This is a genomic window from Ignisphaera sp. (genome assembly GCA_038831005.1).
GTDB lineage: Archaea > Thermoproteota > Thermoprotei_A > Sulfolobales > Ignisphaeraceae > Ignisphaera.
The window spans coordinates 1-57,671 of sequence record JAWBKZ010000004.1; the positions used below are offsets into that span (position 1 = coordinate 1).

A 57,671-nucleotide genomic window follows, 5' to 3' on the forward strand; every position below is an offset into this window, starting at 1 on the left:
ACAACTTCACTACTAAACAGTATCTCTATCTCAGAATCTGATAAAGGTTCCTTACGGTAGGGCACAGAGTATAGAGGCAACCTCTTAATCTTTGGGTAGTGAACAATTTCAGTAGAGCTCAAGTAGATTCCCTACATCTATTAATACTAGCCAAAGCTTAATAATTTTTAAAGAAACTCAAAAGATGTCTTATTAATCGATCTTTATCGGAATAGCCTTTATCGAGGGCACTACCCTCTTAGTGTAGAGATGAGATGCTTACCTGTAGTAATAGCTTCAGAATATTTAATGGATAGACATTCTATATCTGTATATCTGAGAGTATCTAGAGAAATACTCTTTACTGTGATGTAAAATTAGAATACCTAAAACTTTGAAAACCTTTTAATAATACAAGCGGTAGTTAATAAGATTATCTTGACGATAAACTACCTCATATAGTAATTCTCTTGCTAAGATTTTAGGCAAAAGTGTTTATTGTTTTCGGTAACCTGATCTTGTCTCTTATTTTAAACAATCTAGGTTTCTGCTTGTCGCTTCTCTAAATCTTAGTAATGTAATTTTCTACCATGTGAACTACTAAAACCTTGTAGCTTGTTAACGATAACCTATTCTCTTTTTGGATGCGAAAGAAGATATTTTGTTACATTCTTTATCCATACCCAGTTTAGTGCTAAGTGTATTACTATCAATGCTAGGAATAGAAGGCTTGTTGTTATGTGGATATATTCCCACGAACTTCTGTTAAGACCTAGAAAGGCATTATCAACTGAAAATCTGCTACGTACTTGTCCACGAGGTATAGCTAGCCAAAGCACAAACCCAGAGATATAAGTTAGTGTTCCGATGATAAGCAGTAGAATAAAGTTTATATAGCATACTTTTACCTTAAACAATAAACTCATACTATAAAAACACCAACATAATCAAGCGCCGTAGTATCCTATAAACGTATATGTATTTTAATTCATGTTGCAACAATATCGCCTTTTAATAAGTATCTAACTTCGACATATATGCATACAATTCATCTGTTTAAATGTAGATACCTAGTTACTTATTCTCTACGTACTACCTATACTAGCCCTTTACCTAGCTCTAAAAATGCATAAACTATTCCTATACACAGCACCTAGTCTATGGATGGCTGTAACACAACTATCACTAGATATAACTAGAAGCTGTATCAACCCTTATAGGTATGTAGCTATATTCTCTATAGCTCTAACCATATCCTTAAATGCTATGTATATACTGCATACACTTAACTCAACAGAGGTATCTATATTAATCAATAAAACAAGAAACATTATTGGAATATATTCGTAGCTATTCATAAAGATTATATCTTTTCTTATAAAAGAATGTGTTGAAATCTTAAACACCCATGCATTGAAAGGAGAAAGTATATGGAAATCACTTGCAATCCTAATACTGGGGGAAGATCTAGTTAAAGGTTTTAGCGAAGGTCTTATACCGAAGTATCGAAGATATAGAGCTGTGATAATCTACGATTCAAAGGTAATAGCCGTACAGCTCATGATGATAGTATACGATACTGATGTAGCATTATTTTCTATAATATCTAAGTAGGATTTAATTCTATTGCTCTTACCCGAGTTAATATCGATAGAGTTAGTTACATGTATAGAGTTAGAGTCTACATGATTTCTATTCTGTAAAGGTTTTCGTATTTCTCGCTATGTGTGTAGCAATAAATACAGGATACCGAAGCCCTTTCAACTAGGTCTAAGATTTTTAGGTGTTCTGCCCTCGGTAGTAGGATGTACAGCTTTTGCTAGGTGTTTACGGCTTTAGTATAGAGGGTGAGGTGCTAAGGAAGTTGTTGATGAGTAGAGACTAATATGTCTTGGGCAAAACTTACGTAACAGTTAGGGGTATCAGGATCAACAATTAGTAGAGTTGTGAAGAGCTTATAACAAGAGGATTTATAATCGATATACATCCAAGACTTGGCTACAGACTTGCAGATCTTGATAAATTGCAGTAAATCCACAAGTATTAGATTACCTAGACACTAGAGTTAAATGACCTAACGATGTTCTTGATAACGAGAAGAAAGTTGCAGGAATATTTATAGAGGGTAGTGTTGAGGGAGACATAATACAATATATTATTATCGTAGGTATAGAAGTAGATGTAAATAGTACGCTTCCTCAAGAACTGCTAGAGATAGCTACAACATTAAAGGATTCTATAGGAGCAGATATTCCGAGGATACAGCTACTACTAGATATCCTCAAAAGCATTGACTATGTCTATAAACTACTTAAGCAGGATCTAGTAGCAGAGATCGTGAGAATGTGGAGGAGATATTCATCAACATTAAACAGATACATAAAGCCATCACAGTAGACGAGAAGCTCGAAGGTATGGCAGAAAATGTAGAGAACAGAGGGTTCTAAAAATTAGAACAACAAGTAGCAACATAGTTAAAGTCTACATAGGGGATATAGTTTATCTACGAGAACAAAAACCGTTACAACCTCTAGTAATACTCCATTCTACACCTAAATCACAGAAAAACTATAATCTATACCTAGACGCCGAAAAATTTCCACAAAAAATCAAGAGAACAAGCAGAAGCCTGGAACAATAGATGCTTTAAGATTTTTATCAAGTTTTTTAAGGGTTATATTATTAGACTTTGATATTACACTAGTTAAATTACCTATTGACTGGGCTAGCTTAAGGAGATTGCTGATCAATGAGAATATTTTGTATCCATGAGTTAGAGCACTTAATAGATGTCTATAGACTAGGCTATATACCAATACTTGTTACATCGAATCTGTATCTAATATGTAGAGGCTATAGACTTGGTGTTCTAGCAAGAGCTAACGAGAAAATAATGATTATGCTTTTTAGACACCATTGCAAATAAACCGCAGTGAAGCATAATATCATAGTGATAGCTATATAAGTCTTATATTACTCATAACTGCTAGTAGAAGAACAGCAAAGATTTAAGTGGGGTAACTAATTGTCCAAATATGCTGTAGTAGGACATCACTACTGGAATAGACCTGGAGGTAGCCAGTTTGTATGTGCTGCAGCTACATATGCTTTGCAAACAATTGGCTATACACCTATTCTAACATCCGTTGGTCCTATTGATTCTGGTAACTATTATGATTGGTTTGGAATTGATTTAAGTAAATATACGAGTATCTCGTTAACATCATTAAAGCTTAGGGCTTTCGGAATATATTTAAGATTACTTATTTGGAGAGCTATTAAGAAAGCCATAGACAAGTATAGTGCTCAGCTTATTTTCACCGATGAATGTACGTATAAGCCTCTTATAGAATACATAAAGAATAGGGAAATAATGTTAGTAGAGTATATACACTTCCCTATGGAGATATACATAGATAAGAGATTTAAGGGAACAGGTCTATATTATAATGAAGACCCATACATTACCGAGAGATACAGTAAGTTCCCTATGAACATCTATTGGCAGATATACGTAAAATCTCTCCCCAGATATATGCGTGAAAATCCATTCGAAATTTCATCACTTGTTTTGGCAAATTCAAAGTGGACAGCTGAATTAGTTAAACAGATACATGGAGAACCCCCAGAAATTCTAAATCCGCCTATTCCCCCGAATATTGAAGTAGTTAACAAAACTAAAGATTGGATATCTAGAAATAATTCAGTGGTTATGCTTGGAAGATTCTCAGAAGAAAAAAGATATCACTGGGTAATAGATAGAGTATTGCCAAAACTTAAGAAAGAAATCGATGACGTGAAGCTGTATATACTAGGTGATGCTAAAACTAAAACAAGTTTAAACTACTTAAACAGAATAGAATATTTAGCAAAGAAAAATAACTTTAAGACCTCAAGATCGCTTAACTTAGAGGCTAATGTATATCTTATTGCAAATGCTTCAAGATCAACAATAAAAAACATTATGGATTCATCTAAAATATTCCTCCATGCAACAATAAATGAACATTGGGGTATAGCAGTAACAGAAGCAATGGCTAGAGGTCTGCCTACTGTAGTACATAAATCGGGAGGTTTATGGAGCGATCTTATAGAATATGGAACACATGGTTTAGGATACAGTGATCCAGAAGAAGCAGTGAAAGCTGTAACAAAGCTATTAACAGATGAAAAGACATGGAATTACTATTCAAGTAAATCGATTGAAAAAGCTCGCAGCCTTACTATAGAGGAATTTGTAGCTAAGTTGGCAGTACTTATGAGCACTAAGATGCATTAGAAAACCAGAATAGATCAATGATCTATAGAAGTCAACGCAATAGTTAAACAAAATGAAGCCGCCATATACATCAATCTAGTTCATTAAGCAACCTCATAATTTTGGTGACAATCTGTTTATGTACATCAAAATAGAAGAATGGTCAAAAATATAGCAGATAACGCTATGTCAATGCTTGTTACATAGTATTTGATCTTAATTTAATTCAATTAAGCTAATCATACCAATATTTTTGATTCACGTTTAAACATATACTGTAGTTATCGACAATAAAAATGAATAAATTAGTAATTTGAAATATTAACAACAAATTTTAGTTAGAGAGGAGATAGCTAGGTGAGGTGATGGTTCATGAATATTGCTGCTATAATTGTTACGTATAATCCAAAGTTAAGCAGATTTATAAAAGTATTTAATTCTGTCAGTAATCAAGTCAATGGCATTGTTATTGTAGACAATAATTCGCAGAATAAGGAGGTAATTAAGAGTATTTGCAATGATGTTGATGTGTGCGTATTTATAGAAATAGGGTTTAATTCTGGAATAGCTTATGCATTAAAGGTGGGCATTAATCATGCTGTTAATCACTTTAATTGTAAATGGATTCTATTGTTAGATGATGATACCATATTATTGGAAGGTGCTATAGATAAAGCATTCAAAATATTTGAAAATCTACCTAGTTTATTAAAGAATAGAATAGGGTTAATAGCTCTTACCTCGGTTAATGGAGACTGCAAAATCCAGAGAGTGGTCTACGGTATTTTTTCAGGATCTATAGTTAAAAGCGATGTTGCTATAAAAGCTTGTTGTAGAGACAACTTCTTTTTAGATCAAGCTGATTTTGATTTCTATGCTAAAATTAGAGAATTAGGATATTTAACATTATTAATAAAATGCAAACTCATAGACCATAAACTTGGAACTCTATTATGGATCCCCGTGATATCTAATATTGCGGGGAGGCCTCTACCCTATGAACTACCATGGCGTTTCTATTACTTAGTGAGGAATTCATCAATTCTCTTAAAAGAGGGTAAAATGGATTTTCGTTTTTACATTACTCAAATCTTTGGTTGGGGCATAAAGATTTTATTTAAAGATGGCTTTCGAAAATTCATTAAACCTTTAAGTTTAGGAATACTTCATGCGTTACTTAACCGCGAAGGATTTTTAGCTCCTATCATATTTGAATGACGTATGAGTAAGGTGATTAAGTATGATTCCGAAAGTTTCAATTATTTGGCTTAACTATAATTCTTCTAAGATACTGGATATTGTTTTAAAATCTCTTGAAGGAATATCAAATCTAGATTATCCTAACAATAGATACGAACTTATAGTAGTAGATAACGGTTCAAATGATGGAAGTTTTGAAGCTATAAAAAGTTTCCTCGAGAAGAAGACATGGTTAAAGAAGAAGATAATTAAATTAAATAGAAATACTGGATTCACAGGAGGATGCAATATTGGTTTCCAAGCCCGAGATCCAGAATCCAAATACATTGCTTTATTGAACAATGACGCAGTACCATACAAAGATAGTATTAGAAATTTAGTTGAATATGCTGAACAGATAAATGGTGTAGGAGCTATTCAAGGAATAATATTAGATCTTGATACCAAGAAGGTGGATACTGCAGGTAACATGCTTACAGAGTTATTAATAGGTGGACAGCTCTACCAGGGCGAAGACATTGGTAAAGTTAAGAAGAGGCTTTTTTATGTTACATATGCAGATGGAGCTTATGCTCTTCTAAATGTAGAAGCTGTTAAGAAGGCCACGGGATTCAAAAATAGATTATTTTATGATAAAATGTTTGCATATTTCGATGATAGTATATTAGGGTTACAGCTTTGGAATGCAGGATTCAAGGTTGTGAATTGTCCAATTCCTGTAGCATATCATAGAAGGTCCTCTACTTTTGGTATGATTTCTCCTAAAAAACTCTATTACTCTACTAGAGGATTTTATGCTACAAATGAGATATGTAATAGTAGGTTCAAGGAGTTTATACGAGGACCTTATTTCATATATCTAATTTTTGGTAGGGTAATACTAGGTTTATATATTACAGTTTTATCTAAGGTTAAGAGAAGTCAATCTTATCCATATAGGGAATTAATTTGGGCTATTTACAAAGGTTATGCACATGGAATTAAAATGGGTATAGAGATAATTAAAAACATGGGAAAGCCCATAGATATCTATAAAACACCTTTGTTACCGATATCTACACGAATTATCTTTCCTTATACTTTAGGTGTAGGGTCTATCGCCGCTAGGAGGTTTTTCGTAAAAATTGTGACAAAAGAATTCGAGAAACAAATCTCTAACTATATTGTAGAGTAATTATATTTCGTGTCCTCCTCATTGGTTCATGTAAAGCTTAATAAAACCTAGCCTATTTGATGATGAAATGGATTACCTCTATAACCTGAGAACTTCCCTATATTAACATAAATACCTAGGATTGTAATTCAATAAGTTTAGCTAAAATTAACATAAGTTGTTTTAAATGCATATTATCCTGATATACTTGTCTATTTTTGTTCTAAGATTTTATTAAACTAGATCCTAAATCAATTTTATCATTCAGATGTTATTAAAATTTAAATAAATTTAGGTGATTTTTGATAAGATGTAACTAAAATAAGAGGCGACCATCATGAAGGGTATGATTCTTGCTGCAGGTGAAGGTTCAAGGTTAAGACCTTTTACGTTTTCTAGACCTAAACATCTTATACCATTGCTTGGTAAACCTATGGTTCAGTATCCTATAGAAGATCTTGTCTCGATAAACATACGGGATATAGGTTTAGTTGTAGGTTATTTTGGTGATATGATTAAAGATGTTTTAAGTGATGGCTCAAAACTTGGTGTAAGGATAACGTATATTATTCAAGAGAAAAGACTTGGGATTGCACACGCAATTTATAGAGGTATTGAGGATAATTTTCTTAATTGTGGGTTCATAGTATATCTAGGAGATAATATTTTAAGCGATGGAATAGCTAAATATGTTACACTATGGCGTGAAGAAGGTAGCGATGTTCATATTCTTCTAACAAAGGTTAAGAACCCTAGTCATTTTGGTGTAGCTGTTCTAAGAGATAATAAAATTGTTAAACTTATAGAGAAGCCGAGGGAACCAATATCTAATATGGCTGTTGTAGGTGTTTATATGTTTAGAGATCCAGACCTTGTTGAAAAAGCTTTTAAGACTTTGAAACCTTCTTGGCGTGGTGAATACGAGATAACAGAGCTTATACAATGGTTTATTGATAGAGGATACAAAGTTACATATTCTATAGTCTCAGGTTGGTGGAAAGATGTTGGAACATACGAAGGTCTCCTTGATGCAGTATACCTATTATTAGATAAAGCAAAGCCTGGAATTAAAGGCGAAGTCGAGGGTGAAATAAAAGGTAGAGTTGTTGTCGATAAAAATGCTGTTGTAAGAGGTACAGTCTATGGTCCGGCTTATATAGGTAGTAATGTAGTTATAGAGAAAAACGCTACAGTAGAACACTATACATCTATAGAACAAGCTTCTAAAATTACCTCTGGTTCTGTAATGAGATCCTTAATAATGGATTTTAGCGAAATAGATATTAATAGAGCTAGGCTTATAGATAGTGTTGTTGGTAGCTATAGCAGTATTTTATGTTCAAAAGAAATCCGTGGAGATATAAAGCTAGTGATTTCAGATTACAGCAAAGTATATTTGTAGAAGAAATAGAAGAAATAAACAGAGAGGATATCTATATGCGTATATTTGTAACAGGTGGCGCTGGATATATAGGTTCCATTTTAGTGAGAGAATTACTGCAAAAAGGCTATGAAGTAACAGTATTAGACTTAATGTTATTTGGCGATAAAGGTCTTGAAGACATCATAGGGGAAAAAAGGTTAAAAATTATTGAAGCTGATGTTAGAACCTATAGCCCTGACTTAATGATAGGTCACGATGTTGTTATCGATTTAGCCGCTATTTCCCAACCTGATCCTCTTAACAAAATCGATGAAAATATATTCTATGAGATAAACTATTTAGCTGCTACAAGAACAGCAAAGCTAGCTACAAAGAAAGGTGCTAAGAGATACATTTTTACATCTACATGTAGTGTATATGGCTTTCAAGACAATGTAGTTAATGAAACATCTTCACCAAATCCTCTAGAGAATTACGCTAAGACTAAGTATATGGCAGAGCAAGAGATGCAAAAAATAAACGGATTATGTAAAACCATTTTAAGATTGGCTACAGTTTATGGTTATTCCCCTAAAATGAGATTTGATTTAGTTGTAAACGCTATGACTTTGACGTTATACAAATACGGCAAGATAAGAGTTGGTAGACCTGGTACTCAGAAAAGACCTGTTGTGCATGTTAAAGATGTCGTCAATGCTATTATAGGTGTTCTAGAAGCTCCACACGATATTGTGTGCAACGAGATTTTCAATGTTGGTAGTAATGAACAAAATTACCGTGTTCTAGATATTGCTTACGAAATATTCAGAGCATTAAATAAAGAACCTAATATAGAGTTTTACGGAGAACTTGATACTCGTTCATATGTAGTTGATTTCTCTAAAATTAAAAGAGTTCTCGGCTTTACTTGTAGATATACTGTAGCTGATGGTGCTAGAGAAATATGTAAAGCTCTTCATGAGGGGATATTGAGCTACGAACCGTGGACTCGTGTAATTGATTGGTGGTACGAGCTTATTAGTAAAGGGCTTATTAAATCTATAGGTGCAAAGGTGGATCTTATATGAAGGTCTTTGTTACGGGTGCTTCTAGCACACCAGGATGCAAAATTATGCTAGAACTTGCTAGAGCTGGGTACAAAGTATATGCGCAATTCTATTCACATGAAATTCCTCCAACAGAAAACGTCTTAAGAATTAAACTTGATTTTGTCAATGACTTAGACAAAATAGCAGAAATATTCAATGAAGTAAAACCTGATGTAGTTATTCATACAGCTGCTTTAGGTGATGTAGATAAATGTGAAACTGATAAAAGATTAGCTTGGAGGATAAATGTTGAAGCTACTCATGCAATAGCTAAAAAGGTGGGGAAGTTTGGAAGCTATATTCTATATTTGTCCACAGATTATGTATTTGATGGAGAGAAGGGTATGTATAGAGAAGAAGATGTGCCAAATCCGATCAACTTCTATGGGTTGACAAAACTTGTAGCAGAAAATATAGTTAACTCAGCTACGCACAACTATTCAATCATTAGAACTAGCCACATATATGGCTTCGGTATGGGAAGAAAGAACTTCGCTAGACATGTAATTGAGTCTCTTAGTCAAGGAATTAGGGTTAAAGCCCTAATTGATCAATGGTTATCACCAACATTAAACACCTTATTAGCTAAAGCTATTAGAGAAATCATTGAAAAGAGATACATAGGTGTTTTTCATGTAGCTGGGGAAAAAATCAATAGATACGACTTTGCTATAGCTATAGCAAATAAATTTAATTTCGACATATCTTTGATAGAGCCAATATATATGAGAGAGATAAAATTCTTAGCTAGAAGACCAAGAGATTCAAGCCTTGAGACCTCAAAAGCTAGAACATTAATAAAAATAGATTTTTATACTCTCAGCCATTCCCTAGATGTAGTGTACAATGAATGGCTAGAACTACAAAAAGGTAAATAACATGCCCTTTAAGTTATTTAAACATCTTGAGATACCAAATATAGTATTAATTGAATATATAAGGTTCTTGGATATAAGAGGGTTCTTTGCTGAACTGTATAAGAGAACTGATTTTCTAGCTAATGATGTTCCCTATGATTTTGTCCAAGTTAATCTAAGTTTTTCGAAGAAAGGGGTTGTAAGAGGCCTTCATTATCAGCTTAAGCCTATGGAGCAAGGAAAACTCGTATATGTTATTACTGGAAAAGTATATGATGTTGCCGTTGATATTAGAAGAGGATCTCCTTGGTTTGGAAAATATGTAGGTGTAATACTAGAGCCAGGGAACGCACTTTGGATACCACCAGGATTTGCGCATGGTTTTCAAGCACTTGAAGAAACATATTTCCTCTACCTTGTAACAAAGGAATATAGTCCACAACACGAGAGATGCATATACTGGAATGATCCAGAAATAGGAATAAACTGGCCAATTAAAGAAAACATTACTATAAGTGAAAAAGATTCTAAATGTCCATCACTTAAAGAAGCTGAGACCAATTTCTATTACTTATCTTAGTAATAATATGATTGTTAAAACACATAGATAGAATATATTGAATTTATTTCATTGAAAACTTCTACTTTCATCTTTGTAAAGAGTGTGTTAAAAAATCCTAGGCTATATAGAGAATTCTACATGTTTTTGTTATCTGTTTAGCAAGGATATACACATCCTCTAGATCTATAACACCGTTTAGATTGATATCGGCTATAGCCGTGTTTTCGTTAAAACGTAATGACCAGCAAAGTTTATTGCCAAAACTACGTCGCTTACATCGCAAATACCATTGCCATTTATATCACCTTTTGTTGGAGCTCTAGCTGGTGTATATAGTGCAGATACCTTTTCTCCTAGGACTAGCAATTTTGTTATTGTTTTTGCTATATATGTTTGGTGGTATACCCCTTGGAAAAGCTCTGCGCTAGACCCATATGCAAAGACCGGTACAGGTTCTTCTGTATGATCTGTTGAAGACCATAGTATACCGAAGTATCTACTTACAACTCTACCTACGACTCTTGGGTTGGTTAGGATTTCTGATGCCTCTGAATCTGATATATTTACACCTGATATATCTATAGATAATGGTTTTAACCTCTTGGGCCGATCTACCCCTAACCTCGTTGGCTATTTTCTCTACACTAGCTTTAACCGATAACACGTACCTTATATTTGTTGGTATCTCGACCCCTAGGCCTATGGTTAGCCCACCTGTTTCATGATCTGATGTCACGATCACTAAGGTATCTCCTCTAGATCTTGCATAGAGTGTGACAAACCCAACTACATCGTCAAATTCTTTTGTTTCAGCAATAACAGATGCTATATCGTTTGCATGTGCTGCATGATCAATTCTACCACCTTCAATCATTAGGAAGAATCCACAAGGATTTTTATCTAGTATCTCTATAGCTTTAGCTGTCATCTCAACTAGGCTTGGGGTTTCGCTATCCCTATCAAGGACATAAGGTATGTGACTATCTGCAAAAAGTCCTAGCAACCTCCTAGTTTTAGCTGAGTCAACTCTTAAAGGTGATGATCTGTTGAATACTACGGTATACCCTCTACGTCTAGCCTCTGATACTAATTCGGATGTATAGAATCTCCTACCTCCACCAAGTATTGCATCAACCTCTAGAGCTATCTGCTGTAGAACTATCTCTTGCTCCATATCCCTATGAGGTGCATGAGCTGTAAAAACAGCTGGTGTAGCATGAGTAACTCTTGTTGTTGTAACAACACCTACAGACATGCCTAGCTTTTTGCAAGCTCTAGAACAGTCATAACAGGGATTTCTCTACTGTCTACCTCGATCATTAATATTATGCGGTTTAAGGTCTTAAACCCTGTTGCAAGAGCTGTTCCTGCTCCAGCTGAATCAGGTACTGTGTTGTCTTGGGCATTCGTAAAGGCAATACCAATAGTGTTGAATTGAGTAGTAATGTTTAGAGCTCTATAGACGAGATGTGTAGCATAGATATGGCTATACCCCATTCCATCTCCTATTAGCAAGATTATATTCCTAGCTATGAAGCCTAGGCGTATACAGCTAAGGCTAGAGCTACTACCCAGTCCCTTGGTAGAGGTATCTGTAACAACATAGTATCTCTGGCTATAGGTATAGGTTACACCATAAGCAGATATCAGTATTATCACCAAGGTCAACAACAAAACCATTTTTGATCTTGCTCTAATAGATCTAAACATCATACCTATTTTCACCATCTAAGTTATACTACAAAGTATGTCAATTATATGGCTTGTCTACAATAAAGCCAGACCCTGGTATAGAGTACTATAGAGCACCTCGAATAACTAATACTACGCAATCTAGCTAGCATATACAGCTATAGAATATGTATACACTATAACCAACAGATAACTACGACAAGAATATAACACAGTAAAATCTTCTATAACTACACTATAGTGCTATAAGCTAACATCTTACAATCATAGGTATAAAGATATCGGCTACAAGTAATATCTGTTACAAGAAAAGGTACTATTCCTATGTATGTCTTTCAGAAGAAGCCCAGGTTATAACAAAATCTCAACGATGCTAAACATAGTTAAATCCTAGGTCATAAGGATTTAGAGTAGACTGGGTACTAGCACTAACAGCAGGTTTAAACGCTATAATCATGTGGATACTAATAGCCTTTTCAGAAATCATCGACAGAACAGCTTCGTATATATGGATCCATTTGAATAGCATAAACCTGACTTCAAGACTAAGAATACAGTATATAAATAAAGATATGCGCTCTCTGTGCAGATACCCTAGGGTATAGAGCTAGCATTGGAGATATGATTGAGCTCTACTAATGATATTATTCATTACCCAAAAATTAAGGGATTACCTTTATATCTTGTATCTTATCGTAAAGAAGTTTTATTGTATTCTGAGATAGAATTATTATTTAGTGATAATGTTGTTATTGAGGAGAAAATCAATGGCAAGTTAGATTCCGTATAATACGACAACTACGTTATTTTCTACGAGTTTTTAGAGATAAGCCATGAGATCTTCTACACCAAACTCCCATAGTATAATATAGAACATTCGATGTACACGATAAAACTTCTAGGAAATTTCTCGACATTCCAGAGAAACATATCAATTATTATGAATAGAAATCTTTACAGAGTATTGTGTTGAACTTATAAATAATTTTTGATATAGGATATGGTTAGTTTGTTTAGGTGGCTTAGATGAGGGTTTTAGTTATTGGTTGTGGGTATATGGGTAGAATACATTCTGCAAATCTCAGAAAATTGGGTGTTGATGTAATTCAGTATGATATAGTTAAGGAGAAATGTGATAATTATGTGGATAATGTTCTTGGTCACACTATTGATATGATTGTGATAGCGACACCGATAAAAACTCATTACCAAATCTTTTTAGAGACTTATGAGTATTATGGGAAAAAAGTTGGTTATTTTATTGAGAAGCCTATTACCGAGACTTTAGAGCAATTTCAAAAGATTATCGAAATTAGTGGAGATATTTTTGTAGGTCATCAGTTAAGGTACTCAAACTTCTATGCTTTGATAAAGAAGGAAATCGAGTCAAGTTCTAATTTCGAGATAGATATGAAGATATACTCTCCTTCAGATCCAGATGTTGGATTAATACTAGATACAGGGATTCACTTCATAGATTTACCTATATATTATCTAGGACCTCCTAGAGATTTTAATGTTAGAGGGAATAGAAACTCGTTTAACCTAATTCTATACTATAATAAAGGTGTATGGAGTATTGAAGGAGAACTTAGAGATTATTATAGAATAGAGTTTTTGGTAAATAAAAAACAAGGTATTAGTGATGGGGTATCGTTAAAATTCAATGAAAACTTTTTCCAAGATGTAGATGTTTACTATGAGGAGATAAAGGATGTTGTAAGCTATATAGAGACTAGAAATAGAGATAATAAACTAGAGAAACCAAGGATAAGTCTACAAAACCTAGTTGAAACATATGAACTAGTATTTAAAATTGTTTCTAAACTATCTTAAAAATCAATAAGTACAAGAAACAGTACAAGTTCCTCAGTACCCGCAAGCCAAAAAAGCTTTAACGACGCAGTCAATTAGGTGCTATCTAGGCTCAAGCACAAATCATTGCCCCACTCTGTTCTTTCACGGTGGACAAGAGCTTTAAGAGCTTAGAGCCATCTAAGAGCGTGATGTAGTTTTTGCTATGCCTCCATGCACCGTGTTGCAACAGTTTTTCTGTGGAGCAAGTTGTACAACACTTGCTGACAGATGTTCATAGCAGAGTCTCCATCTTAGTCATGGTTTTAGAGAGTTTCACGGTTTCAGCCATTTCCTTTGGTAATTCAAGTATCCTTGTAATCACTTCATCAATTTCCTTGATTACGGTATTCTAGGGCTTCTCGATATTCTCATGCTTATCGGCGCCACTAAAAACAAACACGAGAACATATAAATCAGCTATACTTGAAGAGATAGTCAAAGTCCTAGGAGCTGTTACTAGAGAAAAGATGTACATCCTTGTAAAGGATATGCCTAGAAGATAGCACTTCTTTAGAAATAAGTTGATGGATACTGTTCTTCCCATGTTTTTGAATGGTGCGATGTATTGTAAAGACTCTCTAAACCACACTTCTAGACCTATAGAACTTGTGCTTGTTCCTGAAACAATACATACATTAACTTAAAGAAAGTTATTATGTACACAAGATTTATTATTAGGTAAACTAGATCAACAACAAACATAGCTTATGACATCTGGCTAACTAGAGAGCCATAGTACATTGGTGGACCTAAATCAGAATGTATTGAACTAATGATAGATCTATAGAGCATTAAGCCCTGGATTACTTCGCTCCTCAAACCGGAAACAAGATGTGTGAGGTTATAATACCTACATTAATAGATGATGAAGTAAAAGATGATATATAGGGTATAGGGTATCATCCAAGTGTTTCCTGGGTAACTGGAGCTATATAACTTATGTTTTTAACTGAACCTTCAACAGATGTAGCTGTCGATTTAACAGAGATACTTAAACAAACAAAAAGATTATTTGGAGAAATAGACCCCGATTAAACACAGAATTATTGGTTAAGCAAATGAAAATATGTATGTTAATGATATTGAGGTTAAAAATAGAAGTATTTGCACATGATCCAGGTTATGCAAGTATCAAATAGATTCTTAAAGAATTTCACATAGCGGCCTATAGACCCGATATAGAAAGCACATATGCATTTGAACATTTAAAGAATGAAAATACTCAGATAATTGGATACTATATAGATAAAATATACAATAAATGTTTTAGAATACGGGTATTAAGCTTATGAGGTATGCAACAATAGACATAATAATATGCCCTAACTGTAGATTTTATCCATTAGAGGTAATTTCGTTTGAAACTCAAACAGTGAGCAAAAAGACTATAGAAATTTCGATACCTTTTTGCAGAACTTACTGTGGATTAAAGAAAGCTTTTCTAACGAATGTCGAAGCAAAAACAATGGTTGACTGTAAATTATGTCTTACAATAGACATAATATGGGGTCTCGTACTATGCCCTCATTGCTGTAGCTGGTATCCTATAATTTCAGGGTTACCTCTATTGTATCCCAATTACTTAAAAAACAATAGGAGAATAAAGGCACTATATAACCTATTTGAAAAAAGATTCTCTGACGCTCTAACGAAATTTTTGCATAGATGCAAATAGTGTTACGACCTTAAGTATCAAGAACTTTGATTAGAGATAATATGGATATGACGGTACCACTTCATTAATGAAATAATGTAAATACATATTCAATGCTACACGACGTTAAGAAACTATGACAAAACTAAGAAGTTAAAAGAACTAACTTCATGTCGTTAAGTTCATATAGGCCTAACAAAACCTGTTGTCAATTTAAAATTAATAAGTATGCTTAAAATTAGTCTTAAATAACTATATCTTTTTCTATAAACCATGTATCTATGAAGCCTGCTATAAGGGTTCAGGAATGTACTACACGTGAATTCAGTGGGTGCCGACCACATCACAAGATGCTCAGTGCGAGCTACATATCATCATACTGTTTTTATCGACTAGTTATTAGCCTAACGCAGTAAACCTCATACTGAATAAATATTTTTCTCCTATATAGCTTGATATTAGTATCGATATTTGTTACACGGATAATGCTTCTATTGGCACCATTTTTTCGGTATGGAGGCTCTAGCGTCTTTGTCCAAACCATTAACTTGGTTGATATTTTATTTAGATCTGGCTACTTGTTGAACAAGACTTTATTTTCTCCGTAATATCTTTGTAACTGAAGATATCTTCTTCCTCGATAGAATATACACATCCTCTATACATTAGTACAGCTTTATCATACACTATATGCGTATTTCCTGACTTTTGTCTTCTGTTAGAAATAGAACTGTTTTCCTGATTATCGGGAATTCCTCTTTCCAATCACTCTCTATAATACATAATACACATTCATCTGCTATCACAGCTAGTAGATATTACGAATAATTTACATTTGCCTACCCTCTTTCTACAGCTACTTCATCAAGAAGTAACCACCCCATCGCATGGAGAGAAGACAATAGTTCTCTCAATCCAACTAGTAAGATCATTGCTTTTAACTGATGTCTCAGCCCGTACTGGCATGACATATATAGCTCGATAACAACATGATACATTTCTCTAACAAGTACCATAAACGAAACCACTCTAGATTATTGGATATCTCTATGATTAAGATCCTTGGAAATATATATATAGAAATATAGAAAATTGTAGTAGAACCTCTGTTCACCATCAACATAACCGTAGAGTTCCTCTATTACACTGTGCACTACATCACTAGCTAAATTGTTCATGTATGAAGTACTGCAGAAGTCAGAGGCACATAATAGACATTTACGGCTCTACCGAGACCACTATCAATAACTACAAGGAGATAAAGGAGTGATTATTAAGGTGAGCTCAATAGAGCTTACCAGTACCAAGGAAGTTACAGTGGTAACCTCATACAATTGGTAACCAATACAGGTCAAACCTATGCATATAACACATAACTGGCCGCTACCCGTATCTCTTAATCAATTTCTCCTAATATACGATATAGAGAATTTGTAGTTTTTCATTTGCATATAGGTGTGGAACTAAATAGCTTTAGTTGACTAGATACCCTAATAGATAGACATATGACAATGTCTTATACAACAACATTTACTAGATGTAGAGTTTTAATTATTAAATGTATATAGTTATGTAAAATGAAACTATAATCGCCAATATATAACGAGTTAAGTTATATGGGTAGAAAGCTACTGTATGCTCCAGATATTTGTAAGGTGGTAGCCATAGACATAGCTATAGTAATTTGTGATAATAGAGCCTACAGTTATCATACATGTATAGATTTAATTATTGACAGTCTTTATGAGGTTATATTTGTTTATGGTATCCATAGTTTAAGCGAACTCTTTATCAAACATACATGTAGACGTAGGCTTTAGCTAATCATCTAGGTTACACAAAGTATGATATAGATATCAATTTTACAGCTATAGTTATACCTTATCTTCGATATTATCCAGTTAGGGTGTTAATATTGTTAACATACATATGACTTAATGTACAACTCGATCTAAGTATTTAGCTATATCATCAATTATTTCGTTAATACTCTTTATTATTGTATTGATGTACGGAGATGCTGCTATAACTGAAAACTCCTTCAACAACTTAATGTTTTGAACAAGACTTCTTAGAGATATAGATACCTCTACAGGTAGCTTAGTCATGATTTCATTAATTTCATTGCTACTCAGTTTATCATATTTGGCATAGAGGTCTTCATTAAGTACTCTCCTTAAGAACTGTATTGTCTTATCTAATTTTATCATCATAAGTGCAAAACCATCGTAAAGTTCCCTAAGCCTTCTATTCTTGATATTGTAGAAACACTCAACTAAATCTAGCCTCATATCGTAAAGCATCTTGTAAATGTATAACAAAATCTCTCTATCAACACTTATTTCTGTAGGCTTCTTGTTCCTAAACCTCGTCAATACATTCTTAAACATCATCATTTACCTGTCGACAAGTCTTGCATATGAATTCATACTTTAAATTAAAAGAGATTATAAAAATTTATGCTTTACTAACACATCATTAAACTACAGTTAGTGTCTGTAGTAATAGTTTTATATAAGCATAGAAATCAATAAGATGAGAAAAATGTTAAAGTACTTAGAACCCATCACGAGACTGTTTCACAATCCTAAAATGAGTATAAAGAAACATTATATGCCAAAAATAGTGTCACAAAAAGATATAGTAGAGGATCTAACCGAATTAAAGGTAATACCATTTGAAGCTTATTCAGCTCTTTCAAAAGTTATCAATGGTGATATTAAGAGCTTTATTGAAGTACATATCGATTCACATGTATGTACACAAATATCGTCTATGTGTAGAGAATATCCATATAGGATTAAGTACCTTATACATATGGATCCCGAATATGTGTTATTCTATTCTGAATGTATAGATGTTGAGATAGCCTATTCTATTATTTTTGGTGATATGGTTAAGTATTTTGAGTTTATAGAAGGATCTAGAAATAATGTTATGTTCCAGTGCGCAGTAATCCCTTCAAACATATTAATGACAGAAGCACTTAGATATACAAACTCTCTAAGAACCTCCAAAGGTTTAACCATAAAATCTAAACGCTTTCGTGAAATCGTTAAAGAATTGTCAGAAGCTGTAGAGGAGATTACTGAACTTATACTGGTTTTACCATGTATTAACGAATTTTCTATATCTGTTATTAACCAATTAATTGATAAAGCACATCATAACGATAACTTTAGAATGTTCATCGCAACTTCAGCACCATCTATATATGATGCAAGAAAATGTGGCATAAGCTATAGAAGCTTCTTTATTTCTTACTTGGAGATCATGAATAATGCAAGAGAATTTGATCATATATATCTGTGTAATTCAGAGGCAAGCAATATCGAAATAGTCATAAATAGAGCTACATATCTATCATCATATGATATAAATCTCAGACCTGAATCAGAATTCATATCAGTACAGAATACTTCATTCATTGAAAACTTTATACTCAAGTACTTAAGAGACTGTCTATGTTCATCTAGTTTAGCAAGATATAGAAGAACCGTTTCCCGCTCTAGGTTTTTGTAGGTTTTCCTAGGGCGGGTCATCACGGTTTCCCTGAGCCCCCTCCCCACGGTCTGCCATGGGTCTCGGAAACCCAGGGTCACCAAAACCTTTTAAGCACCTAGGGTTTATAAACCTTGTCCAATCTGATCGCATCAAGAGCTCTAGGCATCCTAGAGAGACCTACAAAAACCTAGCACACTAAAACAGTTGCACACCCTAAAATCAGATTCTAATTCATAGGGACCATTTTAACCATTGTCCTTGATGTATAGGATATTGTTAGCTTAGCAATAGCAAATACCTTTGTTGATCCTCTAAGCCCTTCTACAATTATGTGATCATTTCTAATATCTATACACTTGTACTTCAATCCTATAAAATCTAAGTATTCAGCAATATCGTTATGGTTAACATCATATCTCTTTCTACTATTTCCACAAGGACCTAGAGAACACATGAAACAATAATCGTTATGCGAATCTACGTTAGCCATACACGCCGTCCTAAAGAATTTTGCACCATAATCTCGAGCTTTTTTCTCGATAATGCTAACAATATCGTCTACCTTTATAGAGATCTGCTGAGACATGGTTTTAGGTGTTTTAGGAAGCCTCATAGTTATCTCGCTTATATCTATACCCTTATTCTTCAATCTATGGAGGATCTGTTGCGTTACTCTTAATGAACCACAAACTACTCCTCGAATTCTGTGTTCTACACCTAGTTCTATTATTTTATCTATTTCTTTGTCTGTAACCCCTGGTATGATAGGTCTAATAAACAGATAAACAGATAACCCTGCTCGCGAGGCTACTGCTACACCGTTGAGTCTATTCATAGGTTCTGGAGCACGAGTCTCTAAGATCTTTGACTTACCTATGGTAGTTAATGTAACCAATATACTTATACAAGGTTCAGCATGTTTTAATCCCCTAGCTAGAGCTTCATCTATAACACACTTAGTTGATACTTGTGATGGCAGTGAGAGCCATTTATACACGTTCTCTATATAAGCTAGCGCGAGATTTTTTGTTTTAGGTAAAAATGGTTCTGTTACCGATCCATATGCAACAAACGTTTTTTGAGGTATAACGTAGGGATTTATAGATAGAGAATATACCATCTCCAGGGGTTCTAGGGGGTATGGTTCAACCTTTACCGGTAAACCCATGTCATATATATAGCAATAGGAGCAAACATAACTACAACCAATACCTGTATGAATTGTTATTCCACAAGGTCTAGGCATCCTCTTGCTATGATGATCTCTTTCAGCTCTCTCTATAGACTCCCTACTTAATAGTTCACTTAATTTGGCAGATATTCGTTTCTTCTCCTCTATGAGTCTGAGTATTTTTCCCATGTCTATTATCCTACGTATTCATTAAATGAGGATCTACTTCATTTATATTTCTCCAAGAAACTAAAAATATGTTGAACGTGATCGATATGTGGAATAAATATGCGAAACTTATAGTTGATTATTGTGTGAATATCGGGAAACTGGACGAGGTTGTGATAATATCGTCTGTAGAGGCTTATCCCCTAGTTATTGAGTTGTATAAAGAGGCAATTAAACGTGGAGCCCATCCTAGGTTTTTACTTAGCGATGATACAATGTCTGAGATATTCTATAAGTATGCACCTACGGAACTTCTAGAATATTCATCACCTATAGATAAGTTCATTATGGAAAATATCGATGTAAGAATATCAATACTTTCACCAACACATACTAAGCCTTTAATGAACATCGATCCTGAGAGAAGGAAGATTAGAGAAAAAGCACTTAAAGAACTTAAACAGATATTTATGAATAGAGAAGCTAGTGGAGAACTTAGATGGGTTGTAGCGGCTTATCCAACAAAAGCTATGGCTCAAGAAGCAGGCATGGGTATCATAGAATTTGAGGAATTTGTTATTAAAGCTGTTAAACTTTATGAAGAAGACCCGGTTAAAGCATGGATTGAACAAGCAAATAATCAAAATAAGGTGATAAAGCTTCTCTCTAGAGTTGATGAACTTAGATTCGTATCTAAAGATACTGATCTAGTTGTTAAAGTTGGAGGTAGAACGTGGATTAACGACGACGGTAAAAACAATATGCCTGGAGGAGAGGTATTCACAGCTCCTCATGAAGATAGTGCCGAAGGATATATAACCTTCACGTATCCTGCTATTTATGGTGGCGTAGAAGTTGAAGGAATAAGACTAAGGTTTAGGAATGGTAATGTTATTGATGCTTATGCTGTGAAGGGAGATGAATTCTTAAAGAAGATTCTAGAAGTAGATGAGGGTGCAAAGAAAATAGGGGAACTAGCATTTGGTTTAAATTATAGTATAGATAGATTCACCAAACAGATACTGTTTGATGAAAAAATTGGTGGAACAATTCACATCGCACTAGGTTCTGCTTACTTAAGAACTGGTGGAAGAAATGTATCTGCCATACATTGGGACATGATAAAGGATATGAAGGATGGCCTAGTTTATGTTGATGGAGATCTGGTATACAAGAACGGTAAATTTATTATAGATGATGTAGTGTAACCTTATGTCTTTTCACGTAATAGAGCTCAAAAAAGGAAGTATTCATATCCGTAAAGCAGACTATAGTGATTTAAAGGAACTGGTATACATATTGGTTCAGCTTATTCCTATAGGTTATGGTATAACCTATGGCGATATAGCTAAAGCGCTTAAAATATCTCCTAGACTTGTTGGCAAGATATTGATGGAAAATACTAAGCCTATTATCATACCATGTCATAGGGTAATCGGTATAAGAAGTATTGGTGGCTATACTGTTATGGGAAAGAGAGCTGACGGACTGAAGAAGAAGTTGTTGAGTTTAGAATCTAAAGGAGATCTGAAAAGATTTAATCTAACTGGTTATCTAGGTATCAAGTGAGTAAGTTGCATTAAAGGAGTCATCAGTTATCCTGTATACTAAGAAAGAATGCATAGATTATCTATATAAGAACATCTGCAGAGATTTTTTGCCTCACTAAATTCATTTTAGTTAAACCATTTATAAGATTTCCTACTCAGTATCAAGAGGGTATCAACAGTATGCTTAACCTTGTTTGCTCTATATGCGGAAAAGAATATGATAATATTATATTGAAGTTATGTAGAGGCTGTGGTTCTCCTTTATTTTTCGTATACGATATCGGTAGAGAGAAATTCAGGGAATACCTTGATAGTGCTCTCAATCTGTTTGTAGAAGGTGTATGGAGTTATCGTCGCTTATTACCAACAAGAGATGCTGGTGTAAGTCTAGGAGAGGGATGGACTCCTTTAATAGAAGCCAAGAACATGTGTGAGAAACTAGGCATTAAGATTTACATAAAGAATGAATCGCTTAACCCAAATAATACGTTTATTGATCGCGGAGCTGCCGTTGATGTACAATTTGCATATGAAAATAAATTCAAATCATTAGTTACAGCCTCGCCTGGCGACTACTCTATCTCTATAGCCTCATATGCATGTGTACGAGGCATAGAAACATCACATTTCATACCTAGAAACATTGAATCTTGGAAAGTATATAGACTTGCCCTAACAAATACATCAATAGTCTTTACCGAGAACTATGGTAAAGCCCTAGATAAGGCTATAAAACAGTCTACTCAGAAAAATCATTATCTATCCATACCACTTTCACCAACAGTTATCGATGGCTATAGAACCATTGTGTTTGAAATTCTATCTATACTTAAAGATGATGTTGATTGGATTTCAATACCTGTAGGCGATGGTGTTCTAGCATCAGCCATATACAAAGGTGTTAATGAAGTTAGCGAGAATTTATGTATTGAATCGCCAAAGATACTCCTAACCAAAGTAAGATACATTAATGAAGAAAGCTTGCTTGATGAGATGTCGAAGACTATGTTATCTGAACTAGCTATTGAAAAACCGTTAGCTTCAAAACTTATTCAAAGGATCTTGAATATGGGTATTATGGTGGAAGTTGACGAGAACGATATACTTAGAGCCTTATACATGCTTATTACTGAAGAAGGGGTATTTGTAGATCCTGTAGGTGTAGCTAGTTTAGCAGGTGTGGTTAAGGCAATTGAGAACGGCGTTATTAGTGTCAATGAGAGAGTCGTTACGGTACTTAGTGGTAGTCCATCGAAAGATCCTTACGTACTGTATAGAATTCTTTCAAATAATACAAACATAAAGAATGATATTAGATACCTAATAAAGAGAGAAGATATTTATATAAATGAAATCCGAAGAGAAATCCTTAGGATTCTCTATGAATTAGGCGAAATCCATATGTATGGTATATGGAGAGAACTTAGGAAAAGAGGATACGTACTAACTCTTCAAACACTATATCATCATGTAAAATACCTAGAGAATCTGGGTTTAGTAAAGGTTATTGGTAAAGACGGTAGAAGAATCTTATACATGATAACTGAAATTGGTTTAGAAATATTATCTAAGGTTTCATCATAGGTGGTGATAAGTGGTACATGTAGTGTTTTTAGGTGTAGGTGGATGGATTTCAGAGCCGTTCCTAGGATACACTTCATTAATTATTGAATCCGGAGATAAAAGAATTCTCATCGAGGCTGGTGAAGGTACTTACAGATCTTTAAGACAATGCGGCTATGACATCACAGACATAGATTTAATTGCTATCACACATAAACATGGTGACCATATCCTAGGTATACCCACATTAGTCTTGATGGCTCTTCATAAAGGTAGAAAGAATATAGAAATAATATCTATATATGATGTTATAGAGTCTCTAAAGATGCTCTTCAACAGTGTTGGTATGGGGTATCTTGTTGATTATGTAAAGTTTACGGAAATTCGACCAGGAGATAGTGTACATCGTTACCAGTTTGTACTGAACTCTATAGAAGCTCTGCATACTGTTCAAGCTATTTCCATTAAAGTAAATGTTGACAATAAATGCATAGCTTTTAGTGGTGATACCATCTATAACCCGCTATTGATAGATTTTGTTAAGAACTGTGATGTCCTTATACATGAGGTCTCTAGTTATAGTGATGTTGTGCATAATTATGGGCATAGTAGCTATAGAGATGCCATACATTTAGCTTCCAAAGCCGGTATCAAGATCCTTGTTCCTATACACTTTTACAGATTGCCATTACCTATAGATCTAAGTCTTTTTGAAAATATCGAAGAGATGCAGATTTTCGTACCATCGCCTTGTACTGTACTAGAGCTGTAGAAGTTATAATGTAGATAGCTTTATTTATTCGGCTCAACGCATATGTGTATAGGGTAATTTTAATGAATAGAATAGAAAAACTGTTGATAGCTAATAGAGGAGAAATAGCTATCAGAATTATAAGAACGTGTCGAAAACTTGGAATAAAAACGGTGGCTATTTACACAAAACCAGATTCAAATGCTATGCACACTAAATTAGCTGATGAAGTTTATTTTCTTGGCTCTGATCCTTACTCATATCTTGATGTAGATAAGATTATCTCAATAGCTAAAAAGAGTAATGCTTCAGCTATCCACCCTGGCTATGGATTTCTTTCAGAGACCTCTATATTTGCTAAAGCGGTTGAAGATAGCGGCATAGTCTGGATAGGACCACCATCTAAAGTTATAGAGCTGTTGGAATCAAAATCCATGGTTAGAGCAATTGCTTATAAACTCAATATACCAGTGGTTCCTGGATCATTAGAACCTGTAGATATGGCCCAAGCAAAAAGAATAGCTGAAGAGATAGGTTATCCCATATTCATAAAAGCCGATAGAGGAGGTGGTGGTAGAGGTATAAGACTAGTTAATAGTCTAGAACAATTAGAGAAGTTATTCGATATAGCTGTTGAAGAAATGAAATCGTCATTCAGATCTAACAAAGTGTATGTGGAGAAATATATTCCGTATGCACGTCATATAGAGCTACAGATTTTAGCCGACATCCACGGGAATATCGTTGCTCTAGGAGAGAGAGAATGTAGTATTCAACGAAGATACCAGAAGGTTGTTGAAGAAGCTCCATCACCTATCGTCACCCACGAAGATCGCGAGAGACTTTATGAATATGCTATTAAATTTATGAAGCATATTGGTTATGTAAATGCTGGAACCATGGAATTCCTTAGAGATTGTAATGGAAACTTCTATCTTATTGAGGTTAATAAGAGAATACAGGTAGAGCACCCCGTTACGGAAATGGTTACAGGTATTGATATAGTTGAACAGCAGATAAGGATAGCTGAAGGAAGAGAGCTCGAAATAAAGAGTAACGTATATAAATTCAATGGCCATGCGATAGAGGTTAGAATATATGCTGAAGATTTTGAGAAAGGAATGCCATCGCCAGGTACAGTAAGTTATGTTGAGTTTCCAAATATTGAAGGCATAAGGATTGACCATATGCTTGAGCCTGGGACTTTCATACCACCTTTCTATGACCCCATGATAGCTAAGGTTATAGCAATAAGTTCCGATAGATATGGAGCTATTACGAAACTTGTTGAAGCTCTTAAAATGTTTAGAATAGAAGGAGTTAAAACCTCTATCCCTATAGCTTTAAAGATATTGACATCAAGAGAATTTGTTGAAGGCAATATCCATGTCGAAATCTATGATAAACTTGTTTACACGTAAAATCAGTTCTTTAGCACCTCATACAAATCACACAAATATATGTAATTTCTTATTGGAATCTATATAACCCCAGGGCATAGCCTTAGTATTGTGATTGCCATAGATATTTCCATCCTTATCCATAGCTATAACACCTACTGTACCCATTCCATAATTATTTGATATAAGTGCTATAGCATGGTCTACAGCTTCTTTAACTACAATACCGCTGCAAATGTCATTAACCACCTTAAACGATAAAAATGACATTATTATGTATTCTCCTATACCTGTTGCTGCAGCAGCTCCACACCTCTTTGCATAGAATCCCGCTCCTGGTATAGGAGAATCGCCGACCCTTCCAGGTAGTTTTAGAAAAACACCACCAGTACTTGTAGCCGCGGCAAATTCATTCGACTTGTCTTTAGCTATAGCTCCTACAGTATCTAGAAATCCTAACTTTATCCACAACTTAATTGAGTTTTCATAGAACCTCCTCTCGATAACTCCTTTCCTTATCTTTTCAACAATTTCGCTGTACCTTTTCATAGCCCTCTCTAGCGGACCTGGATGTTTTTCTAAACCTAACTTCATTGCAAGAGTGTCTGCAGCATCACCAACTATTAACACATGATCAGTATTCTCTAGAACATATCTTGCTAACCTAATGGGGTTGCGCGGATATTTGACATAAGCAACAGCACCAGCTTTACTGTTACCGCTATACATTATACCTGCATCCATAGATATGTTTCCTGAAATATCTACTGTACTACCTAAACCTGCATTAACTAGACCTGAATCCTCAAGTACACTTATCGCATTAACGACCATATCTATACCAGAGCCCGTTAATCCAGCTCTATATCCTTCCTCTAGAGCGTCTCGAACGAGTTTCTCAAGTCTGTTTTTCAGACCATTGTCTATACTCCAATCACCAGCACCTAAGTGAACAGCTAATATCGGTGCTCCTATATTTCTCACCAATCTACAGAAACAAACCATCAACTATAAATATTCAGCTTAATTAACTTGCTACTTCTGTGCCTTATAATCATTATTTAGAATCATGATAAAGTTTGATCAAAGAAGACAGATCTTCTATAAGGATTAATATCATATCCCTTTGTGATCTCATTTAACCAAGATCTATACCATAGATGGTTGTTACCCTGTTTGCCATTACCATTTCTAGTACTATAACCATTCCGATCTTTTCCATTAGATTTAGAACTCATATACATTTTAATAGCTACTATAGCTGCAGCAATTTCATCGAGAATGTCTTCAGTTATTCTGTTCCCATTTTTAGAAAAGCCATTGATTGACACAGTTATACCGTTATCGAATACGAGAACAAAACCCTTACTCTCATTAGAGATAAGGTGTTTACGTGATATATATTCATTCTCGTCAATAAGATCCATAAACTTCACTCATGTGTCGGCTACTATTATACTTTCCCTACTTTTCTTTTAACAGATACAAAAAGCTTTCGCTCTCTGATATACATAAGTTATAGACTTTCAACATGCTAGAGCATTATGTTCCTCATATGCAAACGAAATAAGCTGAGCAAGTAATAAGAGTTACTGTGATATAGATGACAACAAAAACTATAGCTGTATTTATTGGACCTGCAGGTTCAGGCAAATCTACTACTGTCTACGCTTACTCTAAATGGCTCTATAGAGAATTTGGCTACAAGACATATAAAGTTAATCTTGATCCCGCAGCAATCTTTATTCCCTACGAGCATGATTATGATATACGGATCATAATTAATATAGATAGAATCTCAAAAGAATACCGTCTAGGACCCAATGGTGCTCTTGTTAAGTCCATGGACATCATATCTAGTAAAATAGACGATATAATACATGTATTTAAAGATATTGATAATCAATTTATACTCATTGATACACCTGGCCAAATGGAAATATTCCTCTTTAGAGATATAGCTTACAAACTTATGAATAGCTTGAAGAAATACTTTAGACATGTTGTGGCAATATTTGTTACTGATGCAGAGGTTATGAAACGCTACGAAGATTATGCATTCCTAGCAATAATGACAGTAGCAATACAGACCCGACTTGGTGTGGATGTTATTCCGGTTATAAATAAAATCGATATAGCTAATGTGGATAAAATAGTTGGAGATATAATTAGCGATGTAGATACTATTACTAAACATTTGATGGGCCAAGGTGTATATGGAGAGATGATGAGCAATATACTGAACACTATAGCTATGTACACTAAAGTCACCAGAATACCAAAAATATCTGCAAAAAATCTTCTAGGATTAGAAGAGCTACATAGACTTATCCATGAAATTACTTGTGTTTGTGGTGATCTTACGTAAACTACTTACTAATGCAATACAGTATTCATTATATCGAAAATGAGCAGATTAGCAACTTATTGCTAGCTGTAACCTAGAAGAATACACATCATAAAACTTAAGAATGATGTAAATAGATATATCGAATACATTATGGTAATAAGCTCTTTTTCGTTAAACGAGCTTTTCGCAAATATCAATAAAATCTTGACAAATGTTAATTGATGTACCCCTAACTTTGGATAGATACAACCATTTCTATCTACATATGTGGGCCTATCTATCTTTTCTTTCTGTATGAATCCTCTGACAGATGAAACATAGTAGAAACCGTTTAAGAACATAGGTATCGAGGCTAATACCACAAAGAACTCTAATCTAAGGAGTACGGTAATAAGGAATAGTAATGAGCCTAAGAGATGTGAGCCTGTATTCCCATTGAATAGTTTTGCTGGATATATATTGAACACTAGATATGATATTATAACAACTACTATAAGTAGAGCAATGTATATGTCCTGGAATTCCGCACGTATAAACAATTTTAATAGAAATGCAAATAAGCTAACTGTAAGTACGAACATAGGTAAGGTTCCGTTATGAGTATCTATCATATTTGCGCCATTAACATATATGGTAGAAGATAAAAGAATCAGTAACGGGTATACAATATGTATTCGTGTGTAACCTATGAAAGGTAGCCAAGGTCTTGGCACATAACAGCCTAACATTAGTATTGGTACCGCGGGTAGTAAACCTAGAATTATCTTCCACCTAGACCTCAAACCAATAATGTCATCTAGAAAACCTAAAAGTGTTGCAATAGATAAAGAAAGCATTGATACAATAAACAGTTTAGAGTCAATCATGTTCAAAAAGAGCATCAAATACAGACCAATACAAAATCCTAGATAGAGCGCGAATCCCCCTATACATGGAACAAAATGTTCGTAAGGTTTATGTACATCTCTACACAAGAATCCGAACTTTTTTTCAATAGCTATAGATGAGACTGCTGATACCATTGTTACTATAGATGAAACTATAGAGACAAGTATTATTGGTACATAATTCATCAATATTTCTCACCAGAACTAAAGTAACTTTTTAGCATCTAGATAGATTTAAGGTAATTAAAAAGCTTATTCCTGATGCCGTCGCGAATAATTTAATCCTTCAATAAATAAAAGTACAAAAGCTATAGATGAGATCAGTAACGTTATTACCCTATCAATATTGATCCCATGAATTATACATGATATTACTATACCTATATCTATTCCCAAGAAGAAGAATGAATATATAGTTAGTCTGTGTACAAGTGCTCTACCTATAATCACAAATTCTTCAGGATTTACTATCTCTTTAACTCTATAGCCATCACCTTCTTTCTGTATAAGACTCAATTCTTCTAATCTCTTCAAATGATAGTGAACAGTACTTGGTGAAAGATGTAGTGCTCTAGCTATTTCTCTGACACCTAATGGTTCTTTGCTTCTTACTAAATGCATATATATCCTCATGGCTATTCTAGTGAGCTTAATCTTCTTATTCAAAATGCTGAACACCCTAAACTTTACCCTGTACTCAAAATATAATTCTGATTCTGGAACACATACTGTACAGATAGCTGAACTGTTATTGTCTAAACACAATCTGATAATTCATGAATTGTATAACTATTGATAGAACGAATAAAATAGATACGATAGAAAAAGTAAAATTAGATGTAACAATATCTTACACTTGGAATAACTATAACATTAGTACCATATACATCGAACATATGTAAAGAACATATAGTCACATCTTTATCTATTAAAGAAAATTAAAAAGCGTAACTACAGAATAACAGTTATCATGCCATTAAATAGAGAGGAAATTAACCGCTCGACCCATAGCATCATCACCAGATACCCATTAAGAACTCTTAATAACACTATACGTTACAAAACATGCTAGAGTTAAGTTTGATAATTTTGGCCGGTTGTTCATTAAGATCTACTGCTATAACTACTCCCGCTTCCGAAATTATGTCTTTATCGATATCAATAGAATGGAGACATCAATATCAAAAATCTCTGAAACAAATATAAATAAAGTATCTAAAATATCCATCAGACATTGTTATGGTGAGACACTATGTGATCATCATGCTGTAGCCTTTGATAATGAGTATGAAAGGATATATGAACCAATATCAATCTACGAACATGGCTGTTACGACCACACTAAAGATGGAATCCTTGTCTTAAAGACAAAACAATTCTATAGACGTTCTCTCTATACTTCAACAAACGAACATTAGAAGAGCTATAGTAGATGATTTATTTACGATATCCTTCAAAGTAATTAAGGCATATAATTATTAGCCTCCAGAGGAACTTGACGAGATACCTTTAGCTAGAGGAAAGTAGTATGGTACTTTTGGCGCTCTTGCAGAGTCTAAGGATTATCTAAAATATTTTAAAATATTTTAAATTAACATAAAATAAAGATTATGAAATTAAGCATTTATACCTAGATGGATGTATATATTCTCTGCATATAGTATTTTTATGGTCAATTATGTCCCGTCATCTCTCATAGCTTATAACCTTACGTTACGTGAATCTGTAGTTCTCAATTCTTTTTAGTTCAATCTTGTCACCTATAAGTTCGTAGAGCTTTACCGTTACTGTACCATCACTATATACCTCTAATTCTATAAATGATGGAAGCATTGTACCTCCACCACCTCCCCATACTCCAGTTACAGAACCTGGATTAATATGTAGAATGCCTGCAGAATCAAGTGATATGAATGGATAATGTGTATGTCCTGATATTAATATCGATGTTCCAAGTCTTCTAGCTACTGTTGAAAGAGCCTCTATATTTCCTCTAGGTCTAACTTGATCACCATGAACAACTCCAAACCTTATACTATATATATCGAAAACCTCTTCCTCAGGTAAATCTAGGTAATCCATATTGCCTTGAACTACATACATATATTTTCCAAAATGTTTTATCTGGTCTAGGACATACTCTTCTGTTAAATCACCTGCATGAACAACAATATCGTACCTACTTAGTTTAATATGATTGATGATTTTGACATCGATTTCTGAGGCTCTTTCTGGTATATGGGTGTCGCTAATCAATAATAAAACTGTTTTCTCTTTCTTCACTAATATCTACCCCATAGGTTTAATGAAACTTACTAACTTATTAAGGGGTTAGATTGGCTATAAGGTTAATGAACTTCTAGAGAATATGTTATTGAGAACTTCAAAGCTTGTAGAAATCCTTAATAATGTTTCGCATACTCTTTACTGTATATATTGTTGTTCTAGATGCTTCAGCTGTTTCAATATTTATATCTATTGGCTCAACGAATCCTTTCAGTAGTGCCGGTAATCCTCTCTCCAAACCTATACTATATCCGCCTTCCAGAACAGCTATAGCACTTATCCCTAACTCTTTAACAAACTGACTGATTACTGATCCAAAGAATTTGTAGAAGTTCTCCGTTAACTCCATGGATGCTAATCCATCATCTTTATAAGCATCAAATCCTGCTGAAATAGCCAATACCTTGGGCTTTATGTTGTAGATTAGTTGAGAAACTATCTCTTTAAATACATAGATATAATCATTATCACCACTAAACGAAGACATAGGTATATTTATCTTGGTCCCATAACCTTCTCCACCACCAAGATCATTACTATAGCCAGTCCCAGGATATATACCATGTTCATGAACATCTATATGTACTACGTTTGGGTCCTCCCAGAATATTTCTTGAGTACCATTTCCATGATGAACATCTATATCAATTATGGCTACAGGTTTGTAACCTTTATCTAGAGCATACGTTGTTGCAATAGCAATATTATTGAATACACAGAACCCTTGTGTAGGTGCGCCCATAGCTCTACCATTCAGACCTACATGATGACCTGGAGGTCTAGCAAGAACAAAAATTAATGTTCCTTTAGTGTCTAAAGCTATCTCCATTGCGTGTGCAGAAAGATATGAAGCGTAATTAGCTACAGCACAGGTGTCTCTACATACATAAGTATCACTGTCAATAAAACCCTCGTTTCCGCTACTACAGAAATTATCAATTAGAGCTATATAGTCTTCACTATGTATCCTCAACTTGTAATTACGATACCTATCCTCAACAACATTAACATTCTTTATATGTTCCCAAAGATCGTTAGCTCTAATTCCATTCAATGCTATATCTAAACGTTTGGGATTCTCAGGATGGTAAATACCCTGAGGTGGTTTATGTCTATAAAATATACTATTGTAGAAAATAATCATATTCATGTTTCAAAATCCTCTAACTCGCTATGTGTATCAATAAACATAGTATGTATATCACTAAATAAATCTAGCGATACCGTACCTTGTAAATGGATTAGTGTACTGGATACCAATAAAGTCGTTTCTTAGATACTCTGCGATGTACATAATTTAATAAACAGTATCATTGTTTTTATCAAATCTCGTAAAGTGTGTATCGCCAATTACAAGAAATTAAAAGATGAGGTACATCGTTAATTCCCATAGTCTATATTCAATCTCCTTCCAAGAGTTAGAGATATAAAACGTCATTATTACAGCATCATATGTTAACTCTTATGTACTTATGTATTAGAACAATATATAGGTACTAATAAATATATTATTGAACTACAGGTTTATATTGATAGAAGTGCTATTCTTCTGAACAGATCTCCTACATCTTCACACTTATCTGCTGCACTCTCTATAGAGTCCATGACTTCTTTAATCAATATGCACTGTGAGGGCTGTGTATTATTGCAGAAACTAAGTACAGATTTGAATAGATCATGTCTAATATCGTCAACCTCTTCTTCTAGAGATTCTATAGAGTTAGCTATTTCTAGAACTTTCTTAGGATCCTTAGCTAAAGTATCTACAGCCTGTTTGATTAAGTCTACAGCATCTAGAACTTTTCTAGACATTGATATAAGTTTCTTACCTATATCGTTTGGTATTCTGTTTGGTGCATATAGTGCTGCTCTTCTACTCCATGCCTTAGCATAATCAGCTATATCATCAGTCATTATTATTAATCTCACGAGCTCTTCTCTATCTATTGGATGAAATATCTCTCTAGACAATTCTGCTAAAATACTCCTTTTGGATTCATCAGCTCTTCTTTCTGATTCAAAAACATTTTGCCATTCCCTTAAAACTCCCTCTTCACTTCCTTCAACTAGAGCTTCTATAAGCTTTTCTGCATGTTTTACCACATCTATAACCTTATCAACGTGTCTTACATACATTTCGAGTATCTCTTTTCTTCTTCTCATAGATATCCAGCTCCAAAACGTCACATTACGGCACCTATATAAAGGTTTTAATAAGAAAGTATATAGCTATACTTGCCGAAGCTACTAAAGGCAATGTTAAGATCCAGGCACTCATTATGAATACTATGGTTTTCACGTTTACTCCCCTAAGGCCTCTATTCTTGGCTATGCCTACGCCTATTATGGATCCTGCTGTTGCGTATGTCGTTGATATAGGTAATCCATAGCCAAACAGTATATACGGTAGTGTTGTGAAAATCCATACAACTAAAGCATTAGAGGCTTCAGAAGCCAGAGCCATAGGTATATCGAGTCTCGTAATCTTGAAAGCCAGAGTCTCTACAACTTTTTTACCGACAGTAAACCCCCCTAATGCTATAAAGAATGATGCAAATATCGCGAGAAGTCTCATAGTCTCAGTATCAGGTATTCCGAGGTACCTGCTTGTAATAGTTACATAAACACCTGTTGCATTACCAACATCGTTTGCACCAAAGGAGTATGCAGAAAAAGTTGTAACAAATATGAGAATGACCTTAGCTATACTGTTGTCTATAGACCATCGACTAAATATCCGGCTAAAGAGATTGTAGAGAGGTATTGCTAAAGCTATTGATGCTAAAGGAGATGAAATCCAGCTAATTATAATCTTTAAAACGGCATCAATCTTTATGGACATAAGACCGCCTTGTAACCATTTGGCTATACCTATACCTATGACAGCACTAGTAACACTATGTGTCGTAGATATTGGTACCCCCTTGAGAGTTGCTATAGTTATCCATATAAAGGTTGCTAAAGTTGCTGCTACAGCCTCAACAACATCTATATCTGGAACAACACCTCTACCAATAGTCTTCATAACCATATAGCCCTGAACAATAGCTCCAACAGCTTGAGATACAGCAAACAAAGCCATAGCCTTCTTTACATCAAGAGCCCCTCCACCAACAATAGCATCTATAGAGTTTGCTGTATCATTACCACCGATAGACCAAGCTATTGCTGCTGACAGAGCTAATCCAACCATTAAGAGTGAAAACAATTATGTCACCATATTTATGCAAAAGGTCTTTAGAACAAAAGCGATTTCTATAAGAATAATATAGATCAATAGGTAAGGTTTATATAGATCTATATATATGACGTTTACATGTATATAGATCTATATAAACAATAAGGTCTACGATTGTTTGTATGTTTTGTTGATAAGCAATTAGCTTAAAAACTAGGTGCACTAAGTATTAATAACCTTACTTGATCTTGTGTATCTGAGGTACTCTACTAATATGCATGTTGTATACATATCATTTTCAGTAAATCTCGCCACATTAACATTCAAGATCCTGGGCTTTATTGATACACACTCAATTTCACTTTTTGCAGATGTTCTTAACGATTTAGGTGACTGTATAGGTCTAGGTTTCCTAATATTTGGCTTAATACTCTCAAAAAAGAAGAGAAGTAGTATAGCGTATCCGTTCGGTATGAGTAGGGCTCTCTACGTGTTTAGTTTGATATCCATATCTATTATAGGTGGCTTCCTTTTCTCCATATCGTTTATAAAGTCTATAGAAGTCTTACTTCATGATGGAATCCTTAGTTCGAGTAGCAAGGCTATAGTATTTGCTCTGATAGCTTTAATCCTCAACAGCTTTAACATGATGATCTCAATAGCTTCCAAAAATGATTTTGACCCTGTAACAACAGGTACCTTTGTAGATAGTATGGTAGATTTCTTTGGAAGCATTATAGCATTTACATCTGTTGTGACTGCGAATAACTTTGTTGATGGTATAGGTGGCGTTATTGTTTCTATAATACTCTTGATCTCGTCCATAGTACTTGGTTATAGATACTTCTTAGTTCTCATAGGTAGAGCTCCACCTAAAGAAGAACTCTTAAAAATACTTAACACAGTTTTATTCATACCTAATGTAGCTGACGTTAATGAGCTTAAAGCTATCATGCTAACCGAGAATGAATACCTTGTTGTACTTGAGGTCGAAATTAATGAAAACATAGAGGTAGAGGATTTGGAAACAGTTAGCAAGATTGTAGAGAACGAAATCAGAAAGGCTATACATAAGGTTAAACATGTAGTTGTAGAATTTGTTTCTAGAAAAAGAGAGCCCCCAACGTATAGAAGAATAATTGAGGAAATAAACAAATTAAAAGAGTAGTAGAGATATAGATCAGGCATAAGGGGTATCTATGAAGGCTGCAGTACTCAGAAATAACGTAGAGATTAAAGCTGAAGGATGCAGCAGAAGATATCCAGAGCTTCCATGGATTGAAGAACCTCTGTCTATAGACGATGTAGATGATCCCATCATAAACTTTGATCAAGCTTTAGTTAAGGTATCTGTATGTGGTATGTGTTATACGGATATAGATATTATTGAGGGAAGAATTAAATGTAAACTGCCTGATATACCCGGGCATCAAATTGTTGGCAAAGTTGTTGATGATGGTAAAAATGTGAATGAATTCAGTATAGGTGATAGAGTTGGTATAGCATGGATAGGACACACATGTAATCAATGTCTCTACTGCAGATCTGGGCAAGAAAATTTATGTGAAGAATTCAAAGCTATTGGATGTCATATAGATGGGGGGTATGCAGAATATGTAGCTGTATATAGCAACTATATGTACCGTGTACCAAAGAATTTAGATGATGAATATGTCGCTCCACTTATGTGTGCAGGTGCTGTTGGTTATAGAGCTTTGAAACTTGTCCAAATGATTGACGGGCTTAGACTAGGATTGTTTGGCTTTGGATCATCAGCACACATAGTTATACAGATAGCTAGAAAACTGTATCCCTCTTCAGAAATCTATGTATTTACGAGAAGTGATCACCATAAGGATCTGGCTAAAAAACTTGGAGCAGACTGGGTAGGAAATCCTCAAGAAGATCCTCCAAAGAAAATAAATAGAGCAATAGATTTTACACCAGTAGGAGAAACAGTTGCTAGAGCTCTAGAGGTTCTAGATAGAGGGGGAAAACTTGTTATAAATGTTATAAGAAAGCAAACTGATGTAAACCTAGACTATTTAAAACATATTTGGCAAGAAAAAGAATTGAAAAGCGTTGCAAACGTTACTAGAGCAGATGTAAAAGAGCTTCTAGAAATAGTGAAATTACATCCAATAGATATACATATCCAAAGCTATACATTAAATAATGTAAATAAAGCCTTGAGAGACCTAAAAATGGCAAAAACAAAAGGCTCACCAGTACTAAGAATATCTTAATGAGATCTATACGGATTATCGTATTATTAATTACATATTTATTTCAATTAATCTTGAATTGAATAATATATGTAATACAGAGATTATAAATTTTGTGATCTAATCATGAAATAACCCACTATCTTCACATATATCAGATACCGTACTACATAATTCATTGAGGTAGATATATTTATGAAGAAGAAACTGATTAAGGATATAGAAAGAGAGACATCAGAAACTGCACCAGGTTTTCTACATGTTTTGAACTCATTATGTCTAAAAAGTTATGGTAAAAAATGTATAGATCTCTTACTACTAGATCCAGAAAAACTCATAAACATTGTTTCCAATTATACAAATAATATCATGGAGACCAAAACCATAATCAAGCTGCTATTCATTAAGCCACTTTTATCCGCTATTAATGAAGAGTGTGATCTTGATCAATGGACGGAGCTATTTATCTGTGATCCAAATACATTTAAAGAAGAGATCTCAGGACTGATGAAAAATAAGCTAGATCTCAATACACTCAGAACTTCTTAAATGATTTAAAATTATAGGTATAGGATCTTCAACATACTTCCAGGACTTTATCGAAGGAACCCACTCCGTATAAGGAATATTAACAACACTTGTGTAGCCTTTTACAAATATATATTCAAAAGAATCAACAATGTATCCCTTTAATTGATCAAGAAACCAAAGCAAATTATTCTTAAATTCTGAAATCCCGCCCTCAGGTAGAGATAGATAAAGTATAACCTTTTTACTATTGTTGCACCAGCTACAAGCAATCATGAGTGGATGCCTAGCTATAGATAAGCATAGAGCTTGTGGATCAATTACACCATCAATAACGATGCCCATCTTTAGATTCGATATGTAGGCAGTTTTTGTTATAGCTACCCTGTATCCAAAAATAAATTTTGAGGCTCTATTAACAGCTTTCCTAGTTTTCTGTAGTGCAAACTTTTTACTGAACTTGTTACCAAGAATTTCAGATAATTCTTTAAGTGTAAGTGTAGGATTTATCAGAAGTGCGTCTAGTACACTTAGCGCAAGACCATCTATCTTTGGTTTTCCATCCCAGTCACTTGGTAGAAATAGCGGTTTACTAAAACATGATTCAAATGACTTACTATTGACGATATCTTCTATAGGTCCTTCAATAGCTCTAAGTAAATACTCTGGCAATGGTTTAGATCTGATAACATACTCATAAAGATATGTACTTACATCAATACCTCTAACACCTTCATAATTCCTATAGATATTAACCATATTCTCGGGAACATACAAGGATATCATGACTATGTTAGGAATAGATAGGACAACGGATCTAACAAAAGGTATTGATGTAGTCACATTGGCGAGACCGTTGCATTTTCTTACTTTCTTGACTTTAGTAATAATAGCAATACCCTTTAACCTAAGTTTGTGAATAAGAAGATCGGGTATGAGAGAGACACCCATGTTATCAATGAATTTAAAGAAACTCTTGACATATTTTGTCTTTCTGTATCTAACTATTCCTTCATCTCTCAATTCTCTGAGAATCTCTGAAGACGTTAAAACACTTGATACATAAAGATGCTCTAGAATTTTCGAGAGCTTCTTTTCAGCTACCTTGCTGAGTCTAACTATGGTCAAAATATCACACATCCAAACTCTTCAATATATAACTACACTACTACTTAAAAATATCTGTTAGAACTCCTTTATAAGTGCTTCAAAATTACGAGATCATGGAGCATCAAGATAATTAAGTTTCTAGATCAAGCACCTAAAGAATCTTTGTACTTTAACACATAATACTCCATTTAGATAATACAGAGATTTGGTGCCAGCAGATGCAAAAAAGAGAAATCAGCATACTAATTAAATCAACCAGATATCTCCCAATAATAATCATGATTATAGCATTATTGATGTCGATCATAAGAGTGAGTATAGTTCATACCGGTGGTACCGAGAACCCCAAGGATCCATCTCCTATCTAAGTTCAATACAAATATTAAGTCTTTTTACTATTGTAGATAGATCTTCAACTAACGATTTACTCATTCTCTTAATTCTTGATATGCTTTAGTCTCTGTTTAGGTTCTTAAATTCATCATAAACTGATTTTTTGTGCTCTACCTCTTTCTAGTGCTTCTACATAGATGTAGTGTGCCACTATTACGTCTTGTATTGCTAATCCTGTGGAATCGAATATTGTTATCTCTTTATCTGTTTCTCGACCTTTCTTTATTCCTGCAACTATCTCCCCTAGTTCAGCATATACGTCTTTTACAGATATTATCTTCTGTGATATAGGCACATTTATTTCTCCACTATGTACTGCTTGTTCTATATCATCCACAACTATTTTTGCTCTTTTTAGTATTTCTGGATCTAGCTCTTGTTTTCCTGGTGCATCTGCTCCCATAGCGTTTATATGTATTCCTTCATGAACCCATTCATTTTTTACTATTGGTTTTCTACTTGGTGTTAGTGTAGCTAATACATCTACAGGTTCAATAGCCTCTCTAGGAGTGTCAACAGCTATTGTTTTTATTCCTAGCTTTTCTTCTGTTTCTTTAGCCAATTTTTCTGCTTTTGATTTAACTACATCATATATGTACACCTTTTCCATATCTACAATCTTTGAAAAGGCCTCTATATGGAATTTTGCTAAGAATCCTGCACCAATTATCCCTATAGAGGTTGCATTAGGATTAGCTAGATATTTCGTTGCTACCGTAGCTGTCGCACCTGTTCTCGCACCTGTTATCCATGTTCCATTCATTATACATAGAATTTTACCTGACTTTGGGTCGAAGAGCAGTATTGTTGCCATAACCGTTGGAAGTTTATAGACATCGGGGTTCATTGGATGTGAATTCACAAGCTTCACCCCAGCTATATCTAGCGATTCTAGGTAGGCAGGCATAGCCCTTAAGTCTCCTTGATATTTATCAAAGAATAGATATACTTTTGGTGGCATTTGAACTCTTTTTAATCCTTTTTCACGAAAAACTATCTCCATAAGTTCTATGACTCTACTCATATCCATTATGTCTGATACATCTTTATCGCTTAGAATCAGCACCTTCATTTTTATCACCAAATAAATAGTATTGGATCCGCATATATAAGTTTTATGTAATGATGTTTAAAGATGTTTAAACTACTTACACTAAGAAATATAAATGTTTTAAGTACTACGTCAAGTGTAACAACATGTTATATCTCTTACACATTAATCTACATCTGAGATACATATCTTTGAACCACTGTATTTCTTTTTAAATGCTTTCGAAACATCTACATTAAGTAAATTAGCTATACTTAAGGTCCATGCAATAACATCTGCTATCTCTTCTTCAATACCCTCTTTATCGCCATTTAGAATTGCTTCAGCTAATTCACCTACCTCTTCAATAAGCCACGTAAATGTAGCATAAAGACCTCTTGCGCTGTCTCTCTCAAGGTATTCTTTTTTTATATACTCTTGAATACACTTCAGATCCATGTTTATAACCAGTATATAGTGTATATCGACAAAATTTATACTGATATTCCAGATAAACAACGTTAAGCTTAATTTCTCACCAATCTGTAGACCATATTCCGGGAACCTTATGATAGTTCGTGGAAAAATCATGTTAATCCTTAGTATGTTGTTGCTGGTAGTATTTACTTTAGTTGTTATACAGATAATTCTATCGCTACTAGCTCCGGGAGTTGCTGAAACTATAGGTCTCTATCCGTTTAGATTCTGGTGGATGTGGTGGATTATCGATATAGTTGTTTACGGTCTCTCGATAACTGTACTTATATTGATCGGCCTAGGTATAGGTAGATTTATTGAAAAGAGAATTCCCATAGATCTGGATCATCTTAAAGCGTCTATGATTTCGACATCTCTTGCTGTTATAAGTGGAGCTATATTCGTATTTATGTTTGTAACATACTTACTTGATTACCAACTAGCTACCACATTGTTTATCATAGCGATTCTTTTCGCTTTAATACCGTCTCTTATTTCATGGCTTGTAGCTCCAGCTATAATCAATGTCATGTATAGATGCAGATACGATCCTCAGCTTCAGAAGATTGTTGATAGAGTTGCTACTAGAGCTGGTATGAAACCTCCTAAGGCTGTTGTTGCTGAAATGCCTATTCCTAACGCCTTTGCCTATTCATCGCCTCTAATGGGTAGATATGTAGCTATCACAACAGGTCTTTTTAAAACCGTTAGTAGAGATGGACTTGAAGCTGTAATTGGTCACGAACTTGGACACCACAAGCATAGAGATAATGCTGTTATAATGTTATTTGGTTTAATTCCATCAACGATATACTTTGTAGGTCGATTCCTCCTATATATTGGGTTCGTGGATAGGTATAGTGATGGTGGTGAAAGAAGAAGATCTGGAGGAGGAATGCTGTTTATGATAGTGGGTGTGGTACTTATTGTTGTAAGCATTTTGCTGCAGGTAGCTGTCTTATCTCTATCGAGATTAAGGGAGCACTATGCTGATGCGCATGGGGCTAAGGTTACCTCGCCTTTTGCCATGATAGGTGCTTTGAAATCTCTTGATCAATTCTATAGATCTACTGGTGCTAGAAAACTTATAGCCGATAGCAAGATCAAACCATTATTCATATATTCTTTAGCTGAATCGTTAGTAGGTTTTGAGGAGATGCTTTCAACACATCCGCCAATATATAAGAGGATTGCATTTCTAGAATCATTGATAGGAAAAGAGATAGAAGCTTAAAGGATGCTAAAGTCACATATAGATGTAATCCTTATACACTTCATGTTTTATGATAGCCTAATATAGGCTGGGCTACATGATTTTGTGTGAATGGTGTAGTCTATGGATATTAGAATCTATAGAATCTCATTAGAGAGCTCTGGTTATGGTGCTCAGGATGTAACTGCCTATATAGCGGAACTCGTTTATAAAAATAATCTCCGTAAAGGTTTAGCTGTAGTTTATACAAATGAAAAAGGTTGTAGTGTAGTAGAGATAGAATATGAACCTGAATTACTGGCAGATCTTGAAGAATTTTTGAAAAAAATTGGCTGCATGGATGGTGGTTTCTGCAGTATATTGTTGGGTAAAAGCGTTGTTGTGCCTATAGTCAATAACTCTCTTTTCCTTGGTCAATTTAAGAAGATAGTATTTATTGATGTTTCTAGAATTAGTGGAGAAAAGTCTCTGGTGATTGTTCTTGAAGGTTTATTCAAAGATAGTTGAGGTTAGAACCTACGGGCCAATGGTTCTACATCCTATAACATATGCAGTCAAAGAGGTTATTCGTGAATGTAAAGCTAGTATAGGATTGGTTTGGTTATCTGTTGAAGGAGCTACACCAGCCCTTGTAGTACTTAGTAGAGGAATGTATAAAGATTTTCTAAATTTCATCTGTAGACTTATTCCATTCAATGGCTGGAGACACGGTAATGCATATGCACATCTGATATCAACATTGATTTCAACAAATATCGCAGTTCCTATTATGGATGGTTCTCTAGTTTTATCACCTGATGACGATATATATCTTCTTGAAACAAGATCTGTTCATAACCATGTGAGGAGAATATCCATACAGATACATACTGTTTAAGTATCAGCTAGAAGCTTTTTAGATACTAGCTCACGTGTAAGTAGTTCTACAATTTTTCTAGTTTTACTTCTAATTATGGTGATACCTCCAATATCTTCAACAATAATATCTCCATATTTATATCTGTTTAGTATCTCTTTCAATTCAGTACTATTGATCGCTACAACTACATAATATCCAGCAGGATCTTTTCTGGATAGAATTTCCCTAACAATTCTGTTAGTACTTACTTCTTTCTTATTCATATACTGATAACCTTAATCATTTTTTCATGACTTTGTGCTATAGACTCTATAGTCTCTCTATCAAACCAATCTCTATAAGCATTTTCAACCTTAAGTGAAGCCGCGATGATCCCCTTTATAGATGAACTCAATATATTTTCGTTTCTAGCTCTATAATACGATGTCACTGCTAGAAGAACATCACCAGCACCTACCTCATCTACAGTATTCACGGATAATGAAGGTATGTAAAGTACTTCTCCTGAATAGACTAGATATGTTCCTCTAACATCGAGACTAACTAGAAATGCTGTATCTAATGTGGTACTAAGCTCTTTGATACTCTTAATAACCATCTGTTCTTCTTTAGCAAAACAAAACTCCTTAATATTGCCGTGAACTATATCGATATACGGCAGCATAAGTTCTAAACCTTCTATCCATTCACAAGTAATTCTATTGTCTCTAATATTTCTAACAAATCCCTGAATATCGAGAGCTACCACATTAATTGTAGATCGACTAAAATCCTCAATAATCAAGTATATGGAATCTATATCGGTTTCTCTCATTATTGGCGCAATAATTACTATATTGAATTCTCCCATTTTTAAATAACTCTCTATAACTTCTTTAGAGATTTTACTTGATGTTCCTTGAAACTCTACAGCTTTTCCACTATTTATAATGAATATAGGCATACTATTGGACTTTATCTCAAATACCTTTATACCATAGCTATTGAGTAAACCTAGAACAAGTCCTCTATAATTTTCGTCAACATTAGTAAGAATGTATGTTTCTACATCTAGATATGCCGCTAAAGCTCTTCCACCATAGTAACCTGACCCACCTACTCTAAGTCTTTCACCTATTTTGTCTAGAGTTAAATTTCCTATGTAGAGTACTCTCAATCTATTTTATCCCTAGCTATATAGATTTAAGATATATATCTCTAATATCATCTTCTCTTACATTAAAGGGTACAAGCCTTAAGCTATAGCCTAGTGCTTTAAAAACAGCATCTACAACAGTATCAGCATCTTCTTCTTTGAAACCATAATCACTTAGCTTTTCTTTAAGGCCTAACATTTGTTGAAACTCTGTTATAGCTTTGCCAACTTTTTCTGCATCATCTCTTGAAGGTCTTATACCGGAATCTATGTATCTCAGAACTCTATATGAGTATTCTGGTACAGCTCTATGTATATAGATAGTCGCTTGAGGACCTAGAATGGCTAGACCAGCACCATGTGGAAGGTTTACGTTGATCCCACTCAACACATTCTCTATAGCGTGTATTATGTGGGCACGACTATTATCTATAGCTATACCTGCTAACATGGATGAATAGAGAAGCCAGTATCTAGCCTCAATATTATTAGGATCTTTAATGGCTATGGGTAGCCAATTGACTACATGTTTTGTTATCTCTTCAGCCAGAGTAAGTACAAAAGGTGATGTATCTTTACCTGTAGCGGCTTCATAAGCATGGTAGAAGGCATCTAGAGCTGTATATACTATCTGTTTTTGAGGTAACGAAAGAGTGTAACGTGGATCATCAATACTTGCTAATGGATATAGATATTCAGATGCTATTCCAAATTTTGTTCTTGGAGCATCAATAGTTACAACAGCATATCTATTGATCTCAGAACCTGTGCCATGCGTTAGATTGACAGCTATAATAGGTCGAGCTCCATGGATCTGTCTAACTCCATACACATAGTCTTTAATATTTCCGCCACAAATAGATAGAACTGAAGCAATCTTTGCCGAATCTATAACGCTTCCTCCACCTATACCGATAACAGCTTCCGCACTAAACTCAATTAGTTCATCTGCTAATTGCTCTATAATGTATTGCATGGGATTTGGTTCAATCTTATCAAAAATTTCGTATTCAATATTATAGCTACTTAAAATAGATAGAATATCTCCAAGTGCTCCACTCACTTTTGCCGCGCTCCTACTCGTAACCACATAGACACGCTTGTATCTATTTATAACATTCTCTAGGTTCTTAAAAGACTCTGGACCAAAATATACAACAGTTCTCCCATATCTTACGTTAAATCTCTGAAGCTTCATAATATACACCCAACACATCATCTTTATGATAAAAATTAAATATTTTAATACATCCTATAGAGATAGAGGTATGTTAATGTGGATCCCAAAAATAGACGAAAGTTGTTGATGATTAAAGAAGTAGATATATTGATTGATGAACTCGTAAATAACAAAGAGAAATACTTTGACAAAAACCTAGTTCTTAACTCAGAGGGTAGGAAACTTTTCTCGAGAATAGCCAAAATACTGATGGTACTTTACCCAGAACTTAGACGTACTTTAAGTAACTACAGAAGTACACCTACATTTGAAGGTATAAATAAACTGGTTGAGCGCCTCAATGAAATGAAAATGAGTCGGATTGAATAGTATTCCTGGCTTGATGCATATCATGTTTTCAGCAACTTTATAGAACTTATGTCTATAACTATTTCTTCTGTATCTATTGTTCTAGCCACAATTCTTGAAATAGTGTCTAATAATCTTGTTAAGTAGGGATCTAATGATTTATCCATAACTATTTTCTTTCTTATCTCCTCATCTGTTACCTTAAGTTTCTCTACACGTTTAACCAGTTCTATGGCTTTTAGTTTATCCATAGCTATAAATGCATCAGACATCAGGTCAAAGACTTCAATAGTCTCTTTATAAAGTTCTACAATATCTTTAGGAATTGAATTAACTAACTTGACAGTCTTAGCAATATTTACAGCATGATCCGCCACCCTTTCTAGACTCTTTATAAACATAACTCTATGCACAGCTTCGATATGATCTATACCTCTTTTACTCATTTCATGGGGATCTCTAAGAATTTGCGTTAACTGACGAAGAGCTAAAAGATACAGTTTATCGGCAAGATTGTCTCTAGAAATAACTGATTCAAGAATTGATGAATCAATATCCTTCATCATATAGAGAATGATATCTCTATGCATAGATATAGCTATCCTCTTAAGTCTCTTTACAACACTTTCAATATCGCTTAGATTAGGATCTACAACAATTTGTAGGGTAATAGTATCAACATCTTCATCTATAACCTCAAGCCCTATAAGTCTATCCCTAGCAATGTCTATTCCTCTATCTACTATAGATCTACTAACCCCACTATACAATAACTTTATCATAGAAGTCCCAGCAATATAATAAGCAATTATTTCACGAGCAACATCATGCTCGTTGTACCTTTCATCTATAGTAATCAGAGTTTCAATATCTCTATCCGTTCTTCTAACCGATGTATATACTCGTAAAGACATGTCAGGCAAAACTTCAAGAAATACCTCAGATCTTGGCTCAAGCCCTACCTCTCTTGCCCATGAAACTGGTAGAGTTATTATAAATGTTGCTTTTCCTATTTTCTGAACTCTTCGCCTATATAGAGCCACAAAAATCTCACCTAAACAACAATCCCACTGTATAAGTACTCTTATTACAGTTTATAAATGCATCTCAGAGCTTTTACAACATGTATTAAGGGACCTATAGTTAAATTTAAATGAGACACAATAACTGAAATATAAATAGTTTAGATTCATACGTCATAGATGATATTATCTGGCAATGAATTCGTTACATTCTTAACGTCATGTTTATATATTTTGTTTGCTCTATTTCTGATTTGGGTATATGTTATGGCTGCATGTAGTAAATCTGTAAGTGTTAAAACACCTGAAGGAGCTGAAAAAAGTCTTGTGCCTAAGAAGGTTTGGAGTTTAGCACCTAGAGGTAGAAAAGGAGTAAAAATAGGTTTGTTCCAAGATCCAGCATCAGGAAAATACTTTAGAGCAAAAGTACCAGACGACTATCCAGAATGCGGATAACCAAACACAAATAAAACATTTTTATATAATTCCTTAACCAGATTGTCCTGATAAAGCACATTACCTACTCTAGTCTAGAGAGTTAGTTAATGACCAGATTAGGTCTACAGAAGATTCTCTGGTAGGTGTTCTATCTATCTTAATTTGCATCAGCTTCAACATTACCCTAGGAAATCACTACAACGCAATTTAATTTCGTGTTAACCATAAGTGTGTCGCAACATTGATAGTTACAGCATTTACAGCAATATTATCAAGGACTACCTCTGAGTGTTTTTGTCGTACATAAAGTTCATTAGCTACTTTATCTACACATTAAGATTTGGAATAGCGAAAAACATCAAACTTTAAGGCCAAATAATTTAAAATTAAAAGTTCGGTGCATTTGCTACTTACAATAGTTAAAAGACTTGATAGAAAGCCATTCAAAGAATAAAACATAAAGATCTTCTCTAGTTACAATTGATTAGAAAAGCAGCTATACAGAGGTGTTTGAATTCTCTATATATCTACGATACATTTATAAGGAACTTATTTACTCAAAGCTCAAAACAACCAGACCATGCTATAGTTACTAGTACACATTAAAATTGATACAATATGATAGAAAGTGGTTAAGTACCATAGGAGCCTGTAAATCTAGGTGATGCTACCATATTATATTCACAATAATGTTAAAATTAAATACTAACGCCAGATCTATAAAAATATTGCCATAAAATGATAAGAGATTTCAGTGAAGTCTGATTAGATTAATTAGATGTTATGTAATTATTAGATGAGCTTAACTATTTATGTTTAATGGTTTATAAGTAGGTGATTGGGTGCCTAATTTGGTAGTTTTATCGCCAGAGACATTAATATCCGTACTAGGTCTGTTGAAAGAGAACATTGATTGTAGTGGTATGAAGTTACACCTAGATGAAGTGTTCAGTTTTGTAGATAGAGGTGGTCTGTACAGCAACTCGAAAAAACTTTCTAATGTTTATGAGATTAAGCCTAATGAAGAAGGCATTTACGTACTTGCGCCAGGTGGATACAGAATCAGGTATAGGGAGATCGTAAAAGTTCCTGAGAACACTATTGCAATAGCTATACCTAGGTCTACACTCCTTAGAATAGGCGCTACAATACATACCGCTGTATGGGACCCCGGGTACGAAGGACGAGGTGAGGGCCTTCTGGTAGTCTTCAATAACCATGGCATAGAGATAGAGCACGGAGCACAAATAGCTCAACTGGTATTCATATCACTAGACAGAATTACAAGGTACATCTATAGGGGGAGTTACTTTAGAGAAAACATCACATAGAGTATACAAAACTCTGAGCAACTTAAAACGACCTACACCATTATATGAACTTGGGCTTGGGTTAAGAGATATTAGGAAGTGTTTACAGGATATCTGTAAAGATCTCAGGATATGTTATATGTACTTTCCTAGAGAAACATCCATAGATAGATGCTCCTTAAGCAAACCATATTTATATCGAGGATTAAACAAATCTTTAGTTGTTTATCATGAACAGAGCTATGACGAGGTTAAATCTATTCTAGTAAGATCTATCATGAATTATATTTCGATCTATAATCCTACATCCCAAACTTTACAAGCTATTATAGAGATTAAATCGCAACGAACTACGTATAGATACGTTATGATATACATAGGGCATGAGACCTTTGCTCTAATAACACCATCAACGATATTAAGAGGTGTAACTAATTTTGAAGATGTTGTGAGAACCATAATTATCGAAGTTTCTAATGATATCAAAAACTATTCCTTTATAGATCAGATAAAATTCATTACATATGTGGATAATGAAAGAATCAGTATTAAGTATGTATGTGCATTTAGCCACATTACTATCTATCTAATACTGCTTAACGCTATAATGCTCCTATTCTATATAAACAAATACCTTTACTGTATGTAAGCCACAAGACTAATTATAGGTGCTACTTCTGAAACTATCCATGATTTTTCTATCGATGCCCTAACTTTAGTGTCTTTCGATATAGCGTTAATGGTTTTTATGCTTTGGAGTGGTATTTTAACTTCTATAATCTTTACGGGTTCTCTAAATTCGCCATTTTCAATAGTATAGCTGAATTCTGGTATAAATTTTATGTATCCCTCCTCTAGAGTTGCCATGGCTACACCTTCTACGTAGAACCCTCTTTTTGTATCTTCAAGAATTTCATTAAATCTCCAGTCACCTGGCTTAATTGTAAGAACTGTATGAAATGGCACTGGTTTGTGGAATAAACCATATGCAGAACCAGGCTCAGAACCCATAGTTCTGGCAGTACTTCTAGTATGATGGAGATCTCTGACAACACCATTTTCAATTAGTGTTCTTTTCTTAGTGATAACCCCTTCATCATCAAAGAACCTCATAGAAGGAGTACTATAGCTATAAGGTTCATCGTAGACCTCTAGTTCATCTGGACCCAATTTGTATCCTAAAAGTTTTTGTGAATAAAGATAAGTAGAATCAAGCATATGTGAAATTTCATGGAATAAAGCTGCAGTAGCTTTATGATCCAAAACTACTGTAGCTTTTCCATACAGATAAGGCTTCAAAGATTTCATTCCATACGATTTTGTTAATCGATCTACCGCTAATTTAAAAGAATTCTCTATACTTTTCAGAACTTCTTTAGAGTTCCATGAGATGAGGGCATTATATGTTGACGAAAAGATCGGTAACCCAAGTGATGATTTACCAAGCAACCCTATCTCTATCTCTACAAATCTTCTTAGTTCTTGCACTCTATCATTATAATCCCTTTCAATAGCTTTGATTACGTTCTTCAATATTACGATAATTTCGCACCTAATTACATTAAGTCCTCTAATTTCTTCACATAGATTATGAATGAGCCTGGCTACGTCTTCTGCTTCAGGAAGTTCCTTACCTATCTCTACATATCCTTTATAGAGTTCTGCTTCTGCAAGACCTTCGCATTCTTTCGACATCATGATATTTAAAGACGTTTGCTTGAATTTATTCAACAACTCCGGATTATTTTTGTTTGTGGAAACAATACTCCAGCAACCGTCGATATTGATTCTGAAACCATATGATGCATTAGTGTAAGCGTTTATATCTATTGATCCGTTTCTTATGGCTATCTGGACCACATCTTCATTGAGTGAAACAGTATCATTATATATGATATTCATGGCTCGAACCTATTGCTATATGATATAAGATGCTGCAAAGTATACAAGTAGGTAAAAGTAGGTAAAAGCTTTTAACATGGATATAACTAGTGCTATAAATATTATTGCAATACTATTTGATGCAAGTTTAAGTTAAGTTTGTGCTCCAAAAAGGTTTCCTAACATTATTGATATATATCATCATCATCTCTATACATTCTTCATCTATTTTAGGCTCTAAGCATCTCCGTAGATCTATGTAGTCGTTTAATCCTACACATGGTTTTAATGTTCTATTGCTATATAATCTAATTCTATCACAATAGAGACAAAACTTATGGTTTCTATACCATCTAACTATTTCAACCTCAATACCGTTATCCAGCACATAAACGGGTCTCAAGTTCACATCTCTTATGTATTTTTTGATACTTATACCTTCAAGAAATTCAACTATTTTGTCTAGAGAAGTATACAGCTCATTGAAATCTTTCTTGCCTTCACCTATGGGTTCAAGTTCTATAAATCGTAGTCTAGCATTAAATCTTGATGCAAACCCTATAAAGTCCAGATACTCATGTTCATTTATATTTTTCAGCACAACAACGTTTATCGTCATAGGTTTGGGGAATGCATCTTTAGCTATATCTATTCCCTTGATCACTATATTTAGAGCATCAATGCCTGTCACATACCTAAACTTATTTCTATTCAGAGATGGAAGACCTATATTCACTCTCTGTAGTCCAGCTTCAGCTAACCGAGTTGCAAATGTAGCTAAGTGAAATCCATTGGTAGTCATAGATATATCGCTAGGTTTCAATTCAGTTAACCATTTCACTATATCAACTATATCATCATGTAACAGAGGTTCGCCTCCCGTTATCTTGAATCTGTCTATCCCTAATTTAGATGCTATCTTTGTTATAGCCTTCAATTCCTCTAACGATAGTGCCCTTTCATCTTTATTTCTATACATTCCTTCTTTGTGACAGTAAATACACCTGTAGTTACACTCATTATTTATGACTATTCTTAGTGTCCTTAATGGTCTTCCATATCTATCGAATAACATTGTCTGCATCCAATTAACTACATAGCTATGTTATTCCTCTAGTCTTTCTAGGTTCAACTTTAAGTATATAAAGCTGCTCATCATAACTAAAGTTTACCGTAAGGATTCAGTAGGGTTCATAATAAAGTAGATGTATATGTATGAAGTATGTTTAGCTATATTATATGGAAAGAGTAACAAATATACTGTTAATGTATTGACAGCCGCTGTAGAAACTTACTATAGTTCAGTTAAGGTATACCTATTGAGATTCGATAATGGTTATAGTGTTCTAGAAGATGTTTTAGATATGAAGAGAAAATGTCGTAAAATTGTTATTGGATTTACATTCATGACTCATCAGATAGATGATATTCTTCAGGTCTTAACAGCTATAAAACAGATTTTACCTGATGCACTATACATTGCCGGAGGACCCCATGCCTCCGGAGATCCCCTAGGTACCTTAACTAAGCTTGGATTCGATTTAGTTGTTTATGGTGAAGGAGAAGCAACATTAATCGATATTCTTGAAGCTATAGATAGTAATGAAGATCCAAAAGTATGTGGAACAGCCTACATGGAGGGCGATAGATTGGTAATAAGAAGACGATCTCTCATAAATCTTGATACTTATCCTCCATTCCCATACTGGCGTAATCTATTTAATCCTATAGAGATAATGCGTGGATGTAGTGCTTCCTGTTACTTTTGTCAAGTTAGCTATATGTTTGGGCCACCCAGATATCGAAGCATAGAAAATATTGTATACTATTCAAAAATAATGATGGAAAAAGGTTTGAAGGACTTGAGGTTTATTGCTCCTAATTCATTTGGTTATGGAAGTAGTGATGGAATAGAACCAGCTCCAGATAAATTGTTAGAACTATTGCAGAAACTAAGGGAGCAAACTAATTCGTATGGCGGCAGAATATTTTTTGGAACATTTCCTAGCGAGGTAAGACCTGATTCCGTTGAAGAGAATATAGTAAAAGATATTAGAAAACTTGTAGACAATAAGAGAATAATTATTGGAGGACAAAGTGGCTCTAAAAAAATTTTGCACAAAATTCATAGAGGACATGATGTTGACACCATAGTTAATGCTGTTGATATTCTCACGAGAAATGGTTTTGAAGTTGATGTTGATCTTATTCTGGGCCTTGAATTCGAAGATGATAACGACATCATCGAGACAATCAATCTGATAAACAGGTTAAAGAAATATAAAGCGCGTATACATCTACATACATTCATTCCTTTACCTGGCACACCTCTCTCTTCAGTGAGGTTTAGATCTATTGACAATAATATGAAACGTTATTTATTTAAGTTAGTTGGTGAAGGAAGAGCTTATGGGAATTGGATTGATCAAGAAAAGATAGCTCAATACATTATTTCGCTTAAGGAGAGAGAAATTATTTATGATATTGATAAGTATGCGGGTAGAATAAAAATTATTGACTGTTGAGTACTACTACGTGTAGCATACAGATAGATAATCCGTATTTTACTCTACAGATATTGCCCCCGTGGGACAGGAACTTGCAGCGTTTTTTGTCGTTTCAACAATGTTGTCTGGTAAACTTCCTTCACTCACGCTCTCAGTATCTTTGGTTAGATATGGAGGCTTTATTTTAGTTTTTCCTGTAGCTGGATCTAACTCAAATACATCTGGTGCTAGAGCCCAACATACACCACAAGCTATACATAGCTCTTTGTTTACGGAAACTTTTGCCATAGTATTCACCCATCCAGAATGTGAAAGTTGAGGTATAAATCCTTTATAGACCAACGGTCTTCCTATTATAACCCATAGAATTTACGTAAACTTTACTACGTGCTGATGTTTTCAGCCATGAAATTCTTATAGGTAGTAATGCTACTAAAGCTAACATGCTTTGAAGAATCCAACTAAAAGGAGCTAAAAATATTACCGGGTCTCTAACCTTATTTGTAATGTACAGAAATATTGGAGATACAAGTATTGATACAAGCTCTATTTTAGCAAGTAATTGTACAGGATGTGGCACCGTAACGAACATCGATGTTAGGACTACTATTAATGAAATAACTGGGGCTGTTAAAGCTGCAATCTGTAGATACGCTATAATTATAGCTACAGCTCTCCCTCTATCTACATTTTTATAATACTTTAATACGAATTCCTTCAAGCATTCTATTCCTCCTCTATACCATCTCAGCCTCTGTTTAACGAGACTTCCAAGAGTTGATGGAGCACCCTCCAACACCACACTATTTAAAAATGCAACTTTTTCACTCTTTATAAAACTCAACATTGCTATATACGCATCTTCTGCTAATACCTCAGGAAATCCCCCAACATCCTTTAGAAAGTCCACAGATATCGCTAAACCTTCACCACTTAGAAATGGAACCTTTGTTATGGTGTGTATACCTGGAAAACTTATGTTGTACCATAGAATTGTGTCTATGTATGAAAGTCTCGCTATAACTCCATTACCCACTCTATAGACTTTTGCTCCTACTATCTTGTAACCTCTCTTCAATAACTCAATACATTTGTATATGTAATAGCTATCGTTAATTTTATCTCCAGCATCGAGTACCACTACGATACTATTCTTTTCATTAATTATTCTATTCAATACTCCATTCATAGCTTTTGCCTTGCCTACTCTATTTCCATCATTTATGTAAATGTGTATTGATATTCCCATTTCTGAAATCACTTTATATATTTCATCAACATACTTCTTAGTCTGATCATCACCATTTTCAAGAATTACATAAACAGTTATTTTGTCGAGAGGGTATCTTTGGTTCAAAATACTTTTGAAGGTCTCCTCTATGGATTCTTTGTCTTCTTTATAAAGAGGAATTACTATAGCTACATGAGGCATATGGAAAGTATCATCGTTTACTTCTATATCAACCCAGATGCTTTTTTTGAGATCCTTTATAGCACTATAAACAGTAGTCAGACCATACAAAAACGATAATACTATTATTGCGGTAGGTAAGCTCCACACTAATGAAAGCATAACTTATCACTATATCACTATACAGTGTTGATGAAAGGAATATAAAACGTTAAATGATAATTCCAAAAATATTCTGTAACAAGTTTGTAATTATGTTGAGTCTTGAATATCATGATCTAATACCGGACCCCAATTATGATAGGGCTCAAAAGACTTATTAAGTAGATTTTCAGTGAGTTTTATCGCATACTAAATAGTGATGCTCATAATAGGATAATACCTGGTGATATAATTAAATGCCCGTATGGCGATATCCACGAATAATCAGTATAGTAGATGAAAATAAGGTAGCTAAAGCTGTCATTAGAGATGCTCCGATATCGTTTAAGGAGGCATATGAAGTATGTAAGATTATTCGTGGTATGATGTTAAATGAGGCTAAAGATCTACTTAGGAAAGTTATTGAATTAAAGGAGCCTATACCATACGTGAGGTACAAACTAAGTATTGCACATAAACGAGGACTAGCTAATCGTTGGAGGAAGTGGGGATCTCCTATAGGTAGATACCCTGTAAAAGTATGTAAATACCTACTGAAACTTTTAGATAATGTAGAGAATAATGCTAACGTAAAAGGACTTGATACATCAAAACTAAAGATAGTTCATATAGCTGCTCATAAAGGTTACTATTTGAAGAGGTGGACACCTCGTGCATTCGGTAGAGCAACACCTCGGTTCAAAACACATACATCCATAGAAGTTATTGTAGCAGAGGTGTAAACCTGTATGGTTAACGTCAAAAGGTACTTTATTGAACAAGGGCTTAAGAAAGTTGGTGTAGATGAATATCTCGCTAGCAAGTTTTGGCGTGCAGGATACGCTGGTGTTGATCTTATTAGAACCCCTTTAGGCACACGTGTGATAATATATGCTGCGCGACCTGGACTAATAATAGGTAGACGTGGACAGAATCTAAGAGTTATTCAAGCAATTCTTGAACAGATATTCCATATAGAGAGTCCCCAGATAACAGTTGTTGAAGTAAGTGATCCTGATCTGAATGCACGTGTAGTTGCATTTAATATCGCGTTAGCTTTGGAGAGAGGAATACACTTCCGAAGAGCGGCTTTTGTTGCTGTTAGGAGGATTATGGGAGCTGGTGCACTTGGTTGTGAAATAGTTATTAGTGGTAAACTTGTAGCCGAAAGAGCAAGATACGAAAAGATCAAAGCTGGTAAAGTCTATAAGTCTGGCGAACAAAGCCTATTCCTTGTTGATAGGGCTATAGCACATGTTCTTCTAAAACCCGGAATATTCGGTGTTGAGGTTCTAATAACAAGGCCTGGTACGACAATTGATTATGTAGAGATTGTTTCACCAGAACAAGCAAGCAAAATTGTTAACAATGGTGGAAGAGGATGAGCGATAAACCTTTGAAAGCTAAAGAGATACGTTCAATGAATGCCGAGGAGAAAATAAACTTATTAAATGAATTAAGAAAGGAATTGATAAGGTTATACTCACAAGCTCGTGCAGGAATATTAACGAATACTGCTAGAATTAAAATCGTTAGAAAGAATATAGCTAGAATATTAACAGTACTGAATGAAGAGAAAAATCTAGGGAAAGCCGTTGAGGCACAACAAAAATAACGTAGTTTATCACGAATTAATAGGATTAACTATTAAGGTGTTATCCCATTCAGATCCTATGCTTGTAGGTAGAAGAGGCTTGGTGGTAGATGAAACACTAAATACTATAGTCATTGTGGATATGAAATCTAGAAAATTAGTAAGGATACCAAAGCATTATGGAGTATTTCAGTTCCTCCTACCTACTAATGAATGGGTAACAGTTGATGGTACGCTTTTATATGGTAGACCAGAGGATAGGCTTAAAAAGATAGGAAAATAAGATGCTATAAGTCAAAGGTGCTGTAATCATGAGCCACTCAGCAAAAGCTAGAAACATAGGTATTGTGTATCCAGGGTTAAAACTGCCTGAAAAGTCTTGTGATGACTTGAAATGTCCTTGGCATGGCCATATAAAAGTTAGAGGGATGCTTATAGTTGGAAAGATCGTTAAAGCTAGAATGAAAAATACCGTAACTGTTGAGCGAGAATATACTGTATGGATTAGAAAATATAGACGTTATGAAAAAAGAAGAAGTAAAATACATGCTCATTGTCCGCCCTGCATTTCTGTAAAAGAGGGAGATATAGTTCTTATTGGGGAAACACGTCCTTTAGCCAAAAGTACCGCATTTGTTGTTTTAGGTATTCTTAAACACTCATTTGGAATTGCTCAATAGGTGTGGTTTATGGCTGTAAAAAGAGCTAAACTAGGTGCAGCAACACCCAGACGGAGGAGAGTTGCAGGTATAACCATAGGCACTAGACTTAATGTTGCCGATAATAGTGGAGCTAAAGAGGTCATGGTCATAGGCATTATAGATGTTAAAACAAGATTAAGAAGAGTGCCCTTTGCAACAGTAGGTGACATGGTTACAGTAACTGTTAAAAAAGGAAAACCCGATATGGTTGGACAGATATTCAGAGGTATAATTGTCAGACAGAAGAAGCCGTTTAGAAGACCTGATGGTACATGGCTCACATTTGAAGATAATGCATGTGTTATAGTGACACCTGATGGACAACCCAAAGGTAAGGAAGTAAGAGGTCCTGTAGCAAAAGAAGCTGTGGAACGCTGGACGCAAATAGCGAACTTAGTGTCCATGGTTATTTGAATAAGGTGATTTTAATGGTTTTTTCCTCAAGTAAACAACCTAGAAAACAAAGAAAAGCACTATATAGCTCATCATTACATCTGAGATGGCATCTGTTAAATGCGCCACTATCACCCGAACTTCGGAAAGAATTGGGAATAAAGCGTCTAATTGTGCGCAAAGGTGACACTGTAAGAATCATGCGTGGCGATTGGAAAGGACATGAAGGCAAAGTCGTTAAGGTAGACTTAAAGAGAGCTAAGGTACATGTTGAAGGAGTGACAATAAAGAAATCAGATGGCACTGATGTTTTCTATCCGATAAGTTCATCAAAAGTTATGATAGTAAAACTTGGTGAAGTAGATGATGTTCGCAGAAGAATCGTTGAGAGAAGATATGAGACACGGAATAAACTTATTGAACTAGGTAAGGCAAAGCCTCTATCTGAGAGTAAGTAAAGTAGTAGGTGTAGGTGAAAAATATATGGCAAAGAAAGGAATGTCACAACACCTCAAAAGTCTAACCGCACCCACGTTTTGGCCTATCCTAAGAAAGGAATATGTATGGGTTATCAAGCCAAATCCTGGTCCTCATCCGCTAAATAGATGCATACCGTTATTGATACTAATTAGAGATGTTCTTAAAATAGCTGAAAACGCTAGAGAAGCCAAGCGAGTAATATTTGATGGGAATGTTTATGTAGATGGTATTGTAAGAAGAGATTATAAGTTTCCTGTAGGTCTTATGGATATTGTTAAAATTTCTAAAGCCGATAAAAGTATAAGAATTGTACCATATCCAGTAAAATACTTATGGTATGTGAATATACCAGAAGAAGAGGCAAGATTAAAACTTGTACGTATAGAAAATAAAACTCTTGTTAAGGACGGTAACATACAGCTCAATCTACACGATGGCAGAAACATCGTCATTAAGCGATTCCAAAGCGAACCAATTAATTATAAAACATATGATACGTTACTTATAGAAATACCTTCACAAACAATAATCAAGCACATACCTTTAGAAGTTAATAAACTCGCCATAGTTATAGATGGAAGAAATGTTGGACGAATTGGTAAGATAATAAACATAAATGAAAGGACCGGAATGAAACGAAAACATGCCCTAATAACTCTTGAAGATTTATCAGGACATAGATTTCAAACAATTCTAGATTACGTAATGGTTATAGGTGAAGAGAAGCCCTTAATAAAGCTTTATGAAGGGTGAAATCCATGTCTACAGAAGTCGGTATAGGCAGTAGTTCCATATATCCTAGG

Annotated in this window: 67 protein-coding genes; 39 read left to right on the plus strand and 28 right to left on the minus strand. The window is 34.5% G+C overall.

The features are described from left to right. Nucleotides 1-608 precede the first annotated feature (608 nt). Nucleotides 609-905: a DUF4405 domain-containing protein gene (locus QXK50_04860; GenBank protein ID MEM2008492.1), complete on the minus strand. Its 297-nt coding sequence runs from the start codon at nt 903-905 to the stop codon at nt 609-611. 288 nt (nt 906-1,193) lie between these two features. Beyond that, entirely contained in the window at nt 1,194-1,337 is a 144-nt protein-coding gene (locus QXK50_04865) for a hypothetical protein (protein MEM2008493.1), read from the minus strand. Nucleotides 1,338-2,728: 1,391 nt separating this feature from the next. Between QXK50_04865 and QXK50_04870 the strand changes: the two genes are divergently transcribed. The 8 genes from QXK50_04870 to rfbC all read left to right on the plus strand — a co-directional run bounded on the left by QXK50_04870 (nt 2,729) and on the right by rfbC (nt 10,499). Further along, entirely contained in the window at nt 2,729-2,905 is a 177-nt protein-coding gene (locus tag QXK50_04870) for a hypothetical protein (protein MEM2008494.1), read from the plus strand. 99 nt (nt 2,906-3,004) lie between these two features. Continuing rightward, nucleotides 3,005-4,258, plus strand: a complete 1,254-nt coding sequence (locus QXK50_04875; protein ID MEM2008495.1) for a glycosyltransferase family 4 protein — start codon at nt 3,005-3,007, stop codon at nt 4,256-4,258. 351 nt (nt 4,259-4,609) lie between these two features. Continuing rightward, complete coding sequence (locus QXK50_04880; GenBank protein MEM2008496.1) at nt 4,610-5,455, plus strand: glycosyltransferase; 846 nt, start codon at nt 4,610-4,612, stop codon at nt 5,453-5,455. 22 nt (nt 5,456-5,477) lie between these two features. Beyond that, a complete protein-coding gene (locus QXK50_04885; protein ID MEM2008497.1) occupies nt 5,478-6,611 on the plus strand; it encodes a glycosyltransferase family 2 protein in 1,134 nt (377 codons plus the stop codon). 316 nt (nt 6,612-6,927) lie between these two features. Beyond that, the gene (locus QXK50_04890; GenBank protein ID MEM2008498.1) at nt 6,928-7,992 is read left to right on the plus strand and encodes a glucose-1-phosphate thymidylyltransferase; all 1,065 of its coding nucleotides are present in this window, start codon (nt 6,928-6,930) and stop codon (nt 7,990-7,992) included. Next, nucleotides 7,926-9,041: an NAD(P)-dependent oxidoreductase gene (locus QXK50_04895; protein ID MEM2008499.1), complete on the plus strand. Its 1,116-nt coding sequence runs from the start codon at nt 7,926-7,928 to the stop codon at nt 9,039-9,041. Before QXK50_04890 ends, QXK50_04895 begins: the two co-directional genes overlap by 67 nt. Beyond that, nucleotides 9,038-9,940 (plus strand): dTDP-4-dehydrorhamnose reductase, encoded by a 903-nt coding sequence (rfbD, locus tag QXK50_04900; GenBank protein ID MEM2008500.1) that lies wholly within the window; start codon nt 9,038-9,040, stop codon nt 9,938-9,940. Before QXK50_04895 ends, rfbD begins: the two co-directional genes overlap by 4 nt. Nucleotide 9,941: 1 nt before the next feature. Beyond that, nucleotides 9,942-10,499: a dTDP-4-dehydrorhamnose 3,5-epimerase gene (gene rfbC / locus QXK50_04905; GenBank protein MEM2008501.1), complete on the plus strand. Its 558-nt coding sequence runs from the start codon at nt 9,942-9,944 to the stop codon at nt 10,497-10,499. A gap of 192 nt (nt 10,500-10,691) precedes the next feature. Here rfbC and QXK50_04910 read toward each other — a convergent pair whose 3' ends face one another. The 4 genes from QXK50_04910 to QXK50_04925 all read right to left on the minus strand — a co-directional run bounded on the left by QXK50_04910 (nt 10,692) and on the right by QXK50_04925 (nt 12,702). After that, nucleotides 10,692-10,847: a hypothetical protein gene (locus QXK50_04910; protein ID MEM2008502.1), complete on the minus strand. Its 156-nt coding sequence runs from the start codon at nt 10,845-10,847 to the stop codon at nt 10,692-10,694. Nucleotides 10,848-10,989: 142 nt separating this feature from the next. Continuing rightward, complete coding sequence (locus tag QXK50_04915) at nt 10,990-11,736, minus strand: alkaline phosphatase (GenBank protein MEM2008503.1); 747 nt, start codon at nt 11,734-11,736, stop codon at nt 10,990-10,992. A 2-nt stretch (nt 11,737-11,738) separates the two neighbouring features. Next, the gene (locus QXK50_04920; GenBank protein MEM2008504.1) at nt 11,739-12,209 is read right to left on the minus strand and encodes an alkaline phosphatase; all 471 of its coding nucleotides are present in this window, start codon (nt 12,207-12,209) and stop codon (nt 11,739-11,741) included. Nucleotides 12,210-12,546: 337 nt separating this feature from the next. Then, entirely contained in the window at nt 12,547-12,702 is a 156-nt protein-coding gene (locus QXK50_04925) for a hypothetical protein (protein ID MEM2008505.1), read from the minus strand. A 497-nt stretch (nt 12,703-13,199) separates the two neighbouring features. Between QXK50_04925 and QXK50_04930 the strand changes: the two genes are divergently transcribed. Further along, entirely contained in the window at nt 13,200-14,009 is an 810-nt protein-coding gene (locus QXK50_04930) for a Gfo/Idh/MocA family oxidoreductase (GenBank protein MEM2008506.1), read from the plus strand. Between the two features lie 370 nt (nt 14,010-14,379). Here the strand turns inward: QXK50_04930 and QXK50_04935 are convergent, their stop codons facing one another. After that, the gene (locus QXK50_04935) at nt 14,380-14,619 is read right to left on the minus strand and encodes a hypothetical protein (protein MEM2008507.1); all 240 of its coding nucleotides are present in this window, start codon (nt 14,617-14,619) and stop codon (nt 14,380-14,382) included. A gap of 699 nt (nt 14,620-15,318) precedes the next feature. Here QXK50_04935 and QXK50_04940 point away from each other — a divergent pair. Continuing rightward, a complete protein-coding gene (locus tag QXK50_04940; protein ID MEM2008508.1) occupies nt 15,319-15,705 on the plus strand; it encodes a Trm112 family protein in 387 nt (128 codons plus the stop codon). Nucleotides 15,706-17,300: 1,595 nt separating this feature from the next. Next, entirely contained in the window at nt 17,301-17,504 is a 204-nt protein-coding gene (locus QXK50_04945; protein ID MEM2008509.1) for a hypothetical protein, read from the plus strand. A 114-nt stretch (nt 17,505-17,618) separates the two neighbouring features. On the opposite strand, the gene QXK50_04950 is transcribed toward QXK50_04945, so the two are convergent. Beyond that, nucleotides 17,619-18,074, minus strand: a complete 456-nt coding sequence (locus tag QXK50_04950) for a hypothetical protein (protein ID MEM2008510.1) — start codon at nt 18,072-18,074, stop codon at nt 17,619-17,621. A gap of 154 nt (nt 18,075-18,228) precedes the next feature. On the opposite strand from QXK50_04950, the gene QXK50_04955 reads away from it, so the two are divergent. Then, the gene (locus tag QXK50_04955) at nt 18,229-19,206 is read left to right on the plus strand and encodes a hypothetical protein (protein MEM2008511.1); all 978 of its coding nucleotides are present in this window, start codon (nt 18,229-18,231) and stop codon (nt 19,204-19,206) included. Nucleotides 19,207-19,414: 208 nt separating this feature from the next. Here QXK50_04955 and QXK50_04960 read toward each other — a convergent pair whose 3' ends face one another. Beyond that, nucleotides 19,415-20,548: a radical SAM protein gene (locus tag QXK50_04960; protein MEM2008512.1), complete on the minus strand. Its 1,134-nt coding sequence runs from the start codon at nt 20,546-20,548 to the stop codon at nt 19,415-19,417. Nucleotides 20,549-20,634: 86 nt separating this feature from the next. Between QXK50_04960 and QXK50_04965 the strand changes: the two genes are divergently transcribed. The 5 genes from QXK50_04965 to QXK50_04985 all read left to right on the plus strand — a co-directional run bounded on the left by QXK50_04965 (nt 20,635) and on the right by QXK50_04985 (nt 25,812). Continuing rightward, on the plus strand, nt 20,635-21,735 hold the full coding sequence (locus QXK50_04965; GenBank protein MEM2008513.1) for an aminopeptidase: 1,101 nt from the start codon (nt 20,635-20,637) through the stop codon (nt 21,733-21,735). A gap of 4 nt (nt 21,736-21,739) precedes the next feature. Further along, entirely contained in the window at nt 21,740-22,096 is a 357-nt protein-coding gene (locus QXK50_04970; GenBank protein MEM2008514.1) for an MGMT family protein, read from the plus strand. A gap of 161 nt (nt 22,097-22,257) precedes the next feature. Next, nucleotides 22,258-23,661, plus strand: coding sequence for a pyridoxal-phosphate dependent enzyme (locus QXK50_04975; protein ID MEM2008515.1), 1,404 nt, complete (start codon nt 22,258-22,260; stop codon nt 23,659-23,661). Between the two features lie 10 nt (nt 23,662-23,671). Then, nucleotides 23,672-24,412 carry a ribonuclease Z gene (locus QXK50_04980; protein MEM2008516.1) on the plus strand — a complete coding sequence of 247 codons (741 nt, stop codon included), beginning with the start codon at nt 23,672-23,674 and terminating at the stop codon, nt 24,410-24,412. Nucleotides 24,413-24,474: 62 nt separating this feature from the next. Next, nucleotides 24,475-25,812, plus strand: a complete 1,338-nt coding sequence (locus tag QXK50_04985; GenBank protein MEM2008517.1) for a biotin carboxylase N-terminal domain-containing protein — start codon at nt 24,475-24,477, stop codon at nt 25,810-25,812. Between the two features lie 27 nt (nt 25,813-25,839). Here QXK50_04985 and QXK50_04990 read toward each other — a convergent pair whose 3' ends face one another. Next, the gene (locus tag QXK50_04990; protein MEM2008518.1) at nt 25,840-26,775 is read right to left on the minus strand and encodes an isoaspartyl peptidase/L-asparaginase; all 936 of its coding nucleotides are present in this window, start codon (nt 26,773-26,775) and stop codon (nt 25,840-25,842) included. A gap of 83 nt (nt 26,776-26,858) precedes the next feature. Beyond that, nucleotides 26,859-27,218, minus strand: coding sequence for a hypothetical protein (locus QXK50_04995; GenBank protein ID MEM2008519.1), 360 nt, complete (start codon nt 27,216-27,218; stop codon nt 26,859-26,861). Between the two features lie 176 nt (nt 27,219-27,394). On the opposite strand from QXK50_04995, the gene QXK50_05000 reads away from it, so the two are divergent. After that, the gene (locus tag QXK50_05000) at nt 27,395-28,159 is read left to right on the plus strand and encodes an ATP/GTP-binding protein (protein ID MEM2008520.1); all 765 of its coding nucleotides are present in this window, start codon (nt 27,395-27,397) and stop codon (nt 28,157-28,159) included. Nucleotides 28,160-28,221: 62 nt separating this feature from the next. On the opposite strand, the gene QXK50_05005 is transcribed toward QXK50_05000, so the two are convergent. Further along, complete coding sequence (locus QXK50_05005; GenBank protein MEM2008521.1) at nt 28,222-29,214, minus strand: hypothetical protein; 993 nt, start codon at nt 29,212-29,214, stop codon at nt 28,222-28,224. A gap of 66 nt (nt 29,215-29,280) precedes the next feature. After that, nucleotides 29,281-29,694, minus strand: a complete 414-nt coding sequence (locus QXK50_05010; protein MEM2008522.1) for a winged helix-turn-helix domain-containing protein — start codon at nt 29,692-29,694, stop codon at nt 29,281-29,283. Between the two features lie 500 nt (nt 29,695-30,194). Between QXK50_05010 and QXK50_05015 the strand changes: the two genes are divergently transcribed. Continuing rightward, nucleotides 30,195-30,446: a hypothetical protein gene (locus QXK50_05015; GenBank protein ID MEM2008523.1), complete on the plus strand. Its 252-nt coding sequence runs from the start codon at nt 30,195-30,197 to the stop codon at nt 30,444-30,446. Nucleotides 30,447-30,741: 295 nt separating this feature from the next. Here QXK50_05015 and QXK50_05020 read toward each other — a convergent pair whose 3' ends face one another. The 4 genes from QXK50_05020 to QXK50_05035 form a co-directional block, all read right to left on the minus strand. Next, the gene (locus QXK50_05020) at nt 30,742-31,311 is read right to left on the minus strand and encodes a YfcE family phosphodiesterase (GenBank protein MEM2008524.1); all 570 of its coding nucleotides are present in this window, start codon (nt 31,309-31,311) and stop codon (nt 30,742-30,744) included. A 100-nt stretch (nt 31,312-31,411) separates the two neighbouring features. Beyond that, nucleotides 31,412-32,464 carry a histone deacetylase family protein gene (locus tag QXK50_05025; GenBank protein MEM2008525.1) on the minus strand — a complete coding sequence of 351 codons (1,053 nt, stop codon included), beginning with the start codon at nt 32,462-32,464 and terminating at the stop codon, nt 31,412-31,414. Between the two features lie 374 nt (nt 32,465-32,838). Continuing rightward, nucleotides 32,839-33,501: a DUF47 family protein gene (locus QXK50_05030; protein MEM2008526.1), complete on the minus strand. Its 663-nt coding sequence runs from the start codon at nt 33,499-33,501 to the stop codon at nt 32,839-32,841. 10 nt (nt 33,502-33,511) lie between these two features. Further along, nucleotides 33,512-34,522: an inorganic phosphate transporter gene (locus QXK50_05035; protein ID MEM2008527.1), complete on the minus strand. Its 1,011-nt coding sequence runs from the start codon at nt 34,520-34,522 to the stop codon at nt 33,512-33,514. Between the two features lie 244 nt (nt 34,523-34,766). Here QXK50_05035 and QXK50_05040 point away from each other — a divergent pair, with 244 nt between their 5' ends. The 3 genes from QXK50_05040 to QXK50_05050 all read left to right on the plus strand — a co-directional run bounded on the left by QXK50_05040 (nt 34,767) and on the right by QXK50_05050 (nt 37,266). Continuing rightward, entirely contained in the window at nt 34,767-35,660 is an 894-nt protein-coding gene (locus QXK50_05040; protein MEM2008528.1) for a cation diffusion facilitator family transporter, read from the plus strand. A gap of 31 nt (nt 35,661-35,691) precedes the next feature. Continuing rightward, nucleotides 35,692-36,738, plus strand: a complete 1,047-nt coding sequence (locus tag QXK50_05045) for a zinc-binding alcohol dehydrogenase family protein (protein MEM2008529.1) — start codon at nt 35,692-35,694, stop codon at nt 36,736-36,738. Between the two features lie 174 nt (nt 36,739-36,912). Next, a complete protein-coding gene (locus QXK50_05050) occupies nt 36,913-37,266 on the plus strand; it encodes a hypothetical protein (GenBank protein ID MEM2008530.1) in 354 nt (117 codons plus the stop codon). On the opposite strand, the gene QXK50_05055 is transcribed toward QXK50_05050, so the two are convergent. After that, nucleotides 37,237-38,373 (minus strand): hypothetical protein, encoded by a 1,137-nt coding sequence (locus tag QXK50_05055; GenBank protein ID MEM2008531.1) that lies wholly within the window; start codon nt 38,371-38,373, stop codon nt 37,237-37,239. The two genes, QXK50_05050 and QXK50_05055, sit on opposite strands and share 30 nt — an antisense overlap. Nucleotides 38,374-38,573: 200 nt before the next feature. Here QXK50_05055 and QXK50_05060 point away from each other — a divergent pair, with 200 nt between their 5' ends. Continuing rightward, the gene (locus tag QXK50_05060; protein MEM2008532.1) at nt 38,574-38,723 is read left to right on the plus strand and encodes a hypothetical protein; all 150 of its coding nucleotides are present in this window, start codon (nt 38,574-38,576) and stop codon (nt 38,721-38,723) included. A gap of 113 nt (nt 38,724-38,836) precedes the next feature. Here the strand turns inward: QXK50_05060 and ala are convergent, their stop codons facing one another. Continuing rightward, nucleotides 38,837-39,820 (minus strand): alanine dehydrogenase, encoded by a 984-nt coding sequence (ala, locus tag QXK50_05065; protein ID MEM2008533.1) that lies wholly within the window; start codon nt 39,818-39,820, stop codon nt 38,837-38,839. Nucleotides 39,821-39,964: 144 nt separating this feature from the next. Continuing rightward, nucleotides 39,965-40,237 carry a MazG nucleotide pyrophosphohydrolase domain-containing protein gene (locus QXK50_05070; GenBank protein MEM2008534.1) on the minus strand — a complete coding sequence of 91 codons (273 nt, stop codon included), beginning with the start codon at nt 40,235-40,237 and terminating at the stop codon, nt 39,965-39,967. 130 nt (nt 40,238-40,367) lie between these two features. Here QXK50_05070 and QXK50_05075 point away from each other — a divergent pair, with 130 nt between their 5' ends. The 3 genes from QXK50_05075 to QXK50_05085 all read left to right on the plus strand — a co-directional run bounded on the left by QXK50_05075 (nt 40,368) and on the right by QXK50_05085 (nt 42,345). Beyond that, complete coding sequence (locus QXK50_05075; protein ID MEM2008535.1) at nt 40,368-41,489, plus strand: zinc metalloprotease HtpX; 1,122 nt, start codon at nt 40,368-40,370, stop codon at nt 41,487-41,489. A 102-nt stretch (nt 41,490-41,591) separates the two neighbouring features. Beyond that, nucleotides 41,592-41,975, plus strand: a complete 384-nt coding sequence (locus QXK50_05080; protein MEM2008536.1) for a YjbQ family protein — start codon at nt 41,592-41,594, stop codon at nt 41,973-41,975. After that, on the plus strand, nt 41,950-42,345 hold the full coding sequence (locus QXK50_05085) for a YjbQ family protein (GenBank protein MEM2008537.1): 396 nt from the start codon (nt 41,950-41,952) through the stop codon (nt 42,343-42,345). Before QXK50_05080 ends, QXK50_05085 begins: the two co-directional genes overlap by 26 nt. Here QXK50_05085 and QXK50_05090 read toward each other — a convergent pair. From QXK50_05090 to QXK50_05100, 3 genes are read right to left on the minus strand one after another with little or no spacing between them, the layout of a single operon-like run. Continuing rightward, a complete protein-coding gene (locus QXK50_05090) occupies nt 42,342-42,590 on the minus strand; it encodes a hypothetical protein (GenBank protein ID MEM2008538.1) in 249 nt (82 codons plus the stop codon). The two genes, QXK50_05085 and QXK50_05090, sit on opposite strands and share 4 nt — an antisense overlap. After that, nucleotides 42,587-43,483, minus strand: a complete 897-nt coding sequence (locus QXK50_05095; GenBank protein MEM2008539.1) for a PfkB family carbohydrate kinase — start codon at nt 43,481-43,483, stop codon at nt 42,587-42,589. The genes QXK50_05090 and QXK50_05095 overlap by 4 nt, the downstream gene beginning before the upstream one ends. Nucleotides 43,484-43,499: 16 nt before the next feature. Beyond that, a complete protein-coding gene (locus QXK50_05100; protein ID MEM2008540.1) occupies nt 43,500-44,660 on the minus strand; it encodes an iron-containing alcohol dehydrogenase in 1,161 nt (386 codons plus the stop codon). A gap of 78 nt (nt 44,661-44,738) precedes the next feature. On the opposite strand from QXK50_05100, the gene QXK50_05105 reads away from it, so the two are divergent. Further along, nucleotides 44,739-45,011: a hypothetical protein gene (locus QXK50_05105; protein MEM2008541.1), complete on the plus strand. Its 273-nt coding sequence runs from the start codon at nt 44,739-44,741 to the stop codon at nt 45,009-45,011. A 20-nt stretch (nt 45,012-45,031) separates the two neighbouring features. Here the strand turns inward: QXK50_05105 and QXK50_05110 are convergent, their stop codons facing one another. Further along, nucleotides 45,032-46,033, minus strand: a complete 1,002-nt coding sequence (locus tag QXK50_05110; GenBank protein MEM2008542.1) for a PhoU domain-containing protein — start codon at nt 46,031-46,033, stop codon at nt 45,032-45,034. Nucleotides 46,034-46,279: 246 nt separating this feature from the next. Between QXK50_05110 and QXK50_05115 the strand changes: the two genes are divergently transcribed. The 3 genes from QXK50_05115 (at nt 46,280) to QXK50_05125 (ending at nt 48,409) form a co-directional block, all read left to right on the plus strand. After that, nucleotides 46,280-46,468 carry a chromatin protein Cren7 gene (locus QXK50_05115; protein ID MEM2008543.1) on the plus strand — a complete coding sequence of 63 codons (189 nt, stop codon included), beginning with the start codon at nt 46,280-46,282 and terminating at the stop codon, nt 46,466-46,468. An 824-nt stretch (nt 46,469-47,292) separates the two neighbouring features. After that, a complete protein-coding gene (locus tag QXK50_05120; protein MEM2008544.1) occupies nt 47,293-47,781 on the plus strand; it encodes a deoxyuridine 5'-triphosphate nucleotidohydrolase in 489 nt (162 codons plus the stop codon). A gap of 118 nt (nt 47,782-47,899) precedes the next feature. Next, the gene (locus QXK50_05125; GenBank protein ID MEM2008545.1) at nt 47,900-48,409 is read left to right on the plus strand and encodes a hypothetical protein; all 510 of its coding nucleotides are present in this window, start codon (nt 47,900-47,902) and stop codon (nt 48,407-48,409) included. On the opposite strand, the gene QXK50_05130 is transcribed toward QXK50_05125, so the two are convergent. Together QXK50_05130 and moaA are read right to left on the minus strand one after the other, a co-directional pair. Continuing rightward, nucleotides 48,397-49,662, minus strand: coding sequence for a metallopeptidase TldD-related protein (locus tag QXK50_05130; protein MEM2008546.1), 1,266 nt, complete (start codon nt 49,660-49,662; stop codon nt 48,397-48,399). The genes QXK50_05125 and QXK50_05130 overlap by 13 nt on opposite strands. Nucleotides 49,663-49,789: 127 nt before the next feature. After that, the gene (gene moaA / locus QXK50_05135) at nt 49,790-50,716 is read right to left on the minus strand and encodes a GTP 3',8-cyclase MoaA (GenBank protein ID MEM2008547.1); all 927 of its coding nucleotides are present in this window, start codon (nt 50,714-50,716) and stop codon (nt 49,790-49,792) included. Nucleotides 50,717-50,852: 136 nt separating this feature from the next. On the opposite strand from moaA, the gene QXK50_05140 reads away from it, so the two are divergent. Next, the gene (locus QXK50_05140; GenBank protein ID MEM2008548.1) at nt 50,853-52,166 is read left to right on the plus strand and encodes a TIGR04013 family B12-binding domain/radical SAM domain-containing protein; all 1,314 of its coding nucleotides are present in this window, start codon (nt 50,853-50,855) and stop codon (nt 52,164-52,166) included. Nucleotides 52,167-52,205: 39 nt separating this feature from the next. Here QXK50_05140 and QXK50_05145 read toward each other — a convergent pair whose 3' ends face one another. Next, entirely contained in the window at nt 52,206-52,436 is a 231-nt protein-coding gene (locus QXK50_05145) for a ferredoxin (protein MEM2008549.1), read from the minus strand. A gap of 43 nt (nt 52,437-52,479) precedes the next feature. Further along, nucleotides 52,480-53,721, minus strand: coding sequence for a glycosyltransferase family 2 protein (locus QXK50_05150; protein ID MEM2008550.1), 1,242 nt, complete (start codon nt 53,719-53,721; stop codon nt 52,480-52,482). Between the two features lie 236 nt (nt 53,722-53,957). Between QXK50_05150 and QXK50_05155 the strand changes: the two genes are divergently transcribed. The 8 genes from QXK50_05155 to QXK50_05190 are packed head-to-tail and all read left to right on the plus strand — an operon-like array spanning nt 53,958 to nt 57,621. After that, a complete protein-coding gene (locus tag QXK50_05155) occupies nt 53,958-54,443 on the plus strand; it encodes a 50S ribosomal protein L22 (GenBank protein MEM2008551.1) in 486 nt (161 codons plus the stop codon). A 6-nt stretch (nt 54,444-54,449) separates the two neighbouring features. Beyond that, a complete protein-coding gene (locus QXK50_05160) occupies nt 54,450-55,085 on the plus strand; it encodes a 30S ribosomal protein S3 (GenBank protein MEM2008552.1) in 636 nt (211 codons plus the stop codon). Further along, nucleotides 55,082-55,315, plus strand: a complete 234-nt coding sequence (rpmC, locus tag QXK50_05165) for a 50S ribosomal protein L29 (protein MEM2008553.1) — start codon at nt 55,082-55,084, stop codon at nt 55,313-55,315. Before QXK50_05160 ends, rpmC begins: the two co-directional genes overlap by 4 nt. Then, on the plus strand, nt 55,296-55,577 hold the full coding sequence (locus QXK50_05170) for a ribonuclease P protein subunit (GenBank protein MEM2008554.1): 282 nt from the start codon (nt 55,296-55,298) through the stop codon (nt 55,575-55,577). The genes rpmC and QXK50_05170 overlap by 20 nt, the downstream gene beginning before the upstream one ends. A 28-nt stretch (nt 55,578-55,605) precedes the next feature. Beyond that, entirely contained in the window at nt 55,606-55,974 is a 369-nt protein-coding gene (locus QXK50_05175) for a 30S ribosomal protein S17 (GenBank protein ID MEM2008555.1), read from the plus strand. 9 nt (nt 55,975-55,983) lie between these two features. Continuing rightward, nucleotides 55,984-56,409: a 50S ribosomal protein L14 gene (locus QXK50_05180; protein ID MEM2008556.1), complete on the plus strand. Its 426-nt coding sequence runs from the start codon at nt 55,984-55,986 to the stop codon at nt 56,407-56,409. Between the two features lie 14 nt (nt 56,410-56,423). Next, nucleotides 56,424-56,846, plus strand: coding sequence for a 50S ribosomal protein L24 (rplX, locus tag QXK50_05185; protein MEM2008557.1), 423 nt, complete (start codon nt 56,424-56,426; stop codon nt 56,844-56,846). 25 nt (nt 56,847-56,871) lie between these two features. Next, on the plus strand, nt 56,872-57,621 hold the full coding sequence (locus tag QXK50_05190; GenBank protein MEM2008558.1) for a 30S ribosomal protein S4e: 750 nt from the start codon (nt 56,872-56,874) through the stop codon (nt 57,619-57,621). Nucleotides 57,622-57,671: the final 50 nt, after the last annotated feature.

Bases quoted from the DNA above. Each gene is read 5' to 3' on its own strand.
- QXK50_04860 (MEM2008492.1), bottom strand. From the start codon at position 905: ATGAGTTTATTGTTTAAGGTAAAAGTATGCTATATAAACTTTATTCTA.
- QXK50_04865 (MEM2008493.1), bottom strand. From the start codon at position 1,337: ATGAATAGCTACGAATATATTCCAATAATGTTTCTTGTTTTATTGATT.
- QXK50_04870 (MEM2008494.1), top strand. From the start codon at position 2,729: ATGAGAATATTTTGTATCCATGAGTTAGAGCACTTAATAGATGTCTAT.
- QXK50_04880 (MEM2008496.1), top strand. From the start codon at position 4,610: ATGAATATTGCTGCTATAATTGTTACGTATAATCCAAAGTTAAGCAGA.
- QXK50_04885 (MEM2008497.1), top strand. From the start codon at position 5,478: ATGATTCCGAAAGTTTCAATTATTTGGCTTAACTATAATTCTTCTAAG.
- QXK50_04890 (MEM2008498.1), top strand. From the start codon at position 6,928: ATGAAGGGTATGATTCTTGCTGCAGGTGAAGGTTCAAGGTTAAGACCT.
- QXK50_04895 (MEM2008499.1), top strand. From the start codon at position 7,926: ATGTTCAAAAGAAATCCGTGGAGATATAAAGCTAGTGATTTCAGATTA.
- rfbD (MEM2008500.1), top strand. From the start codon at position 9,038: ATGAAGGTCTTTGTTACGGGTGCTTCTAGCACACCAGGATGCAAAATT.
- rfbC (MEM2008501.1), top strand. From the start codon at position 9,942: ATGCCCTTTAAGTTATTTAAACATCTTGAGATACCAAATATAGTATTA.
- QXK50_04915 (MEM2008503.1), bottom strand. From the start codon at position 11,736: ATGTCTGTAGGTGTTGTTACAACAACAAGAGTTACTCATGCTACACCA.
- QXK50_04920 (MEM2008504.1), bottom strand. From the start codon at position 12,209: ATGGTGAAAATAGGTATGATGTTTAGATCTATTAGAGCAAGATCAAAA.
- QXK50_04925 (MEM2008505.1), bottom strand. From the start codon at position 12,702: ATGCTATTCAAATGGATCCATATATACGAAGCTGTTCTGTCGATGATT.
- QXK50_04930 (MEM2008506.1), top strand. From the start codon at position 13,200: ATGAGGGTTTTAGTTATTGGTTGTGGGTATATGGGTAGAATACATTCT.
- QXK50_04940 (MEM2008508.1), top strand. From the start codon at position 15,319: ATGAGGTATGCAACAATAGACATAATAATATGCCCTAACTGTAGATTT.
- QXK50_04945 (MEM2008509.1), top strand. From the start codon at position 17,301: ATGGGTAGAAAGCTACTGTATGCTCCAGATATTTGTAAGGTGGTAGCC.
- QXK50_04950 (MEM2008510.1), bottom strand. From the start codon at position 18,074: ATGTTTAAGAATGTATTGACGAGGTTTAGGAACAAGAAGCCTACAGAA.
- QXK50_04955 (MEM2008511.1), top strand. From the start codon at position 18,229: ATGTTAAAGTACTTAGAACCCATCACGAGACTGTTTCACAATCCTAAA.
- QXK50_04960 (MEM2008512.1), bottom strand. From the start codon at position 20,548: ATGGGAAAAATACTCAGACTCATAGAGGAGAAGAAACGAATATCTGCC.
- QXK50_04965 (MEM2008513.1), top strand. From the start codon at position 20,635: ATGTGGAATAAATATGCGAAACTTATAGTTGATTATTGTGTGAATATC.
- QXK50_04970 (MEM2008514.1), top strand. From the start codon at position 21,740: ATGTCTTTTCACGTAATAGAGCTCAAAAAAGGAAGTATTCATATCCGT.
- QXK50_04975 (MEM2008515.1), top strand. From the start codon at position 22,258: ATGCTTAACCTTGTTTGCTCTATATGCGGAAAAGAATATGATAATATT.
- QXK50_04985 (MEM2008517.1), top strand. From the start codon at position 24,475: ATGAATAGAATAGAAAAACTGTTGATAGCTAATAGAGGAGAAATAGCT.
- QXK50_04995 (MEM2008519.1), bottom strand. From the start codon at position 27,218: ATGGATCTTATTGACGAGAATGAATATATATCACGTAAACACCTTATC.
- QXK50_05000 (MEM2008520.1), top strand. From the start codon at position 27,395: ATGACAACAAAAACTATAGCTGTATTTATTGGACCTGCAGGTTCAGGC.
- QXK50_05005 (MEM2008521.1), bottom strand. From the start codon at position 29,214: ATGAATTATGTACCAATAATACTTGTCTCTATAGTTTCATCTATAGTA.
- QXK50_05015 (MEM2008523.1), top strand. From the start codon at position 30,195: ATGGAGACATCAATATCAAAAATCTCTGAAACAAATATAAATAAAGTA.
- QXK50_05025 (MEM2008525.1), bottom strand. From the start codon at position 32,464: ATGAATATGATTATTTTCTACAATAGTATATTTTATAGACATAAACCA.
- QXK50_05040 (MEM2008528.1), top strand. From the start codon at position 34,767: ATGCATGTTGTATACATATCATTTTCAGTAAATCTCGCCACATTAACA.
- QXK50_05045 (MEM2008529.1), top strand. From the start codon at position 35,692: ATGAAGGCTGCAGTACTCAGAAATAACGTAGAGATTAAAGCTGAAGGA.
- QXK50_05050 (MEM2008530.1), top strand. From the start codon at position 36,913: ATGAAGAAGAAACTGATTAAGGATATAGAAAGAGAGACATCAGAAACT.
- QXK50_05060 (MEM2008532.1), top strand. From the start codon at position 38,574: ATGCAAAAAAGAGAAATCAGCATACTAATTAAATCAACCAGATATCTC.
- ala (MEM2008533.1), bottom strand. From the start codon at position 39,820: ATGAAGGTGCTGATTCTAAGCGATAAAGATGTATCAGACATAATGGAT.
- QXK50_05070 (MEM2008534.1), bottom strand. From the start codon at position 40,237: ATGGATCTGAAGTGTATTCAAGAGTATATAAAAAAAGAATACCTTGAG.
- QXK50_05075 (MEM2008535.1), top strand. From the start codon at position 40,368: ATGTTAATCCTTAGTATGTTGTTGCTGGTAGTATTTACTTTAGTTGTT.
- QXK50_05080 (MEM2008536.1), top strand. From the start codon at position 41,592: ATGGATATTAGAATCTATAGAATCTCATTAGAGAGCTCTGGTTATGGT.
- QXK50_05090 (MEM2008538.1), bottom strand. From the start codon at position 42,590: ATGAATAAGAAAGAAGTAAGTACTAACAGAATTGTTAGGGAAATTCTA.
- QXK50_05100 (MEM2008540.1), bottom strand. From the start codon at position 44,660: ATGAAGCTTCAGAGATTTAACGTAAGATATGGGAGAACTGTTGTATAT.
- QXK50_05115 (MEM2008543.1), top strand. From the start codon at position 46,280: ATGGCTGCATGTAGTAAATCTGTAAGTGTTAAAACACCTGAAGGAGCT.
- QXK50_05125 (MEM2008545.1), top strand. From the start codon at position 47,900: ATGTACTTTCCTAGAGAAACATCCATAGATAGATGCTCCTTAAGCAAA.
- QXK50_05130 (MEM2008546.1), bottom strand. From the start codon at position 49,662: ATGAATATCATATATAATGATACTGTTTCACTCAATGAAGATGTGGTC.
- moaA (MEM2008547.1), bottom strand. From the start codon at position 50,716: ATGTTATTCGATAGATATGGAAGACCATTAAGGACACTAAGAATAGTC.
- QXK50_05140 (MEM2008548.1), top strand. From the start codon at position 50,853: ATGTATGAAGTATGTTTAGCTATATTATATGGAAAGAGTAACAAATAT.
- QXK50_05145 (MEM2008549.1), bottom strand. From the start codon at position 52,436: ATGGCAAAAGTTTCCGTAAACAAAGAGCTATGTATAGCTTGTGGTGTA.
- QXK50_05150 (MEM2008550.1), bottom strand. From the start codon at position 53,721: ATGCTTTCATTAGTGTGGAGCTTACCTACCGCAATAATAGTATTATCG.
- QXK50_05155 (MEM2008551.1), top strand. From the start codon at position 53,958: ATGCCCGTATGGCGATATCCACGAATAATCAGTATAGTAGATGAAAAT.
- QXK50_05160 (MEM2008552.1), top strand. From the start codon at position 54,450: ATGGTTAACGTCAAAAGGTACTTTATTGAACAAGGGCTTAAGAAAGTT.
- rpmC (MEM2008553.1), top strand. From the start codon at position 55,082: ATGAGCGATAAACCTTTGAAAGCTAAAGAGATACGTTCAATGAATGCC.
- QXK50_05175 (MEM2008555.1), top strand. From the start codon at position 55,606: ATGAGCCACTCAGCAAAAGCTAGAAACATAGGTATTGTGTATCCAGGG.
- QXK50_05180 (MEM2008556.1), top strand. From the start codon at position 55,984: ATGGCTGTAAAAAGAGCTAAACTAGGTGCAGCAACACCCAGACGGAGG.
- rplX (MEM2008557.1), top strand. From the start codon at position 56,424: ATGGTTTTTTCCTCAAGTAAACAACCTAGAAAACAAAGAAAAGCACTA.
- QXK50_05190 (MEM2008558.1), top strand. From the start codon at position 56,872: ATGGCAAAGAAAGGAATGTCACAACACCTCAAAAGTCTAACCGCACCC.